The sequence below is a fragment of the Promicromonospora sp. NPDC023805 genome, from assembly GCF_040639635.1.
Lineage (GTDB): Bacteria > Actinomycetota > Actinomycetes > Actinomycetales > Cellulomonadaceae > Promicromonospora.
In genome coordinates this window covers 114,049-168,577 of record NZ_JBFAAH010000010.1, presented here as the reverse complement: position 1 = coordinate 168,577, position 54,529 = coordinate 114,049, and the positions used below count along the sequence as shown (strand labels likewise).

Here is a 54,529-nt window from a genome sequence, read left to right as displayed (position 1 = left end):
CAACCTCGCGGTGGCGGTGCGCGGCTCGGAAGGGATCCTGGTCCGTGTCGGGCCCGACGCCGCCGAGGAGCTGGAGCGCACCACTGCCGCGACGCGCGCCGTGATGGGCGCGCGTGTCATGGCCGGCTGGCTGGCGATCAGGCCCGACGCCCTCGGCACTGAGGATGAGCTGGCCGGTTGGGTGCGACGAGGCGTGGACCACGCCTGCTCCCTACCGCCGAAGTAGACGCCGGTCCACGTTGACCATGCACCTGCTGCCAAGAACGGGTCTGCGTGGCAGCAGGTGCATGGTCACCGGCAGAGGGCTCAGCCCTGTCGCGCCAGCATCTCCCCGATCACACGTGCACCCTCCGGGAAGGCCCCGGGATTCGGCCCGGAATAGTTGAGTCGCAGATAGGCACCGGTCGGTTCGGCGGGGAACCACTCGTCGCCCGCAGCCACTATGACGCCGGCCGTCTCGCAGTCCCGGACCAGGCGCGCGACGTCGGTGGTGTCCGGGAGCCGCACCCACAGGTTCAGGCCACCCTGCGGCACCGTCTCGACGCGGGCGGTCGGCGCGTGCTCCCGGAGCGCGCCGAGCAAGAGGTCGCGCCGGGCCGCGAGCTGCTGACGCAGGCCGCGCAGGTGGGTGCGCCAGGCGGGCTGGGTCACGACGTCCAGGGCCACGACCTGGAGCATGCCGCTCACGTACATGGCCTCGGCCTGCGCGTCCGCGAGGATACGTTCGCGGGCCGGGCCCCTGGCGACGAGCCCTGCGACGCGCACCGCAGGCGAGACGCTCTTGGCCAGCGAGCGCAGGTAGACCACGTGCCCGCCGTCGTCACGGGCGGCGAGAGGGACTACCTCGTGGGCCATCCCGAAGTCGTGCGCCCAATCGTCCTCGATCACGAAGGCGCCGTGCTCGCGGGCCAGGCGCAGCACCTCGTCGGACAGGCCGGGCGACCAGCGAGCGCCGGTCGGGTTGGCGTAGCTCGGTTGCGCGTAGAAGGCGCGCGCCCCGGTCCGGTCGAAGGCCCGTGCGAGCTCGTCGGGGTCCGGGCCGTGCGGGCCGCTCGGCACCGGTACGAGCTGCACGCCTACCTGCTCGGCGGCGAGGATCGCGCCCCAGTAGGTCGGTGACTCGACGAGGAGTGGTCGGCCGGCGCCTGCCAGGGCGCGGAAGACCGTGCTGAGGCTGGACTGGCTCCCCGGGAAGACGACTACGTCGCTCGGGGTCGGCGGGGCGATCCCGGCGGGCGCCGCGCTGCCGAGCTCGGCGGCGAACCACGCCTGCAGCTCGGGCAGCCCTCCGGCGGGTGACGCGGTGACGGCCGCGTCGCTGCGGGCGGCCCTGGTGAACGCGGACCGCACGAGGCGTTCGGGCAGCAGCTCGCGGTCCGGGTACCCGGAGTGCAGCGCTATCACGTCGTTCGGGGCGGTGTGCAGGGCCCGGGAGAGCTGCTGGACGGGTCTGGTGCGTGGGCCGAGAGCCGCCGTCTGCCAGCCGTAGTCGTGGGGGCGCGGCACGCGCACCGCCCGCACGAAGGTACCGACGCCCGGCCGGGCCTCCACCACGCCCTGCGACACGAGTGTGCGCAGCGCCTTCTGCACCGTGACGGGGCTCGCCCCGTAATGCGCCACGAGCGCTCGGCTGGAGGGCAGGCGGGCCCCCGGCGCGGCGGCGGTGATCCACTCGTGCAGTCCGGCGACAATTCGAGCACTGCTATCGTCATACATGACAGCCAACAGTAGCGCTACTCTTCAGTCTGCACTGCCGCTATCCCCGGCACGGGCAGGTCTCTGGTGGGGTCTCCTCGGGGTCGCGGCCTTCTCGTTCACGGTCCCCTTTACCCGCATGGTGGTCGACGGCGGAGGCATGTCACCGCTGTTCGTGTCCTGCGGCCGGGCCGTCGTCGCGGCGGCGCTCGCGGCGGTCGCCCTGGGAATCACCAAGCAGCGCCTGCCCCGAGGCACGCAGTGGGCGCGGCTCGCGATCGTCGCGGGCGGTGTGGTCGTCGGCTTCCCGGTGCTCACCTCGTTCGCGCTCGCGACGGCGTCGGCGAGCCACAGTGTCGTCGTCATCGCGGTGCTGCCCGCGGTGACGGCGGTGCTGGTGGTGCTGCGTACGCGCGAGCGTCCGCGGGCGTCGTTCTGGGTGACGGCGGCGCTGGGTGCGGTAGCGGCGGTCGGTTTCGCCGCCGTGCAGGGCGGCGGGCTCGGGGGGCTGCACGGTGCGGACCTGCTGCTGATCGGGGCGGTCGTCGCGTGCGCCATCGGCTACGCGGAGGGCGGGCTGCTCGCCCGCGAGCTCGGCTCCTGGCAGACCATCTCGTGGGCGCTGGTGCTCGCCGCCGTCCCGATGGCGGTGCTCACCGCTGTCTCGGTGGCGCAGGACCCGCCGACGGGTACCCCGCTCGACTGGGCGCTGTTCGGCTACCTCGGGGTGGTGAGCATGTTCCTCGGCTTCTTCGCCTGGTACCGGGGCCTCGCTATCGGCCCGATGGCACAGGTCAGTCAGGTCCAGCTGGTCCAGCCGGTGCTCAGCATCTGCTGGGCGGCGCTGCTGCTGCACGAGCAGCTCACCTGGGCGACCGTGCTCGGCGGGGCGGCGGTCATCGCCTGCGCGGGCACGGCCGTCCGATCCCGGCTGCGGTAGCCGGGAGGCGGGAGGCGCGGAACACCGTCCGGCGTCGGGCAGACTGGGGGCACCACCCGCTTCGCCTCCGGAAGGTTCCGCATGCCCGCGATGTCCCGTCTCGGCCGCCTGTTCGCCATCGTCGCCTGGATCGAGGCGTTCACCTGGGCAGGGCTCCTGGTCGGCATGTTCCTCAAGTACGTCACGGAGACCACCGAGGCAGGGGTGTGGCTGTTCGGCCGCCTCCATGGCGGTGCGTTCGTGCTGTTCGTCGCGGTCACGTTGTTCGTGGCGGTCAAGCTGCGCTGGGGCTGGTTCCGCACGCTGGTGGCCCTCGCCGCGTCCGTCCCGCCGCTGACCACCCTGCTCGCCGAGTGGTGGCTCAAGCGGACCGGCCACCTCGCCGACCCGGCCGACCGCGAGGCGGCGGCGCGGACGACGGAGCTGCAGCCCACCCACTAGTTTCCGGTCAGCGCAGGTACACAGCTCGCCGAGATTCCGTACGGGCTTGAACCTCACGCCACGTGAGGGTCGACGCTGGCGTCATGACCGATACATATCCCGCTTTCGACATGGGCCCCGTGCCCCTTCCCGCGCTCGACGCCGAGCCTGCCGAGCTGTTCCGTGGCATCTACGGCATGCCGATGTTCGTGAACGCACCTACCCGGGACATGGCAGCTTCCGTCGAGTTCTGGACGCACGGCCTCGGCTTCTTCGAGCTCTTCGCGGCTCCGGGCCGGGTCACCCATCTGCGTCGGTGGGCGTTCCAGGACATCCTGCTCGTCCCGGCCGAGACCCGGACGGAGATCCCGACAGGCGTCCCGGCCGGCCCGCCGGCGGTGACGGTGACCTTCTCGTGCGTGCTGAGCCAGGTGGACCAGATCGCGGCGGCCTGCGAGGAGCTGGTACCCGGGAGCACCACTGGTCCGCGTCAGACGCCGTGGAACACGATCGACGTGGAGGTGGTCACGCCCGAGAACCTACGGGTGATCATGACCGCTGCCCGGCCCTACGACCCGGCCAGCGCCGAGGCCCAGACCCTGCGCGACGAGCTGGGCATCGAGAGGCCCTCGGCGTGAGGCCGTCCCGGTGACCGCGACGGCTGCGAGACTTGCCGTGATGACGCACCGGAGCACTACGGACGCGGTGCCGCCGGACGGCCTGACCGTCGGCGGCGCCGCGTCCGTCGTGGGCGTCACCGTCCGGACGCTGCACCACTGGGACGAGGTGGGGCTGGCCGGCCCGTCCCAGCGCACGTCCGGCGGGCACCGGCTCTACGACGCCGCCGACGTCGCCCGGCTCCACCGGGTGCGCCTCTACCGCGAGCTCGGTGTCCCCCTCGCCGACATCGCAAAGCTGCTCGACGCGCCGACCGGCGACGCGGAGGAGTCCCTGACCAGGCAGCGGGACCAGGTGCGCGAGCACATCGCGCGCCTGGAACGTTCGGCGGACGCCCTGGACCGGCTGATCGAGGCCCGCCGCTCGGGCATCCTGCTCCCGCACGACGAACAGGTGGCCATCTTCGGCACGACCTGGCAGCCGTCCCGGCAGCTCGAGGCCAGGGAACGCTGGGGCGACGGCGAGCAGTGGGCGCAGTACGCCGAACGAGCAGCGGACCGGAGCCCTGAGGACTGGCGTCGCATCATGGCGGACGTCGAGGTGCTGCACACCGACCTGGCCAAGGCTCTGCGCGAGGGCGTGCTACCGGGAAGCGAGCGGGCGAACGCCCTTGCCGAGCAGCACAGGGCCTCGATGGGTGCCTACTTCGACTGCACCCACTCGATGCACGTCTGCCTTGCCCGCTCCTACGCCGAGGAGCCGGGCTTCCGTTCCTTCTACGACGGCCTCGAGCAGGGTCTCGCCGAATGGCTCCGCGACGTCGTGAACGCCAACGCCCTGGCGCACGGCGTCGACCCGGAGACCGCGACCTGGACGTGAGCAGGGTCGGCACGCGGTGCGTACGCGGCGGACGCGGCCGTCAGCCTGTGGCAAAAAGCACGTGTACCGCGCAGGGTCCGTGTCGTAGCATCGACGAGTCGGCTGTGCGGCGATCTTGCCCGGCCGGCCTCAGGGATCACACGAGGAGCGAGAGATGCGGGTATTCACCGCGGGATGCGGGGCGGCCGTCGCGGCCTGCTCGGGCAGTTCCCGGACCCGCGTCACGACTCTCTGAATCGCCCCCGGCACCGCACCGACCGTTTCGACGGTCACGCGCACTGTCGCCGGACGTCGGAGGGCGGGCGCGGCGTCGTCCCCTGCCCTGCCGCCTGCCGGCCCGGTGACCGAACGAATCGGTGACCGAGGCGTTGTCGCGCTCTTCGCGACGGCCGATGCCGGCCGGTGGCCTCCGAACGACCGGAAGCCGATACCCCATGAACCCTCTGACCGAGAAGCAGATCCGCGCGTCCTTCCTGAACGCGAGCAAGCGGGAGGCCGCCCAGGCCACCCTCCCCGACCTCTACACGCTCGACTGGGAGCGCCTCGACTACCTCGGGTGGCACGACCGCAAGGCGCCGCTGTCCGCCTACGTGGTGCTCGAGCTCGACGGCGGACCGACCGGCGTGCTGCTGCGCGCCGCCGAGGCGAAGTCGAGCAAGCGCACCAAGGGCGTGTGCGCCTGGTGCGAGGACGTCGTCGTCACTGACGACGTCTCCCTGTACGTCGCCCGCAGGGGCGGCGCCTCGGGACGCAACGGGAACACGATAGGCACCCTGATCTGCACCGAGTTCGGCTGCTCGCGGAACGTGCGGCGCAAGCCGACCTTCACCGAGGCGGGCAACGACCCGGCCATGCGTGAGCTGATCACCGACCGGCGCATCCTGGGTCTGCGCGAGCGGGCCGCACGGTTCGTCGCAGAGGTCGGCAGCACGCGCTGACAAAAGCGTCGGGCGCACAGGTCCCGTAGGCCTGTGCGTCCGACATGCGCGGATGCCGGCGATCGGACGGCGCCGGGGCGCACCACCGCCGGTTCATGCGGGCCAACCGGCCCCGGTCCGCAGGCGCGCGGCGGCCGCGACCGCGGCCTCGCACCACACGACGGCCGGCCGGTCGACGGCGCCGTGGACCACTATCTGGCGGCACAGCTCGCCCAGGCCCTCGGTCGCCGCCCGCTCCGCGTCGACCCCTGGGTACATCCGGCGCACGGAGAAGACGACGGCGCGGCGGTGCGCCGCCCACTCCGAGGGGTTCGAGGCGAGGCCGTAGGTCCTGCTCCTGGTCTGCGTCATGCAGTACAGACGCACCAGCGGCACGGATGTCACAGCACTTCCGCGACCAGGTTGTCAGTGCCTCGAAGTAACCTCGCCCCGTGCCCCTCTCCGACCGCGAGCCACGCCTGGACACCGCCGACCCGGCCACCCTGTTCACCGCCTACCTGGACTACTACCGGCACGCCGTGGCCCGCAAGCTGCGCAGCCTGTCCGACGACGACCTGCGTGCCTCCCGGCTTCCCTCCGGCTGGTCGCCGCTCGAGCTGCTGATCCATCTGGTGCACATGGAGCGGCGCTGGTTCCGGTGGGGCTTCCTCGCGGAGCCGGTAGACCACCCGTGGGGTGACCACCCGGGTGGAGACCCGGACGGACCGTGGGCGGTGCCCGACGGCGTAGGCCTGGAGGAGCTGCTCGAGGCGCTGCACGCGGGCGGCACCGTGACCGGCGAGGTGCTCGCGACGCACTCCCTGGACGAGCACGGTGCGGTCGGTGGCCGGTTCACCGACGATCCACCGACGCTCGCGTGGATCTGCTTCCACGTGCTGCAGGAGTACGCCCGCCACGCGGGCCACCTGGACGTCTCCGCCGAGCTGGCGAGCGGTGTGACCGGCGAATGAGCAGACGCGCAGCTCTGTGGACGACGACGACGACGGTCGTCGCCGTCCTTGCCGTGCTCGGCGTGCTCGTGGCGAACGGCGTCGTCTGGCCGAACCGGATCCTGGCCGCCCGGTACGACGTGCGAGGGGTGGACGTCGCGCACTACCAGGGGGAGATCGACTGGGACGTGCTGGCCGCACAGGACCTCGACTTCGCGTGGATCAAGGCCACCGAGGGCGCCTCGCACACCGACCCGCGGTTCGCCGAGAACTGGGCGGCCGCCACCCAGACCGACCTGCTCGTCGGGGCGTACCACTTCATGAGCTTCGAGAGCTCGGGGGCCGACCAGGCCGCGCAGCTCGCCGCCGAGGTCCCGGCGACCCCCGGTACCCTCCCGCCCGTGATCGACCTCGAGTTCTACGGCTCGTACTTCCAGAACCACCCGACGCCGGACGAGGTGCACGCGATCCTGGATCCGCTGGTCGCCGGGATCAAGGAGCACTACGGCGCCGACCCGATCGTGTACGCGACGGAGGAGGCCTACGACCTCTACCTGACGGGCCGCTACCCGGACCTGCCCGTCTGGATCCGGTCGGTCGCGTGGGCGCCCGGGCTGTCCGACGGTCGCGAGTGGACGGTCTGGCAGTACTCGAACCGCGACCGGCTACCCGGCTACGACGGCGTCGAGCCGTACATCGACATGAACGTGTTCGCGGGCACACGCGCGGAGCTCGAGGCCCTCACCCTCGACTGACTCGCCGGCTCCGTCGTCAGGGCCGGCAGCGTCAGGGCAGCGAGATGGTGCCGACCAGGACACCGCCGCTGTCCACCACCTTGAACCCGATGCGCTCCAGGGACTTCCGCACGATCGCCGACCGCGCAGTCGTCCGCGCCACCAGGCGCTTCGCGTCCATGGTCTGTGCCGCGGCGAACGCCCAGTAGGCCACCTCGCCGGAGATGCCCTGACCCCGGTACGACTGGCCGAGCCAGAGGCCGACCTCCCGCGCGGCCGGGTCGCCGTCGACCAGAGCCAGGCGCGCGGCCCCCACGATCCTGCCTCGGGCCTTGACCGCCCAGGTCACCTCGGGAACCGGGGAGTGCGGGTTCACGCGGCACCGGCGGTGATACTCCCTGAACGCACCCTTGCGCAGGTCGGTCCAGGTCATGCGGGGTTCGGTGGCCGTCTCGCCCGAGGCGGGCGGCATGACCTCGCCGGGCAGAGCCTCGGCAACGGCCAGAGCCAGGAGGCCTTCGAGCACTTCCTCGTCCACGGGAACCAGGTCGACCATCATCTGCGACGTCACCTCGCGGATGATAGTCGCATTTCGGACTTGCTGGGACTGGTGAAACTTTCAACCACCTGACTATGAGTCAGGAGGGGCAGCTAGGCGTCCCTGGCGTAGTCGACCCGGCCCAGCCCCAGCCATGCGGCGAGCAGCTCCACCTCTGCATGCACCGCGTCCATGGTGGAGCCGTCGAACGGCAGGTCCTCGTGCACCGCGAACACGTTCAGCACGCCCGCCTTGCGGTCCGCCTTCGCGTCGAGCTTTCCCACGAACCGTTCCCCGTGCAGGATCGGCAGCGCGAAGTAGCCCCAGCGGCGCTTGCCCTTCGGCTTGTACATCTCGAGCGCGTACTCGTAGCCGAAGAGGTCGAGGAGTCTGGGCCGATCGGCGGCCATGGCGTCGAACGGGGACAGCAGCGCGGTCCGGGGCTCGAACTCGTCGTCCGCCCGCTCGAGCAGCTCTGGATCGGCGCGCCACTCGCCGTCGACCCCCTCGATCTCTACCGCCTCGCCAGGCATGTCCACCCACCAGCCGCCGTCGCCCGAACGGCCCTGCACCCGCTTGCGGCAGATGCCCTCGGCCGCCAGGCGTCGCGCCACGCGTTCCTGGAGCGCCTCCTCCAGCGGCACCGCCTCGACCTGCGGATAGACCCGCTCCGCCAGGTCCCACAGGCGCTGCCTGCCCTGACGCCCCACCATCGCGAGCTTGCCCTGCATGTTCAGCGCCTCGAGCATCTCGGCGACGCTGCGGCGACTGCTCCATCCCTCGGCGCCCCAGGTGTACGGCACGCGGGCGGTGTCCGGCACGTCCTTGGCAAGCACCGGCCCGTCCGCCTCCACCAGAGCCAGCACCTCACGCTCGAACTCGGCGTTGTCGGCGAGCCACTGCCGCATGGTCTCGTGCTGGGGCCAGCCGGCCATCTGCTCCAGGTACAGGGGCAGGTCGACCATCGACCGCACGGTGCCGCGCAGCTGGAACAGCATGCGGTCGGCGATCGCGTCGTCGACCGCGCCCTGCCAGTACTCGTTGCCGAGCCGCGACCAGGCCACGAGGTCCACCGCGGGCGCCACCGCCGACGTCGGGTCCACCGAGAGGTACGTCAGGTCCTCCACCAGGTGCACGAGGTCCACCGGCCGGCGGGCGTCGAGCAGCTGGGCGCGCAGCGCGATGCGGCGCCCCTGCTGCGCGGTGAGCCGATGCGTGGCCATGCCGCGAGGATACGGAAGGGCACCGACAATCTCCCGAGCGGCCCACTCAACCTTTCGTGGTGCTGGACCGTGAAGGAGGCATGAGCATGCCAATGGTCGCGGGGCGTTCGAGCCCCGACAAGGTTCAGGCGATCGACGTGGTCGTGGTGGGGGACAAGGAGGCCGAGTTCGCCGGCTTCATGGCGCGGTCCGCCCCGGCCCTCGCACGCACCGCCTGGCTGCTGTGCGGCGACACGCACGTCGCAGAGGAGCTGGTGCAGCAGGCCCTCATGAAGACGTATCTGGCCTGGCCGAAGGCACGCCGAGGCGAGCCGCTCGCCTATGCGCGCCGGGTCCTGGCCAACGCGCGGATCGACACGTGGCGCAGGCACCGGCGGGAGGTCCTCATGGCCTCCGACGCGCTGCCCGACCGGTCGGGCGGTGGCCCAAGCCCGGCCGACCGGCACGCCGAGCGCGACCGCCTCAGCCGCGCCCTGCTGACGCTTCCCACCAAGCAGCGCCGCATCGTGGTGCTCCGACACCTCGAGGGCCTGACGGAGCGTGAGGTCGCCGACGCGACGGGTGTCTCGGTCGGCACCGTGAAGTCCACCGCGTCACGCGGCCTCGCCCGCCTCCGAGAACTCCTCCAGGCGGACGGCGCGGACACCGCCGCACCCACCACAGGAACCACCACGAGCACCACCACGAGCACCACCAACGGAAGGAGCGGGTCATGAACGACGACGAGCAGTTCGCGCAGAGCCTGCGCACGCAGGCCACTCGGGTCGCACCCCAGATCGACGTCGACGTCACGCGCGTCGTCCCCGCTGCCCGACGGCGGCGGGCCGCCCGGGTGGGCGGCGTCACCCTGGCCATGGGGCTGGCGCTCGGCGGCGGGGCCTGGGCGGCCACCACGATGGAGCTCCCCGGAACAGCTCTACCGGGCGGTTCGACGACGATGGCGGTGGAGCCGTCGCCGGCGCCCAGCGGCCCGCCCGTGACAACGAGCGAGGGCGACCGGCTGACCGACCTTCCCGACAACCTGCCCCAGGGTCCGGTCGTCCCGCCGGAGGGCTGGCGGGATGCGACGTACTTCCATGTGGTGACCCGCAACGAGTCGGCGAAGCAGGGCGAGGAGGACGACGGTTACACGCCGCTGGGCATCGAGCGCTGGTACGGCGACGGCGTGGTCTTCGAGCTCCTCAGCTACGGCCCAGCGCTGCGCGACGAGAACAGCTACCTCGTCCTGGAAGGCGCAGACCCCATCACCTTCACCTGGGCGGAGCTCGCGGCGCTGCCCACCGAGCCGGCGGCTCTGCACGACGCACTGCTCGACAAGTTCGAGCCCACGGGCATGGCCGAGGACGCGGCACTCAACAGCACAGCCAGACTGATCACCGATGCCCCGGCCTCACCGGAGGTGCGCGCCGCGGCGTGGGAGCTGCTCACGAGCCTGTCCGCCGTCGACGTGGAGCAGAACGTCCAGGACTCGGAGGGCCGCGCAGGAACCGCCGCGACGTTCGAGCTGTGGGACCGGACCACCACGGTGATCTACGACGAGGGGCAGAACGCCCCGCTCGAGTCGGAGGAGTCGATCGGCAAGATGCACTCCCTCACGACGTTCCTCAGGACGGAATACGTGCCCCTTCCCGACGAGGTGGCCGACGGCGCCATCGAGATCCCCGACTTCACCGCGATGACCCGCGAGGACGCCGAGGTCGCCTGCCTGGAGAAGCACCTCGCCTGCACGTTCCAGGACACCGAGTCGGACACCGTGCCGGCGGGGTCGATCATCTCGTCCGACCCGCAGGCCGGTGCTCTGGTCATCTGGGGAGCCCCGGTCACGCTCCAGCTCTCCACGGGTTCCTGACCCTGTTCGCCAGTTCCTGACCTGCTGGTTCGCCACGGGCCCCAGGCCACGCCGGATGCTCTCGAGCCCGGCGTAGCCTGGGGCCCGTGGCCCATGCGTACCGCACCAGCACCCGCGTAGCGGCGCCCGCCGACGTCGTCTGGCAGGTGCTGTCCGACGTCGAGCACATGCCTACCTGGACCGGCTCCATGACCGGCGTGACGATCCTGGGGACCGAGACAGCCATCGCCGTCGGCTCCCGTGTCGAGCTGACGCAGCCCGGCCTGCCACCCGCGGTCTGGGAGGTGGACGGCTTCACCGAGGGCAGCGGCTTCTCCTGGTCGAGCAGCACACCGGGCGTGCGGTCCGGGGTGGCCCACCGGATCGCACCGGTGTCCGACGCCGCGTGCGAGGTCACGCTGGCGGTCGCGCAGAGCGGGATGCTCGCCGGGCTGACCAACCTCGCGCTCGGCTCGCGTGCACGGGAGCTCGTGGACGCGGAGCTGGCCGATCTGAAGGCCGAGGCGGAGCGTCGCGCCCTGGAAAAGGGCTGACCCACCACTGCGGATCGGCGTGTCGCATTGTTTCTCGCGCCGGTTTCCCATGGCGCTCAAAGGCCATATCGGTCAAAAGAATGGCCCTTACGCTGGGAAAAGACGACTGTCGAAAAGTTACCCACGTTTCGCGCGCCTTGGTACTTCACGACAAGTGTTATCTGATCGAGACAGAGTGGTGACCCGTATGTAGCGTCGGATCCGTTGTGCCACCGGAGGCACAATCGCGAGCCCCATTCCCCAGATCGGTACGGGCCCGCGAAACCGGCGACTTGGAGAACTTCGGTGAGTACCACCGTCCGACGCGGTCGACACCGCGCCGTTCACGCTCCTAGCACTCCCCTGATGACCGTGACCCGTAGTGCCGCCCGCTCGGGTGCGCTGATCGCGGCATCGTCCGGACTTCTCGCGACGGCGTTCGCACCCAGCGCACACGCCGTCATGGGAGACGGTTCGAACCGCCTGGCAAGCAAAGAGCTGGCAGCAGCGCCGGCCGTGCAGGTCGCGACCGACGCGAAGCTCAACATCGAGAGCAAGGCCGTCAAGGTCACCCCCGCTCCCGAGCCCGAGGCCGTCATCGAGGCCGTCACCCGCCCCGAGCCCGAGGCGGTGGCGGAGGCGGCGACCGAGGAGGTCGAGCCGGCCACCCCGGACTACGCGTCCGACGGCTCCATCGGCGCACAGGCCGTCGCGATCGCCATGCAGTACATCGGTATCGCCTACACCTACGGCGGCGAGTCACCCGGGTCGGGCTTCGACTGCTCCGGGTTGATCAAGTACGTGTACGCCCAGCTCGGCGTCGACCTGCCGCACTCGTCGTCGTCCATGGTGGCGACGGGCTACCAGGTCGCGTCGCCCATCCCCGGCGACATCGTGTGGACCCAGGGCCACGTCTCCCTCTACGCGGGCGAGGGCATGGTTGTCGAGGCCGCCAACTACGGCACCCCGGTGCGCCACACGGCCCAGTGGCAGGACTACGCGGTCTACATCCGCCCCTACTGACCTGATTCGCGAAGTAGAGCGCCTGTCCGGCTTCCGCACGGGGTAGACCGTGCGGAAGCCGGACAGGCGCTCTACTTCCGCTCTACTTCGCGGATCGGGTCAGTACGCGACCGCTGCGGCCGCGTCGACGATGCCGTACCCGTACAGCGGGGTCCACACACCGACGAGGCCCAGGAGCGGGTCGCGCGCGGTGCCGAGGATCGCGTTCTCGACCTCTGCCATCGTCCGGCCCTGGCCGTAGAGCAGCGCCGCGACCCCGGCCACGTGCGGCGTCGCCATCGACGTGCCCGCGTAGGCGTCGTAGCTGCCGCCCGCGCACGTGTCCGAGCCTGTGCCCACGGGCACCGTGGACCAGACGTCGCCGTCGCACCCGTTCAGACCGCCCGCACCGCCGGGCGCCGAGACGCTCTTCAGGTCGAGCTTGATCGGGAGCTCCGAGTAGTAGGCGTGGAGGCGGGCCGAGTCCGTGGCCCCCACGCAGATCGCCGAGCTGGTGAACGCCGGGTCGGTGCACAGCGGCGTCGACGAGTTGCCTGCCGCCGCGACCGTGAGCACCCCCCGCTCACGGGCGTAGGCGATGGCGTCGCGCATCAGGGCGTCGACGCCGATGATCGTCAGCAGCTGCCCGCCAGGGGCCGAGCCCAGGGAGAGGTTGATGACGTCGGCGCCGTTGTCGGCGGCCCACCGGATACCGTCCGCGATGTCCTGCGACGAGCCCGAGCCCGCCTCGAGGACCTTGACCGGAAGGACCTTGGCGCCGGGGGCCACACCCGCGACACCTATGCCGTTGTCGGCCGCGGCGGCGACGATGCCTGCCACGTGCGTGCCGTGCTCGTCGCCGTCGTTCTGGCCGTCGGGGCCCCTGAAGTCCCCCTCGCCGCACGGGCGCACGTCCGCACAGCCGGAAAAGGTGGCACCTGGCAGGAGCTGGCCGGCGAGGTCCGGCTGATCGAAGTCGACGCCCGTGTCGACGACGGCCACCACCGCGCCCTCGCCGGTACCGACCGACCAGGCGGCACCGCCACGGCGAGCGCCGCGGAGGTGGCGACGCCGACGAACGGTTTCCTGTTCATGTATGCCCCCATTGTCCGCTCGTGGGCCGGATACCCCCGAACTGGGACAAACCTATGAGGACCGGACAAGCGTGGAACAGGGCCGACGACGCGCGGCGGGTGAAATTTACATGATCGCAATCAGCAGGGGCGCGAGCTGACGCCTCAGGCCAACGCCTCGGAGAGCTCGCCCTCGTCCCCCGCTTCCCGGGCGAGCCGGAGCGCTGCGATCGCCGCACCGAGCAACAGGGCGACCACCCAGGCGCCCAGCTGGTGCCTGTCGGGCACCATGGCCGCCGAGGCGAGCTCGTGCCCCACGATCGCCGCCGCGGACAGCGGGTTCTCCGTGAGCGCGGATCCCGGCCAGATGTTCTCCTGCACGGCCAGGAGGGCCGGTCCGGCCGCCTGCAGCACCCACACGATGCCCGCGGTCGGCAGCCAGCCGAGAAGCTCGATCGGCCGGCTGTCCACCGCCAGGCCGAACGCGATACCGAGCGCCACCGCGAAGGTCCACCACGTGCCCGTGGGAGACACCAGGTTGCCCGGCACCAGACCCCACAACCAGCCGTCCAGGAGCACAACAGGCAGGGCCAGGGCGGGCCCGCGCAGGGCAGCCGGGCCCAGGGCCGTCAGGAGGCCGGCCGCCAGCCCTACGACCCCGGCAGCGACGGTGACGACCAGCATCCCGAGCGGCGCGGCGTCACCGGGAGCACTGCCGCGGAGCGCGAGCAGGCACGAGGCGCCGCCCGCCGCGGACATGGCGAGCAAGGTGCCCGTCGTCGCGGCAGCCGCGCCAGCCCTCGCCGAGGCCGCGATACCCGCCGTGAGACCGCCGAGGAGGCCGCCGATCAGAGCCATGATGACCAGGCCGACCACCGCGTCGTCGGTGGTGAACGGTATGGGCAGGAATTCGGCAGAGCGCACTGCCGAGGCCTCGGTAAGGCCTATGACCTCGTACAACGCCTGCAGGAGCCAGGGCAGAAACCCACCCACCCACCAGACGACGGCACTGATGGGAAGCACCCACCAGGCGGAGACGCGATATGCGCTTTCACCCATGCCGCCGAACGGTAGCCGATGTGTGTGATGTCGGTCATAGCCCATGAAGACCGGAACGGCGCAAATCTGCGCCTTCTGCGGGTGAGACCGGAATGCGTAACCCGATCGTGACTTTTCTGGGGAACGTGTGTACTTTGACTTCTGCCCCACCACATCGGTGGGACCGTGAACCGGACGCCGAATCCTGTCACCGGTTCATGACCAGACGTTCGAGACAGGAGCGGGGGACCCACCTTCCCGGACGACAGCACCATCGTCGCCCTCGGGGTGAAGCCGGACGGAACCCCCCAGTAGCCGTGCGGCCGGGTGTGTACTCCTACCCGAACCCGACAGCTGACCTCGCAGGCGGTACAGGAGACATTTAAGGTGACGAACTCCCTTCGCGGACGGCATCGTGACAGCCGGCCGGCCATGACACCGCTGAGCATCCTCGCTCGTACCGCCACAGAGAACGCAGGCACCGTAGCCCGCCGAGGAGCCATCGCCGCAGCAGCCGGTGGCGTCCTGATCTCGACCATCGCGACGACGGCCCACGCGGCCCCCGCCATGGACCTGAAGACCGACGTGAAGTCCGCCAAGCTGAACACGGTCGACCTGCACTCCCTCACCGCGGTGGCCAAGCAGGCTGTTGCCGCCGCCCCGACCGTCACCGTCCCGTCCGACGCGAAGATGCCGATCGAGATGGAAGCGCTGGGCACCTCGTCAGCCGCCGACGGCAAGAAGGGCGACGGCCCCGCCGTCGTCTCGGTCGACGCGCCGGACCCGGTCCCGCTCGGCGAGCAGGCCATCAACCTCGCTTTCAACTACCTCGGCATCACGTACGTGCTCGGTGGGGCGTCGCCGGCCGAGGGCATGGACTGCTCCGGCCTCGTCCAGTACACGTACGCGCAGCTCGGCGTGAGCCTGCCGCACTCCTCGAGCGCGCTGCTCAGCTCCGGCTACCAGGTCACCTACCCGGAGCCCGGCGACATCGTCTGGACGCCCGGCCACGTGGCCCTGTACGCGGGCGACGGCATGATCATCGAGGCGTGGGCCGCCGGTATGCCGGTGCGCTACACCGAGATGTGGCAGAACAGCCCGACGTTCATCCGCGTCGTCTGAGCCGGAGCGGAACCGCAGGCTCGGACGACGCGGATAGAGCCTGAGCTACCGCAGTACATCGACCGCAGTACATCGCGAGGCGTCGCCTCCGCGCCGGGTTTCCGCCCGACGCCGGAGGCGGCGCCTCTCGCGTGTCCGGGGTCGCTCACTCCGGCCAGTCGCAGTAGTCCGCGACGAAGGAGTAGAAGTCGGAGCGCGCGGAGTCGGGCATCGGCACGTGGACGGGCTCCTGCCGGACGCCGCCGACGCGCGCGGACACGGGCAGGAACGTGCCCCGCTTGTCCTCGGCCACCGCATGGACGTCGCAGCGGGCGGGCACCACGGCCAGGACCACCTCGCCGGTCCCTTGTCCCGCCAGGTCCCGGCCTACCCAGCCGGAAGCGTCGCCACCCGGGTCCGCGTTGCTCATCAGGGTCGTCCCGGCGATCCGGTCGACGGTGACCTCCGGGCCGCCGTCGACCGGCTCGATCCGCAGCGTGACCAGGGCGGTCAGCTCCCCGTCGCGGGTCTCGACGGGGACCTCGGGGTCGACGGTGAGGTCGGCGCCGGCCGCTACGGCCGCTGCCGAGCAGTCCGCCGCATGGTTCCGGGCGAGATGTCCTATGGGATCGCCCACCTCGTCGACGGGGACGTCCGTTGCCGGGCCCAGGTCGTCGCCCTCGCCGAGGGCGAGCGTGATCGTGGCGGACGGCGCGGCGCCCCCCTCCGCCGCCGCCAGGTCTGCGCACCTCGCCTCGCCGAGCCCCAGGAAGACGGCGCGCGTGGCCCCGGGCCGCAGCACGAGGGTGCGCCCCTCCTTGGTGGGGTGTGACGGCCCGAACTGCTCGGACCGCAGGGCCCCGGAGAGAAGAGTCATCGTCTCGTCGGAGCCGTTGGTGACCTCGAGCCGGATCTCCCGCTTGGCGTACTGCTCACGGCCCTGCGCCACCTCGACGCCGAGGTGGGCGGCGACGTCGTCGGGCACCGGGCCCTGCGCGGACGACGGCGCTCCGCCGCCCGTACACGCGACCGCGGCCGCACCGACCACCGACGTCAGAAGGACGAGGATGGCGGCGCGGCCGCGGCGTGCTGCGATCAAGCGGTCTTGCGGCGGCCGAAGATCGCCTGGACGATCAGGATCACGATGATCGCGCCGATCACCGAGAAGAGCCAGCTCTCCCAGGACCAGAACTCGTCGAGGCTGACGTTGAAGATGAGCCCGCCGAGCCAGCCACCGAGCATGGCGCCGAGCACACCGAGGAGCAGCGTGAGCCAGAAGCCACCCGGCTGCTTGCCCGGGATGACGATACGGGCGATCACGCCGGCGATCAGCCCGAGGATGAGAAACGCAAAGAAACCCATGATGTGTTTCCTCCAGAGTGGTGTGGCTTGCTTGCGACTACCTCAGCACTGATCGGGCCGACTTGCCACCGGACCCGCCGAATCACTCCCAAATTGGGACATTGCGCCCAGCGGAACCCCTTGGCAAACGCCCGCGCTACAGTTCGGCCGGGCAAGGGCCTGAGGCAGGACCGGGGCAAGGACTCCGGGCACGTGACAGCAAGGGAGACCGCATGAACCAGGTGATCGGCACACCTGCCGAACCACGGATCGAACCGCGCACCTGGCGGGGGCGGCTCCGCGCGTTCCTCGACCAGAGGTGGTTCGTCAACCTCGTCCTTGTGGTGATCCTGGCGAATGCCCTGATCCTGGGCGCGGAGACCATGGTGAGCGGGGCTGCGCACACAATCCTGATGGAGATCGACCGGGTCATGCTCGGCTTCTTCGTGGTCGAGCTGCTCCTGCGGATAGTCGCCCATGGTCGCGCGTTCTTCCGCGACCCGTGGAACCTGTTCGACCTCGCCGTCGTCGGCATCGCGGTACTCCCGCTCCCGGCCAGCGAGTCCCTCTCCGCACTGCGCGCCCTGCGTGTGCTCCGCGTGCTGCGCGTGATCACCGTGGTGCCGTCACTGCGCCGCGTCGTCGACGGACTGCTGCGTGCCGTGCCGGGCATGGGCGCCGTGGGCGCGCTACTGGTCCTGGTCATCTACGTGTCAGCGGTCATCGCGACTGGCCTGTTCGCCGACGCAGCACCCGAGTACTTCGGGCACCTGGGGACCTCGCTGTTCACCCTCTTCCAGGCCATGACGGGCGAGGCCTGGCCCGAGATCGCCCGCGCGGTGATGGAGGTCCATCCCTGGGCGTGGATCTTCTTCGTGGTCTACATCCTGGTGGTCGGCTTCGCGGTGCTGAACCTGTTCATCGCCGTCATCGTCAACGGCATGGAGGAGATCTCCGAGGAGGAGCGCAAGGACGACCAGCAGAAGGACGAGCGGCTCGACAACCTCGCCGCCCAGAACCGCGAGATCCTCGCCGAGCTCCGCTCGCTGCGCGCGAAGCTCGACGAGGGCGGCACCGCCTAGGCCAGCACCACGTTGACCAGGTGCGGCGGCCGCACGACTACCCGCCGCACCGTCCGGTCACCCACCGCCCGGGCGACGGCCGGCCGGGCCAGGGCGGCCCGCTCCAGCTCGGCCGCCGCGACGTCGGCGGACACCGGCAGCCGGTCGCGCACCTTGCCGTCCACCTGGACCACCGCCTCCACCTCGGTCGTCACCAGCAGCGCCGGATCGACCGTCGGCCACGGCTGGGCCGCGACCGGCGTCGTGTGCCCCAGCCGTTCCCACAGCTCCTGGGCGGTCTGCGGGGCGAACAGGCCGAGCAGCACGGCCACTGCCTCGACGGCCTCGCGGTAGGTCTCGTCAGGAGAGGTCTCCGCGCGCTCACCCGCCCCGCCGTCCGACGCCGCCCGCCGCACCTCGCCCACCAGCTCCATCAGCCGGGCGATCGCCACGTTGAACCGCCCTGCCTCGACCAGCCCGTCGACGTCGTGCACCGTGCGATGCACCGCCCTGCGCAGGCCCTCCGCTGGTCGACCTTGTCCGGGTCTCGACGAGCTCGGCCGACGATCGTCCAGGCGCAGCACCCGGGCCAGGAACTTCCGCATCGCCTCCGGCGAGACGTCCGCCCAGTCGACGTCGTCCTCCGGCGGACCCGAGAACAGCATCGCCAGGCGGACGGCGTCCACGCCGTGCCGGTCCAGCTCCGCCGCCAGGTCCACGCCGTTGCCCAGCGACTTGCTCATCGCCTTGCCGTGGTTGACCACCTGGCCCTGGTTCATCAGGCGCGCGTACGGCTCGGGTGAGGGCACCAGGCCCATGTCGTACAGCACCTTGGTGACGAACCGCGCGTACAGCAGGTGCATCGTCGCGTGCTCCACCCCGCCCACGTACAGGGCGGCGGGCATCCAGCGCGCGGCGTCCTCCGGGCGGAACGGGCCGCCGTCGTAACCCGGGGACAGGTAGCGCAGGAAGTACCAGGACGAGTCCACGAACGTGTCCATGGTGTCGGTGTCCCGTTCGGCCGGGCCGCCGCACCGCGGGCACGTCGTCCGCACCCAGTCGCGCGCTCCGGCAAGAGGTGAGACGTCACCGGAGACCAGCTGGTCGCCCTCCAGGTGCGGCAGCTCGACGGGCAGCTGGTCGTCGGGCACGACCACCTCACCGCACTCCGGGCAGTGCACCACGGGGATGGGCGCGCCCCAGTAGCGCTGCCGGGACACCAGCCAGTCGTGCAGGCGGTAGGTCGGGCCGTCCGGACCGTCCTGCCGGCCGATCCAGTTGCGCTGCATGGTCAGCACGTGCGGCGGCCAGCCCGGCTCCAGCAGCTCCATGTCGTCCAGCAGGCGGTCCGCGTACGCCGTGATCCGGAAGAACCACTGCGTCAGGCTGCGTGCGACGACGGCGGTGCCGCACCGCTCGCACGCGCCGTCGACCACCTGCTCGTTGGCCAGCACCGTGCGGTCCTGCGGGCACCAGTTCACCTCAGCCGCGGCTCGGTAGGCCAGCCCGCGCTCGTACAGCCGGGCGAACAACCACTGGGTCCAGCGGTAGTACTCCGGCTCATGGGTGTGCAGGCGCCGTGACCAGTCGAACGAGACGCCGTAGCGCCGGATCGACGCCGCCTGGGTGGCGATGTTCGCCTCCGTGTACGCGGCCGGGTGCTCGCCACGGCGGATCGCCGCGTTCTCGGCAGGCAGGCCGAACGAGTCCCAGCCGACGGGGTTGAGCACGTCGAAGCCCTTGGCCCGCCAGTACCGCGCCACGACGTCCGTGATCGCGAACACCTCTGCGTGGCCCATGTGCAGGTCGCCCGAGGGGTACGGGAACATCGTCAGCAGGTACCGGCGAGGGCGGGCGTCGTCGTCGGACGCCTCGAACAGGCGGTCCTGCGCCGAGCCCTCGTCGGCCGGTCGGGGGGTGGGGTATGTCGCGCTCATCGCTGTCGCTCTCCGGTGCGTCGATCGGGTCCGGGCACGAAGAAGCCCCTCACAAGGAGGGGCGGCCGCACCGGGTGTGCCCGATCGGGGGCTGGTCCGGTGCGGCTATGTAAGCAGCGAGCGTGCGTTGCGCATGCGGCAACGATATGTGCACCCGTCGAGCCGGGTAAAGGAAACTTCGGGCAGACGCCGCTCCTGGTCACCCAGGGCACGAGCGCCGGGTCGGTCCGCCGCCAGCGAGGTCCGAGCCGGCGCTCGCGCCGTTGGGCGAGAGCCATGGTTCGGTGCGCGAGGGGTGCACTCCGAACCATGGCCCCGTCCGACGCGCTTAGCTCGGCCCGCCCCCAGCGAGGTCCGAACTTCGTCCGCGTCACAGCTAAGACGCGCGCGCGCCCCGGAAGTCACAGCACTTCGGGGTGCAGTGGCATGTGGCCTGGATCACAGGCCCTGCCGGACGGCGATACGCGGCGCGCGGGCTGCCGGTTCGGCGCCCGATTCGACCCCGGAGAGGGCCGAAACGGATTTCTCGGGAGAAATCGAAGAAAAATCCCCGAAGTGCTGTGACATTCCCGCGCCTCGAGCGTCTGGGCTGCATGGAACACACCGAGCACCCCGAACTCGTTCGCCTGGGCGCCCAATACCTGCGTGCATATGCGGAGGGCGATGCCGTCAACCTCTACCGTCTCGCGGACGCGTGGGGGGCGAGCGACCTGATCGCCGCGACCTGTGAGGTCGCGCTGGCGGTCATCCACGCGACGTCGGGGCCGCAGGGCCTCGACGTCGTATCGACCACGTTCGCGACCAACCGGAGGTGAGCACCGATGAACCGGACAGAGCCTGCAGCCGAAGAGCCCGAACACTTGCGCGGAAACAGAGTTGTGGTGCGATCATTGGCCAGCGCAGCAAATCCGGACACTATGCGCAGAGGGGGGCAAGACCGCGTGACCACGACTGGTGACCTGCGGATTGACGACTGGGTGGTGCATCGCCCCAACGTCGTACGCTCGGTTTCCGCACGCGTTCCTGGCATCGACGCCGAGGAAGCCGCCAGCCGGGCCCTGGAAAAAATGGTCCGGATCGTGTCCACCGGCGCCACCATCGACGACCCCGCCCCGTACTGGCGACGCGCAGCGGTCAACGAAGCAATTTCGATGACCCGCGAGGCCGGCCGTGCCCACGCGGTCGAGGACGACACCCTCGACCGCCTCACACCCCCGGTCGCCGGAGCAGAGCTCGACGCCGAACGCCACGCCGACGTCTCCATGCTGCGCACCGCACTGTCCGACCTGGCCGACGACGACCGGCAGATCCTGCTCGAACGTCACGTCCACGACCGGGCCGTCACCGACATCGCCACCAACCTCGGCGTGCGGCCCCACGCCGTCACCATGCGACTGCGCCGCGCCGAAGAACGCCTCGCCGGCGCCTTCGCCGCAGCCCATGCACAGGGCGTCAACGAACCCGAATGCCGCACCACCCGCGCCGCCATGCACGACTACCTCAAGGGACGCCTCCTCCCCCGCCGGCAACGGCGCCTGGAGGTCCACATGGACGGCTGCGGCGAATGCACCCGCGCCTTCATCGACGTCCGTGAAGTGTCCTGGATGCTCCGCGACCTCGGACAGCACCTCATCGCCGCCGGCTGGGTCGGCGGCGCGGTCGTCGGCGCCGGTGCCGGTGCGGTCGGTGCCAGTAGCGTGCGCCCGCGCTCGTTCGGCAAGAAGGAGACCGCCGTCGCCGCCGGAGTCCTGGCCGCGCTGGCGATCACCGGCGGCGCAGCGGCGCTGATCGCCAACCAGGCCGACAAGCCGCCGATCCAGGCGATCCAGGATGCCGGAGCCGCCGCGGGTGGCGGCGGTGCGGGTGGCGGTGGTGGCGGTGGTGCGCCGAGCTCTCCTGAGGCACCCACGCAGGAGCGGCCGCCGTCGATCCCGCCCGCCGACCCGCAGCCGCGCCCGGCCACCACACCCAAGGAGGACGCAGCCCCTGTACCGGAGCAGCAGGTTGCCGATCCCCAGCCTGTGGACAACCCGGTGGCACCCGAACCGGCGCCGGGCGGCGGCACGGACCGGCCCGACCCGGTGAAGCCTCCGACCCAGCCCGAGCCGGAGCCCACCGAACCGCCGAACCCGCCCGAGCCCACGGACCCGCCCGACCCTCCGGATCCGCCGGACCCGCCAGACCCCCCGGACCCGCCAGTGACCGCCGGCCCCGGCGCGGCGGTGGATGCTCTGCTCCTCAGCCTGGGCCTCTCCGACCTGCCCGGCATCGACCTTGCCACGACCACGCTGGACGAGATCTGGGCGCTGTTCTTCGGCACGATCACCGGAAACGCCGGACAGGCCGTCGACGACGCTCAGTCAGCGGTAGGGAACTGATGGCGATGCGGGCCTCATACGTGGCCCGCATCCCCTCAGCGCTGTGCGAACGCACAGCATTGCTGGGCGACAGCCCAAGATCGACGGCCGACGCCGTCCGCACCTTCCATGCGCGTGCGTTCTTTGCGAACATGCACGACCGAGGTTTCGTGGAACGTGATGGCACGCGGCGCGCTGTCGTGTGCGGGAGGGAGTCGGCGTGACGGTCACCAGCGCGGACCTCAGCCAGTGGGCAGCGCACCGTCGTGCTGTCGTCTTCACGGTCTCGCGACGTGTACCCGGTATCGATCCTGAGCTGGCGGCGAGCCGCGGGCTCGAGCTGCTGTGTGTAGAGCTCATGAGGCAGGGCGGCATCTCCGACCCCGTCGCCTTCTGGAGCGCCGCTGCCGTGGACGCGGCGCAGGAGATGGCGCACGAGGACCCCTCGCCGGACGAGCACACCTCGCGTGCGGAAGCCCTCAGCGCACCGGTCCGCCGCGCCCTGGACTTCGAGGTACTGACCACGGCGATGGAGCGGCTGCCCGCCGGTGATCAACAGCTCCTGTGGGACCACCACGTGGGGTCCCGTCCGGTCGCCGCGATAGCCGACGAGATAGGCGTGCTGCCCTACGCCGCCAAGCGCCGCCTCCGTCGTGCCGAGAACCGGCTCGCGAGCAGCTTCGCCGAGACGCACACCGGCGCGGCGGACAACGCCGAGTGCGAGTCCACCAGAGCCTCTATGCACGACTTCGTGCGGAACCGTCTCCTGCCGGGCCGTCGGCAGAAGGTCGAGGACCACATGGTCCAGTGCTCTGGCTGTACGAGGGCCTTCGTCGACGTGAGGGAGTCGTACTGGATGCTGCGCGCCGCAGCGCCCGTCCTCCTGCTCGGCGCAGCAACCGCGGCGGAGACGGGCACGGCGTTAGCGACCGCGGGAGTGACCGGTGCCGGGCTGGGCGGCGGGCTCGCCGCCGTCGGCACCCGCGTGGTCCTGATCGTCCGCAGCGCGCTGACGGATCCCGTGAGCCTGACGGCGACCGTGGTCGGCGGGCTCTTCCTCACCACTGCCGTCACGACAGGGGTGACCGGCGGCGGGGCCACGCCTGGTTTCTTCGAGACCGGGACCGTCTCCGTCTCGACGTCAGACAGTCCGAGGACGGCGGTTCGGGGCGCGACGCCGACCTCCCGGGCGGCGGACCCGACGAACCTCCCCGAGCCGACCCGTTCGGTCACGCCGGACCTGGCGGAGGGCGGCCTACCGCCAGGCCTCACGAAGAAGACCGAGCTACCGCCGGGCCTCGGGAAGCAGGACGACGTACCGCCCGGCCAGGCCGAAGACCCCGACGGCTCGAGCAGCCCCAGCACGCCGGGTACCGCCACCCCATCGAGCGGGACCGGGAACGACAAGACGCCGCCCGGCCTCGCGAAGAAGGGCGGGGTCCCGCCGGGCCAGGCCAAGAAGGACAAGGTCCCGCCCGGCCAGGCGAAGGACAAGACCCCGCCCGGCCAGACAAAAGACAAGACCCCGCCCGGCCAGACAAAAGACAAGACCCCGCCCGGCCAGGCCAAGAAGGACAAGGTCCCGCCGGGCCAGGCCAAGAAGAACGACGCGTCATCCGACGCATCAGGCTCGGCGTCCGACTACGGATCAGCCGCCGCCGACACCCGGACGAACCGGGGAGCAGCTATCCCGTACCAGCTGTGGGACGCGCACGAGCCGGGCATCGAGTGGGCCGTGGCGCGAGATCACCGGTCAGAGCCGGCCGATCACACCCGTTCCAGGAGCACGAGCACCTCGTAGTGCGAGGTCTGCGGGAACATGTCGAGCAGGCGCGCCCGCACCGGCCGGAGCGACGGCATCGCGGCGAGGTCCTTGGCGAGCGTCGTCGCGTTGCAGCTCGAGTACAGGACGTGCTCGATCCCCGAGGTCTCCAACCACTGCGCCAGGTCCGCACCGATGCCTCGCCGCGGCGGGTTGACGATCACCATCTCTGGCAGCTCGGGGGCGTCCGGCCCGATCGCGAACGCCGTCGCATCACCCGCGGCGAACGTGACGTCACGGAAGCGCGCCGCCCCCGCGCCGTCGCGCAGCTTCTCCGCCGTGCCCGACGCCGCGGCCACCGCCTCCGCGCTGATCTCGATACCCGTGACAGCGCGCCCCGGCGCGGCGCAGTGCAGCGCGAAGCCGCCCACACCGCAGTAGAGGTCCCAGAGACTGCTCGGGCCGACCTCGGAGACCCAGGCGCTGGCCTGCCGGTAGAGCTCGGTCGCGACCGCGGTGTTGGTCTGGAAGAAGCTCTGCGGGCGTAGATCGAGCGTGATGTCGTCGATGCGCATCGGGAGGGTGGTGCGCTCGGTGAGCGGGATCTCGAGGTCACCCTCCAGGACCGCGGCATGCGCCGGCTGGATGTTCGCCGAGGCCACGGCCAAGGCCGGAAGCTCCGCCTGCAGCGAGGCGAGGTGCTTGCGGATCCGCGCGATGGACTCCTGGGAGCGCAGCACGAACCGGACCATGAGCTCGCCGTCGGGCGACAGGGTCACCAACAGGTACTTGAGCTCGCCGCGCTGCTGCGCGCGCTTGCCGACGCCCGAGACCTGGTACGGCTCGAGGTTGGCACGCGTGACGAAGGCGGCAAGTGGAGCGAAGGAGGCATGCAGGGCGTCCGGGTACAGCCCGCAGTCCGTGAGGTCGACGCCGTGGCCGGCCCGGTCGAGGATGCCAAGGACGGGCTCCGCCACGGTGCCGCTCACCACCATCTTCGCCTTGTTCCGGAATGCCGACTCCGCGCTGCTGACGGGAGGCAGCCAGGTCAGTTCCGAACCTGTGGAAAAGTCTGTGGACAGGCCTGTGGACAGGTCTGTGGATGGATCTGTGGACGAGCCCGTCGAGACCGGGGCGAGGAGCGCGGCGACATGCCGCTCCTTGTCGAGCACCTGGGTGGGGTAGTCGATCTCCAGGAGGGTGCAGGAGTGGCAGCGGCCGGCGTCGTAGTGGTGGCACTGCACAGTTCCATTATCCAACCCGTACGCAAACGCCCTGATCAGCGAGGACGCCTACCGGTCAGCCCTGGTACTCGAAGTGCCACGGTTCCTCGCGGCCACCGCCCTGGCGCGCCCACTCGGGGTGGTGCCACCCGGCCTTGGGCCCGTTGGCGGCGAGCCACGCGTACTCGGGCTGGCCGAAGCGGAAGCCGTCGTCCACCGGCACGTCTGCCGCCAGCGCCAAACCGTGGTTCGAGGTTCCCGGCGCCGCCACCTGTCCGCTGCCGAACTCGTCGAGCGCCTGGAGCTGCCAGTCGTAGGGCCGGTAGCCGTACACCACACGCAGCGGCTTGCCGAACTCCGCCTTGAACCGAGCGCCGAGCTTCTTCCAGGCCTCGGCCGCGTCGCAGCGCAGGTACTGGTCCTGCCCCTCTGGTCCAACCCCGACCTTGCACAGCTTGTCGACGTCGAGCCGACCGTTCGAGCCGTCGGCGACCGTCGCGCGCGCATCCCACGCCGTCGCCTCGATCGCGACCCGTGCTGCCTCGCGCCGCTGGACGACCGCCTGGACGGAGCGCAGGTCGTTCTGGTTCGTCCCGGCCGCGAGCGCCGCCTGGCCCTCGGCGCGATGGGTGGCGAGGATCTTGCGGACGGCGGCTGGTGCGCCCGCTTCGGCGGTCCAGTTGAGGGTGTACGCGGCGTCGCGCACCGAGATCTTGAGCTGTGCGGTGACCGTCGTCAGCGTGGCCTTCGCCGTCTTCAGCTGGGCGGCAGCGTTCTTCGTGCGTTCCGCCGCCGCGGTGGCCTTGGCCTTGGCGTCCTTGCGGTCCTGCTGCCACTGCCGGTTCGACGCCTGTACGTCCCCGGTGGCCGCGACAAGAGTGGTCGCCGTGGTGCGCATGGTCATCGCCCACTCGGTCGCCTCGGCCTCCAGGGCGTCGATGTCCGCGGTCGAGTCGAGCGCTCCGGAGCCCGGCTCGGGCACGGCCGGCGGCTGCATCGCGCCAAGCTCCTTGGCTGCCGTGATGTGGCCGACCAGGTCGACGCGGACGGCGGCGTCGACCACCTTGCCGTTGGAGGCGGCGAGGACCTGTTCCGCCGTCGCGATCTGCTGGGCCAGGCCTTCCTGGGCCGTGCGCCCCTCGTCGACTGCTTGCACGACGTCGGCGCGCGCGTCGGCCAGCTGCGCCCGCTCGCGCTCGTTGCCGACGTGGACGAGCGCGAACACGATGCTGCCCACCAGTGCGACCGCCGCTGCGACCAGGAAGACCACGAGCGGTCGCATCGACCCGCCGTCCGACGGGGCACGGTCCCTGGCGGGCGTCATGCCTCGGTGCTGCGCCTCGTCCGGTGCCTCGGCGGTCGTGCCCTGCGGCGGGTTCGACGCGACGGCGGTGGGGTCGAGTGGCGGTCCGACGGGTGCGGGCGGCTCCGCGTTGAGGGGCATGGCCCGAAGTTTGGCGAATCTGCGGCCAAGACGCTAGTTACCCGCGCGCTCCGCGAGGTTCTTGAGCTTGTCGATGTAGACGGCGAGCTCTCCGGCCTTCCAGTCGGGGATGTTGGTGTTGCCGTCCCGCAGCCCCACGCCATGGTCGGTCAGCTCGCGCAGGATGTCGGCGTGGCCGGCGTGCCGGGCGGTCTCGTCGGTCATGTGTACGACGAGGCGGAACAGCGTGACCTCGCCGGACCGCCACCAGGGCACGCGCCCTACCGTGTCGAGCGGGAGCGTGTCGATGGCCTCGTTGGTGAACGCCCAGGCCCGCCGGTAGAGGTCGGTGATCGAGGCGATCGACTCGTCCGCCGTCGCGTACCAGTCCGCCTGCGGGTCCTCGTCGAACACCGCGTCGGGGACGATCTCGTCAGGGGTCGGCCACTCGCGCCCGAGGCACTGCCCGAAGTAGCCGATCTCGACGTTGGCACAGTGCTTCACGATGCCCAGGAGGTTGTTGCCGGAGGGCACCAGGGGCCAGCGGGCCTGCTTCTCGGTGAGGCCCTCCAGCTTCCACAGGAGGGCCTCACGGGAATCGTCGAGGTACTTCTTCAGGATCTGCTTCTGCTCCAGCTCACCCGAGCCGGTCGCGCTGTCAGTCGTCTGTGCCATGGGGACAGTGTGTCCCCGGGCACCGACATTCAACGAGCCCTTTGCGCCCCGGGCCGGTTCTTCGGCTTGCGGTGCAGCCACCACTCGGCAAACAGAAGATTCACGATGAACGACATCCAGGCCGACGCGATCGCGGCCCCCTCGATCTCGGGCGAGTCGAACCCGATATTTGGGTCGGTCAGCGCACCCGGGACGTAGACGGCGATGAGAAAGGTGGACCAGAACCTGTTGGTCACTATCGAGAACGCCAGCGCCGTGCTCCGGACCATCCACTCCCTGTGGTCGGCGAAGCGCCGCTGTCGTACCGCGCGGTAACCGAGCAGCGTGAACGTCAGGAGCAGGGTGCCCATGAGCGTGTTCGCCACCTGCTGCGCCACGCCGGAGCTCGGGAACTGTGCGACGACGAGCGCCGCGACGGCGGTCGGGATCGCGGAGGCGACGTAGACCCGGCCGCTCCAGCGGTGCACGCGCGGGTGGTGCGCGCGCAGCCACGGCCAGAGCTGCAGCACGGCGGCGCTCAGCATGATCGATCCCGTGAAGATATGGGTCACGAGCGCCGGGTAGAACGCGGGGCCTCGATCCGTCGGGACGAGGGACTGTGCCGGGTCCAGGCCCACGTAACGCGGCAGGGCAGTCGCGAGGAAGATCGCCGTGATGATCGCCAGCGGTGCGATCCAGGGGCGGCGCCACCAGCGGACCGGCCGGGGCGAGCGGGCCGGAGCCGGCGCGGTCGTCGTGTCGGTTGCCATGATTTACCTGCTTTCGTCAGGTCGGAAGGTCTGGACGTACGCCAGGTCAGTGCCGGGCACGGAACGCCAGGCCGGCGGCGACCGCGAAGAGCAGGCCGAGCCCCAGGCACCAGCCGACGGCGAGCATCGCGACGCCCGTAGGGTCCGCGGTCGCCGCGACGCCACCCGAGAGCAGGTTGCGCACCGTCTCGATCACCGGCGTCACCGGCTGGTGCTCCGCGAAGCCGCGCAGCCAGGACGGCAGCGTGTCGACCGGCACGAAGGCGCTCGACACGTAGGGCAGGAACATCACGAAGAACGAGAAGCCACCGGCGGCGTCGGGCGACCGGACGAGCACGCCCACGAGGGCGGCGAGCCAGGTGATCCAGCCGACGAAGAGCAGGATCATGCCCACCGCGGCGAGCCATTCCAGGACGGAGGCCTCGGGCCGGAAGCCCAGCGCCATCGACACGCCGAACACGATGGCGGTGGTGGCCAGGTTCTTCACGAGGCTCGCGACCACGTGACCCGACAGGACCGTCCAGGCGGTCATGGGCATCGACCTGAGCCGGTCCACCATGCCGCTCGACATGTCGCTCTCCACGGCCAGCGCGGTGTTCGCCGCGCCGAACCCGGCCGCCAGGAGGATCACGCCCGGCGTCACGTAGTTGATGTAGTCGGTGCCGATGTCGACGGCGCCGCCGAAGACGAGCACGAACATCAGCAGGATGATCACGGGCAGCACGACCGCGGTGATCATGGCGTCCACGTCCCGCGAGACGAGGCGCAGGCTGCGCGTCGCCATGGTGGAGACGTCGCTCACGAGGTGCGTCATGCCGCCACCCCCGCCGCTCGTGCCGGGCTCTCCTTGCCGACGTGCCCGGTCAGCGCGAGGAAGACGTCGTCGAGGCTGGGCACCCGCACCTCCCAGTGCTCCGGCGCCACTCCCGTGGCCTCGACCACGGCGAGCACGGCCCGCACGTGCCCGACCGAGCCGTCGGTGGGCACGCGTACCCGCATGCCGTCGACGGTCGCGACCCCGAGCGCGGGGGCTACCCGGCCGACGTCGGAGAGGGTGGCGAACGTCAGCTCGACGCCCGCCTCGCCGACCTGGCTCTTGAGCTGAGCGGGGGTGCCGTCGGCGACGATCCGGCCGCCGTCCACGAGCGCCACCCGCTGCGCCAGCCGGTCCGCCTCCTCCAGGTACTGGGTGGTGAGGAACACGCTGGTGCCTTCGTCGACCACGTCGCGGACGACGTCCCACAGCGCCTGCCGGGACCTCGGGTCGAGGCCCGTGGTGGGTTCGTCGAGGAACATGACGCGGGGCCGGGTCAGCAGGCCCGCCGCCAGGTCGAGCCGACGACGCATGCCGCCGGACCAGGTGCCGACCTGCCGGTGCGCCGCGTCCGACAGATCGAACGCCGTGAGCAGCTCCGCCACACGGTCCCGCACGACCCGGCGCGGAAGATGCGCGAGGCGGCCCATCATCGTGAGGTTCTCGGCCCCGGACTGCTTGTCGTCGACGGCCACCTGCTGTCCCGTGAGGCTGATGACCTCGCGGACCCGGCGCGCGTCCCGGACCACGTCGAACCCTGCGACCGTCGCGCGGCCCGCATCGGGTCGCAGCAGGGTCGCCAGGATGCGGACCGTGGTGGTCTTGCCCGCGCCGTTGGGGCCCAGCAGCGCGAGCACCTGCCCCTCCTCGAGCTCCAGGTCGAGCCCGTCCAGCACAGGCGGGCTGGCCGAGCCCCGTCTGGCGAAGGACTTGTGCAGCCCCTCGGCGGTCACGATCGCTGTCATCTTCTCTCTCCTCCTGGCGGTTCCCAGTTACTGTGTATGGCCTACGCGTTTTAGTGTGGGGCGTAAACAGTATGTGGTCAAGAGAGTTTCGGATCGGCTCCTGCCACCGATCAGGGCAGGATGGGATCCGATGAGCATCAACACCACGCCCGAACCCGCCGAGCAGCCGCCGGTACCGCCCGGACAGCCGCCCGGCCCAGGTGCGACGCGCGAGCTGCCCGCCGTCGTGCAGCGGCTGTGGGGCGCTGCGGCACCCCGCCGGCGCGGTCCCAAACCCGCGCTGTCCGCCGCGCAGATCGTGCAGGCCGCACTGGTCCTGGCCGACGCCGAGGGTCTCGCCGCCGTCTCGATGGCCCGGATCGCGGACGCCGTCGGCTATACGCCCATGGCCCTGTACCGGCATGTCTCCGGCAAGGAGGAGCTGCTGGTCCTGATGTCCGACGCCGTGGCCGCCGAGCTGCCCGACATCCCGGCCGGCATCGGCTGGCGCGCGGGGCTCGAGCGCTGGACGCGTGCCCAGATCGAGCTGGGGATCGCCCGCCCGTGGATGCTCGAGCTGCCGCTGTCCGCCGCACCGCCGGGGCCGAACCGGGTGCGCTGGATCGACCAGGCCTTCGGAGTCCTGCGCCCGATCGACCTTCCGGCCGACGCGAAGCTGGCGGTCATCGGGCTGCTCGCGCAGCACGTCCTCGGCGAGTCGCGCGTCCATATCGAGTCCCGGCGCGCGGCGGTCCAGCAGGTGCTCCGGGAGTCCGGGCTGCCCGACGGGACCCCGGAGTCCGAGCTGGACCCCGCGGCGATCGACGCGGCCAACCCGTACGCCGACTTCGAGACCGTGCTCTCCAGGTACGCCGACCCCACGATGTACCCGAACCTCTTCGAGGCGTTCGCGACCTGGCCGGACAACTCCCTGATCGCGCACTCCGAGGACGACATCGCCTTCGGCATGGCTGTGGTGCTCGACGGTGTGGAGGCTTTCCTACGGCGTTGCGGCGTTCTGCCCGACGGGCCATGAGCCCCTCCGCCCGGCGCCGCAACGGTTCTGGCACGACCACAGGCAGCGGATTTCGGACGTCGTGCACAGGTGAACGGCCGGAACGGGTGGAGCGTCAGTGGCGTGCGTCAGAGTGGTGCCGTGACAAGTGATCCCATGACGGACGACAAGGCAGCAGCACCGGCACCGGGCGCGGCCCCGCGGTGCTTCGGCGACGGCATCGCGCTCTACGAGGCCTACCACGACGAGGAGTGGGGCGTTCCCGTGCACGGCGAGTCGGCCCTGCTGGAGCGCATCGCCCTGGAGGGCTTCCAGTCGGGGCTCTCCTGGATCACCGTGCTGCGCAAGCGTCCGGCGTTCCGGGAGGTCTTCGAGGGCTTCGACCCGGAGCGGGTAGCGGCATTCGGCTCGGACGACGTCGAGCGGCTGCTCGCCGACGCCCGCATCATCCGCAACCGCATGAAGATCGAGGCCACGATCGAGAACGCCCGGGCCGTCGTCGCGCTGCACGACTCCGGCCGCACGCTCGACGAGCTGTTCTGGTCCTTCGCCCCCGAACCGGTCGACGGCCCGCGCGCGGCGACCTTCGCGGACCTGCCGGCGTGGACCCCCGGGTCGAAGGCCATGAGCAAGGCGATGAAGAAGGAGGGCTTCCGGTTCATCGGGCCCACCACCGCCTACGCGGCGATGCAGGCCTGCGGCCTGGTGGACGACCACCTCGCCACCTGTCCGGTGGTGCTCGGTCGCGCCGGCGCGACCGAGCAGGGCACGGCTACCTGAGAGTCACAGCTCGGCGCACGGCTCCACCACCGGCAGTACGGCGTCGCGGACCCACTCGGCGAGGGACGTCGCCGGCGGCCGCAGGATCACGGTGTCCACCCCGTGCCGGGCGAAGCCACGCATCTCCTCGACGAACGCCGCGGTGTCACCGGGGCCGATCGGCGCACCGCGGTGCAGCATCGTGACGCGGATGTCGGCGGGGTCCCGGCCGACGTCGTCGCAGTGCCGGTGCAGCACGTCCAGCAGGTGGCGGAGCCGCTCGGGCGTCTCGGCGAACAGGTTGCAGGCGTCCGCGTACTGCGCGACGAGCCGGAGCGTCCGCTTCTCACCGGAACCGCCGATCATGATCTCCGGACCCGACAGCGGCGCCGGCGAGCACAGCGTCTCGGCGAGCTGGTAGTGCTTGCCCTCGAAGGGTCCGTCGTTGTCCAGGTCGTACATCTGGCGCGCGATCCGGACCGTCTCCTCGAGCATCTCGAAGCGGTCCTTGAGCGGCGGGAACGGGACACCGAGAGCCGCGTGCTCCTTGTCGTACCAGGCAGCGCCGATGCCGAACGTGGCGCGGCCGCCCGAGACCACGTCGAGCGACGCGACGATCTTGGCCAGCAGGCCCGGGTAGCGGTACGTCACGCCGGTCACCAGCGCGCCGAGCCGCACCTTCTCGGTAACCCCGGCGAGGTAGCCCAGTGTCGTGTACGCCTCCAGCATCGGGTCAGACGCCGGAAAACCCTGGTGCTCCATCTGGAAGTAGTGGTCCATCACGGAGACCCACGTGACGCCACCGTCGTCCGCGTACCGGGCGGCGTCCGCCAGCTCGGTACGCATCCGGGCGGGCTCCATCGAGTCGAAACGCATGAAGTGGGTGCCGATTCGCATGCCTCGATCTTCCTACGCCGACGCGCGACGTCAAGCGCGGGAGCTGCTCAGCTCTCCGGCACGCCCGAGGATGCGGGCGACGAACCACGTGATCGAGTCGGCGGTCTTGCGCGGTGTCGCCGTCGGCTGCATGACGTGGCTCAGCGCGGACCGCACCACCAGATCGATGATCGCCGTGATCCGCTCCGGCTCCAGGTCTATCTCGTACTGGTCGACCCGGTCCTGCACCACGACCATGAGTGTGCCGAGCAGCGGCTCCGAGTGGGTGGTGAGCAACGGCAGCAGCTCGGTGTCCGCGCCGTGCGTCGCCGAGACCACCGCGCGCAGCAACGCGTTCCCCTCGGCGAGCACCAGTGTCTTCTCCACGGCCGCGTGGATCGCTGCCAGCAGGTCGTCCGGGTGGTTCTCGAAGCCCTCGACGATCGTGAAGATGAACTTCGCCGACTCGGTGAGCACCATCGCCTCGGCCAGGTCCTCCCGGCTGCCGACCGCGTTGTACACGGTCTGCCTGCTCACGCCCGCCTCGCCCGCGAGACGGCCCATCGTCACCTTCGACCAGCCGTCGGCACAGGTGAGGCGCACCGCAGCCGCGATGATGCGACTCCGGCTGGAGATCGGATCCTCGTACTCGGCGGTTACCTCGGCCATGTGGTCGATAGTAGGGAACAAGCGGCTCCCGGACCGGGACAGCGCCGCTCGACACGGCATATTTCACCCTTTCGCTCCCCGGCCGGGAAACCCCCTAGAGTGGCGAGCATGGACCTCGAAGAACGCCTTGCAGTCTTCATCGACTACGAGAACCTGGCGCTGGGCGCCAGGGAGCACCTGGGCGGGATGCAGTTCGACTTCGGCCCGATCGCCGACGCCCTCGCCGTGCGCGGCCGTGTCGTCGCGCGCCGGGCCTACGCGGACTGGTCGTACTTCGACGAGGACCGCCGCATGCTGACCCGGCACCAGGTCGAGCTGATCGAGATGACGCAGCGGATGGGCGCCTCCCGCAAGAACGCGGCCGACATCAAGATGGTGGTCGACGCCATCGAGATGGCCTTCGAGCGCGACTACATCTCGACCTTCGTGATGTGCACGGGTGACAGCGACTTCTCGCCGCTCGTCCACAAGCTGCGTGAGCTGAACAAGCGCGTCATCGGCGTCGGCGTCGAGAAGTCGACGTCGCGGCTGCTGCCTGCCGCCTGCGACGAGTTCCTCTTCTACGACCGCCTCGAAGGCGTCGAGGTGCCCGACGAGGACCAGGGCGCCCCGGCCCCGAAGCGCGGCTCCCGATCACGCCGGCCGGCCGCCGCGCCGGACCGTGCCGCGGCTGCCACCGCCCAGAAGGCCCCCACTACCTCGCGCCGTGCCAAGGCCGCCGAGGCGGTTGCCGAGGCCGTCGCCGAGGCTTCCGCACCCGACGTCACCGTCGAGCCGGAGGCGAAGCCCGCCACTCGCCGCCGCAAGAAGGCCGACCCCGCGCCCGCGCCCGTCGAGGTCGCGCCCGAGGCCGAGGTCGAGATCGACGTGAGCGAGCACGAGGAGGAGGTCCCGGCATCGAGCGACGCGCCCATGGAGGTACGTGTGGCGCAGACCCTCGCCGACCTGCAGTCCTCGACGAGCGGCGCCGTGACGGCGTCCGCCCTGAAGCGCACGCTGCTCCGCAAGGACCCGACGTTCAGCGAGTCGGACTACGGGTTCCGTACGTTCGGCGAGTTCCTGCGGTTCCTCGCCGACCGCGGGTTCGTCGAGCTCGCGACCGGCCCCTCGACGGGCGACCCCGAGGTCTCGCTGCCCGAGCAGGGCGACACCGACGCGGCCTTCGTGCTGCTGCGTGACGTGGTTCGGGAGTCGAGCGGCTCGGCCGCGCTGTCCGGGCTGAAGAACGCCGTGCGCAAGAAGCGTCCCGACTTCTCGGAGAAGGCGCTCGGTTTCCGCGGGTTCCTGCAGTTCGCGAAGGCCGCGGAGGCCGCAGGCGCCGTGTCCCTGGCCTGGGACGACGACGCGGACGACTACCTGCTGAGCACGCCAGGCACCGCGGCGAGCTGACGCGTCAGCTCGCCCCCGTCCCGCCCGTAGACGGTAGGCACCGGACGCACCTCGAGACCGGCGTCCGGGGTGCCGCCGTCCGGGATGTTCCCGGCGAGGACCTGCTGCCCTCCGGTGAGCTGCCGGATCGCCACCGCCCGCACGCGGTCGGGACGGCGGTCCACGGCCTTCGCGTAGATCTGCGGGTCATGCTGACCGTCGTCGCCGATGAGCAGCCAGCGCACGTGCGGGAACCACGACATCAGGTGCTCGAGGCTCGCTTCCTTGTGGGCCGGCCCGCTGCGGAACCATCCGGTGAGGGTCGGTCCCCAGTCGGTCAGGAGCAGCGGTCCGCGCGGGTAGGAGTGCCGCGAGAGGAAGGCGCGCAGCGTGTTCGCGGTGTTCCACGCGCCGGTCGACAGGTAGAAGAAGCCGGCGTCCGGGTGCTCCTGCTGCAGGGTCCGGTACAGCTCGGGCATGCCGGGTACGGCTCGCCGCCCGCTGGAGTGGCGCACGAACGTGTTCCACGCCGCGAGCAGCGGCCGCGGCACCGCCGTCACCATGGTCGTGTCGTCCATGTCGCTGATGACGCCGAACTCGGTCCGCTCGTCGAGCACCCTGATCAACGCCTCGGCCTCCCACGGGTCGGCCTCGTCGAGCACCGTCAGGATCGCGGAGTGCCACCCGGCCGACAGCGGGGCGTCGGTGGGCAGCTCGACGTCGATGTACCCGGCGCGGTCGCTCGTCACTACCGAGGTGTGGTCACCGACCTGGAGCCGCACGCGGCGGTGCGGCACCGGCACGGTGAGGAAGTGGCGGAATCCGCGCCGCCCGGCGCGGAGCGCCTCAAGGTCCGGGGCCGCGGGGCGCGGCCGGGAGAGCAGCACGCGTGCGAGCACGCGCACCTGGTCCGGCGTGCCGTAGCCGCTGTAGGTCTCGAGGCGCGGGTGCCAGCCGGCGCGGCGGAGCACCCACCCCGCCGCGGCGTAGAAGCGGTCTTCCACCACCGCGGCGAGGTGTGGGCGCTGTGAGGGGTGCGGAGTAGGAGTGGCCACACCCGATTGTCGCCTGTTACTGCCCACCCATGCCCGTGGTCGCTACACCCTGCACTATGCGGCGCTGGAAGAGCATGAACACGATGAGCAGCGGCAACGCCGCGATCATCGCGGAGGCCATGTTCTGCGCGTACTGCACGCCGTAGGCGTCCTTCACCGTGGACAGGCCGACGGGCAGGGTCATGAACTGCGGGTCGGTGGTGATGATGAACGGCCACAGGAAGTTGTTCCACGCGCCGATGAACACGAAGATCGCCACCGCCACGAGGATCGACCGCGAGAGCGGCAGCACGATGGTCCAGAACAGCCGCCACGACCCAGCGCCGTCGATCCGGGCGGCGTCGAGCAGCTCCTGCGGGATCGCGTCGAAGAACCGCTTGAGGATGAACACCATCACGGGCGCCACCACCTGCGGCAGCACGATGCCGGCGACCGTGTCCACGAGTCCAAGGACCTGCATCTCCCGGAACAGCGGCACGATGAGGATCTGCCCGGGCATCATGATCGCCGCGAGGGTGAGCCACTGCATGAGCGCCCGGCCCTTGAACACGGTCTGCGAGAACGCGAACGCCGCCATCGCGGAGATGAGCACGGTGAGCGCCGTGACCAGCAGGGCGACCAGCAGGCTGTTCCACATCCACAGCAGCAGGTCGCTGTTGCCGAGCACCTTCTCGTAGGCGTCGAGCGTCCAGCCCATGGTGGGCAGCAACGACGCGGGGAGCGCTGCCTCCGCCTCGTGCTTGAAGCTGGTGACGGCGCCCCAGACGACGGGCACGAGCCAGGCCCCGGCGAGCACGACGAGCGCCGCGAGCGCCCCGGCCCGCGCCCAGGGCGACGGGCCGATGGTCAGCCTGGTGAGGGTCCGGTTCTCGGCCCGCTCCTGCAGTGCCTTCGTCCGGCGGATCTCGGCGATGTCGGCGACGGCCATGTCAGGCCTCCTTCCGGGCCGGCAGCAGCCGCACCAGCGTGAACACAAGGATGAGGGCGAAGAACACGTAGGAGATCGCTGAGGCGTAGCCGAGCCGGTAGTTGGTGAAGCCGGTGTCGTAGATGTACTCCAGGATCGGCCGCGTGCTGCCGTTGGGCCCGCCCGCGGTGAGCATGTAGATCTGGTCGAACACCTTGAGCGAGGCGAGCAGCTGCAGCACGACGATGACGCCGGTGATCGTGCGGAGCTGGGGCAGCGTGATGGAGAACAGCCGCCGCCAGCCGCCCGCGCCGTCGATCGTCGCGGCCTCGTACTGCTGGGCCGGGATGCCCTGCAGCGCCGCCAGGTAGAGCAGGAAGTTGAAGCCGACGGTCCACCACACGGTGACTCCGGCGATGGAGAACATGGCTACGTTCTCGTCGGTGAGCCAGCCGAGGGGATCCAGGCCCAGGCCCGTGATCCAGGTGTCGAGCAGGCCGATGTCGGGCTGGAACATCCAGTTGCTCAGGTGCCAGACGACGGCACTGGTCAGCAGGTACGGCGCGAAGAACGACATGCGCCACACCCACTGGCCGGGCAGGCCGGTGTGCACGAGCAGCGCCATGACGAGGGCCACGAGCACCAGGGGCACGGTGCTGAGAATCGTGAACCACACCGTGTGCCACAGCGTCTGCCAGACCTGGGGGTCGCTGAACGCCTCCAGATAGTTGGCGAAGCCGATGAACTCGCTGCCGGCCCCGGTGAGGCTCTGGTTCGTGAAGCTCATCCACAGGCCGTAGAGCGTCGGCACCACGAGGAAGAGGCCGGTGGCGACGGCGAACGGCGCGACGAACAGGTACCCGGACCTGTCGCGCTCGCGCATGGACTTGCGGGACGTCGCGGCTCGCGCGCCGGGGCGTTCCGCTGGGGTCCCTCGGTCAGGCAGAGCCGGCCCAGCGGGCGCGGTGACGCCGGTATTCGAGACAGTCATCGTCGTCCTCTCGTTCAGGCGGGGCTGGGCAGGGCGAGGAAACGGTCCATCTCGCTCAGCATCCGGGTCACGGCGGTACGGGCGGGGGCCTTGCCGGCCAGGGTGTCCGTCATCGCGTCGGCCATGCGGGTCTGGAAGTCGCTGCCGCCGCCGGTGAACCAGGCGTCAGGATCGAAGACGGCGATCTCGGCCGCCGGTGCGTAGTCGCGCTGCGGCGTGAGCTCCTGGTACGCGGGCTCCTCGACGATGGGCTGGTAGGCGGGGATGTGCCCGGCCGAGGCCCAGGTCAGACCCTCCTTGAGGAGGCCGGCGAGGACACGGTAGGTCGCCTCGCGCCCGGCGGGGTCGGGCTGTCCCTGACGGGGCAGCACGAACGCGTGGGAGTCGGCGTAGTTGGCCGGCGTGTCGAAGATCGCCGGGAACTGCGTGGCCCCGACGTCGGGCAGCGCGTCGCGGAACATCGGCAGGTCCCACTCGCCGGCGAACATCATGCCCGTGCGCTGCGCCATGAAGCGGGCGGCGGCAGCGTTGCCGTCCTGGTTCTTCGCGGCGACCGTGCCGTCGACCATCTCCTGCAGGAACTCGAAGACCTCCGCGGCGGCCTCCTCGTCGAGCGCCGCGGGACGGCCCGGGGTGAGCTCGTAGTCGCCACCGTTCTGCGAGTAGAGGCCCCAGAACATGCGCCAGCAGCCGGCGGGGTCGCGCTGGTAGCCCCAGCCGACGCCGGTCTCGCCCGTGACCTCGGCCATCGCGCGGCCTGCCGCGAGGAAGGCGTCCGCGCCGGTGACGGCGTCCAGGTCGAGCTTGCCGTCCGCTCGCGCGAGACCCGCGTCCTTGACGATCGTCGGGTTGTGGAACGTGATGTACGGGTGCGTGTCCAGCGGCAGCGCGTAGAGCCGGCCGTCGTACTGGGCCTTCTGCCAGACGGCGGGGGCGAAGTGCTCCTCACGCACCCCGAGCTGCGCGAGCGCGTCCAGGTCGAACGGCTCCAGCAGCCCGCCCGGCGCGTACCCGGCCAGCCGGGACATGTGCATGACGGCGGCCTCCGGCGGCCGCCCGCCCGACGACGCCATCGCCAGCTTGGTGTAGTACGGCGGCCCCCAGGCCAGCGTCGTCGACTCGACGGCGATGTCCGGGTTGGCCGACGCGACCGCACCCACCATCTCCTGCATGAGCGCGCCGTCACCGCCCGAGAACAGGTCCCAGATCATGACCGGCGTCCTGCCCGCACCGACAGCGCCTGGTGCGGCGCAGCCTGCGAGAGCGCCACCCAGCGCCACTCCGCCGGCGCCGACCAGTGCCGCGCGAAGCACGTCACGGCGGCTCAGGCCCCCGGAACTCTCCGCACGACTGCGGGTTCTCGAAGCGATCACAGGGCCTACCTGCCCTGGGACGCCACGTCCTCGTAGCTCGGTCATCGTCGACCTCCAATGGTGCAACGTTGCGATCCAACGTTGGATCACGATGGACTAGGCCGAGCGTCCCGTCAAGGGGCAACGGGTCGGCAACGGGTGTGGAAGGAAGTGATGGGTTGTCGGAGCAAGTGGGACGCCGCGTCGGTATCAAGGAGGTCGCAGCTGCTGCGGGCGTCTCCTGGAAAACTGTCTCCAACGTTGTGAACGACACGGGACGCGTCGGTGACGCTACCCGGGCGCGGGTGGAGGCCGTGATCGCCGAGCTGGGCTACCGACCCAACCTCGCCGGACGCCAGCTGCGGCGGGGCCGCACCAACACGCTCGCGCTCGCCGTGCCGTGGGTGCACGCGCCGTACTTCTCGGTGCTTGCCCACGAGGTGATCGAGGTCGGCAGCTCCCGCGGGTACCGCGTGCTCATCGAGGAGACGAGGTCCTCGCGCGACACCGAGCTCGAGGTGGCACGCGGCTTCGACGTCCAGGCGATCGACGGCATCATCTTCTCGCCGCTGGAGCTGCCCCCCGCCGAGATCGATGAGGTGCGCGGCCCCGTACCGCTCGTGCTCCTGGGTGAGCGGGCCGACCCGGACCCCACCCGCGTACGCCGGACGGACCACGTCAGCATCGACAACGTCGACGCGGCGGCGCAGGTCACTGCACATCTGCTGGATTCGGGACGGCGCAGGCTCGGGTTCCTCGGGGCCGAGCCGCCCGGCGCCGGCCGCACCGGCGCGCAGCGCGTCCAGGGTTTCCTCGACGCCCACGCCACCGCAGGCATCGACGTCGACGAGCGCTGGGTGCTCCAGGTCCCTCAGTTCTCGCGGCCGGCGGGTGCGGAGGCCATCGAGCAGGTGCTACCCCGGATCGGCCAGATCGACGGGCTGGTGTGCGCCAACGACGAGCTGGCCCTGGGCGCGCTCTACGCGTTGCGCCGCAACGGCGTGCGGGTGCCTGCCGACCTCGCCGTCACGGGCTGGGACAACACCGAGGACGGCCGGTACTCGAACCCGTCGCTGACGACCGTGGCGCCGGACCTGCGCGCGATCGCGGAGACCGCGGTGGACCGGATCCTCGCGCAGCTCGAGAACGCCGCCGTCGAGCCGGTCGACGCGCTGGTGCCGCACCGTCTGCTGGTCCGGGAGAGCAGTCGCGGCTGAGCCCTGAGCGGCTCCCGCACGGCCCGGGCTCGGGGCCGTGCGGGGTCCAGCAAGGGCCCTTCGGTTGATACAACGTTGCATTCCGCTCGGATGCGGTGTTGAATCACCGCGCACCTGTCGTAGACGCAACGGAGCAGCTGATGACCTTCCTCGACCGCTTCTCGCCCACCGGCGAACCAACGGCCACCGCCGTGCCGCGCCCCGAGTATCCCCGCCCGCAGATGGCCCGCGACCGCTGGCTCAACCTCAACGGCACCTGGCAGTTCGAGGCTGACCCTGGCGACTCCGGGCTGGAGCGCGGCCTCGTCGAGCGCTCGCTCCAGGGCGAGATAGTCGTGCCGTTCGCGCCCGAGTCGCAGCTCTCCGGCATCGAGGACACCGACTTCCTCGAGGCGGTCTGGTACCGCCGCGAGGTGACGGTCCCCGCGGAGTGGGCCGCCGTGGGCGACGACCCGCACGTCCTGCTGCACTTCGGCGCCGTCGACCACGACACCACCGTGTGGGTCGAGGGCACCGAGGTGGTGCGGCACCGCGGCGGGTTCACCCCGTTCACGGCCGACCTCCACGGGATCGCGGAACCCGGGGACACGGTCACCGTCGTCGTGCGGGCCCGCGACACGCGGCACGGGCCGCAGGCCCGCGGCAAGCAGAGCAACCGCTACGCGAACTTCGAGTGCAACTACACCCGCACCACGGGCATCTGGCAGACCGTGTGGCTGGAGCCGGTGCCGGCCGCGCACCTGCGCCGTCCGCGCATCACGCCCGACCTGGCCAGCACGGCGTTCGACGTAGTGGTGCCGCTGTCCGCGAACCGGCGCGGCCACACCGTCGCCGTCACTCTGACCGACGCCGACGGCGAGGTGGCGACCGCCACCGCGCGCGCCGACCTCGACCTGGCGCCCGCGCTGCGCGTCGTCGTCCCCGCGGACCGCGTGCGCACCTGGGGGCCGGGCGACCCCCACCTGTACGGGATCGACATCGAGCTGCGCGACGCCGACGGCGCCGTCGTCGACTCCGTGCGCTCCTACGGCGGCCTGCGCTCCGTGTCCATCGACGGACAGGCCGTGCGGATCAACGGCGAGGCGGTGTTCCAGCGGCTCGTGCTCGACCAGGGCTACTGGCCCGAGTCGCTCATGACCGCGCCGTCGGACGCCGCGCTCGCCCGCGACATCGAGCTGGGCCTCGCTGCCGGGTTCAACGGCGCGCGGCTGCACCAGAAGGTCTTCGAGGAGCGGTACCTGTTCCACGCCGACCGGCTCGGCTACCTCGTGTGGGGCGAGTTCGGCGACTGGGGCGTCAGCGGCTACGGCACGCCCGCGGACGGCCAGCGGCCGACGACGTCGTTCGTCGCCGAGTGGATGGAGGCGCTGCAGCGCGACCACTCCCACCCGTCGATCATCGGCTGGTGCCCGCTCAACGAGACGCACCAGGACCTGCACGACCGCATGACGCAGCTGGACGACGTCACCCGGGCCATGTGGCTCGCCACCAAGGTCGCCGACCCGTCCCGGCCGGTGCTGGACGCCAGCGGCTACTCGCACCGCGTCCTCGAGACCGACATCTGGGACTCCCACCTCTACGAGCAGGAGCCGGAGAAGTTCGCGGAGCTCGTGGGCGGCCTCGCGGACGGGCAGCCCTACGAGAACACACGTGACAACGGCACCAAGATGTCGGTGCCGTACCGGGGCCAGCCGTACTTCGTCAGCGAGTACGGCGGCATCTGGTGGAACCCGGACGTGGCCGCCACCGCATCGGGCAGCTCGCCCGACTCGTGGGGCTACGGCCAGCGCGTGGCAGACGAGGAGGAGTTCCACGCCCGGTTCCGCGGGCTCACGGAGGCGCTGCTCGGCGACCCGCGCATGTTCGCCTACTGCTACACGCAGCTCACCGACGTGTTCCAGGAGGAGAACGGGATCTACCGGTTCGACCGCAGCGAGAAGCTCGACGTCGCCCGCGTGCGGGAGATCCAGGTCCAGGTGGCTGCCGTGGAGACGGCGGAGAACGCCGAGGCAGCAGTCAGCTAGACGTGCTGGCCGGAGACGGTGTTCTTGTAGGTATCTTTAGTCTTTTTCACCACATATCACCCAGTCCACAGGTCCGCTTGAGGGGTGCACAATAGGCCGGTGACGTACCGGTTCCTCAAGCTCATCCTCTCGCTCCTCGTGCTAGTGCTTCTGCGCCCGCGCGTCACTGGCCTGCAGAACATCCCGAAGCGCGGCGCCGTGATCCTGGCGAGCAACCACCTGTCGTTCATCGACTCGCTGCTCATCCCGATCATGGCGCCGCGCCACGTCGCGTTCCTGGCCAAGGCCGAGTACTGGACCGGCAAGGGGATCAAGGGGCGCTTCTCCCGCTGGTTCTTCACCAAGATGGGCGACATCCCGGTGCAGCGGGACGACCCGCGTGCCGGTCAGCGCTCCCTGGAGGACGCGCTCGCCGTGCTCCAGCGCGGCGGCGCGTTCGGCATCTACCCCGAGGGCACACGCTCTCGGGACGGCAAGCTGCACAAGGGGCACACCGGCGTCGCCTGGCTGGCCCTGACCGGCAAGGCGCCCGTCGTGCCAGTGGCCCTGCTCGGGACGGACAAGGTGAAGCCCATCGGCAAGATGCCGCGGTTCGCCAGGGTCGAGCTGCACTTCGGTGTGCCCATCGACCCGTCCCGCCAGATCGCGGCAGGCACCAAGCCCGCCCAGGCCCGCCGCGAGCTGACGGAGCAGGTCATGCAGTCCATCCAGGCGATGAGCGGCCAGGAACGCGCGGACGACTGACGTCCCACGAGTTGTCAGACACACAGGTCACCGGAGTGACCTGGGTGTCTGACACGTCAGAGGCGGGTGATGCGGATGGCGTCCGCGACGACGTACGCCGTGCCCTGGGTCCAGCGGCTGACCGCCACGACCGTGCGGGTGCCCGCCGTCATGGCATAGGTGCCGAGCGAGAGCCAGACGCCGCCGCCCGTGGACTGGTCCACCCGGATCGTCGAGGAGCCGGTCCCCGTGTAGACGATGAACGGTGTAGTCGTGTTGTACCCCTCGATGCCCGGGAACCACGCCTCCACCCGGTACGAACCGTTGGACGGGATCGTCGCCGAGAACGTCGCCAGGTCGCTCACCTCGGCAGGCGTCGCGTAGCGGTAGCTCTCGCCGTAGCGCTCGGCCGAGAAGGACGACGTCAGCCACCACCCGCCTGCTGCGAATCCCGACGACGTGTTGTCGACGATGACCGACCAGCTGGAGCCGGCCAGGGCCGCCGCCACCTCCGACCGCAGCTGCGGCAGCATCGAGTACAGGACGTCGCCGGGGCACGCCGTCGCCGTGTAGTCCCGGTGCCCGTAGATCTGCGTGGGCGCGATCCCGTACTGGTCGCAGATGTAGGCGCACAGCTCCACCAGGCGGCTCCAGAGCTGCGCCGGCGGCGTGGCGCTCGTGTACGTGCCCTGGTTCTCGATGCCGATGGCCTGGCTGTTCTGCCCCGGGGCGTGTGCGCCCACCACGGTTCCGCTGCCGCTCTGGAGCCGGGCCAGCGATCCGTGCCGGCCCTCCATCACGTACCCGCCGCGGCTCAGCGTGAGGTGCTGGCCGGTGTCGACCCAGCCGTTGTCGAAGTGCCACTGCTGGATGTCGCGGGCGATCTGGTATCCGGCGGCCTGCGAGTAGTCGGTGACGTTCGCCGACGCCGTGTGGTGGATCAGGATCTTGTTCGGGTTGGTCGAGACCGTCTCGATGGTGCCCCGGGCGGCAGCCGCACCCCAGGTGTCGCAGCCGGCGATGGTCGGCGCGGCGATTTCCACCCCGGCCAGCGCCCCACGGGGCGCGTCCGCCGGAGCCTCGGGATCAGGCGCGAGGGACGGCGGTACGTCCCCGCTCTGGGCTCGGCCGACGCCCGCCGGCATCGCACCAGCGGGGGCGGCACTGGCAGGGGCGGCGATCGTCGCGCCCGCGGCACCGATGCCGAGGACGACGGCGCTGCGCAACAGGTCGCGCCGGCCGAGCGAGGTCTGATCGGCAGAGCCGTGGTCGTGCGAGTGATCGTGTGTGTGCACGGGTGTCCTCCACGAGCTGGTCGCGCTGGGATCTATCCAGGTCATGTGGAGTATCCGGCCCGGTGGCCACCCCTAGGTACATCACACCTGGGGTATGCCCGCGATGCGATGGTCTGCCGTCGCCGCCTCTGAAAAACCTCACCCGCTCTCCTTCTCATCGGTTTGCCCCCGCCGCCCGTACCTAGCGATGACGGACGCCGAACCCGGCACCGAACGACCAGCACGCAGGGGCGTGCGACACCAAGGGGAAGAAGAAATGTCGATCATCCGAAACGGCCTCACCCGCAAGGCCCTCGCCGGCACCGCGCTGGCAGCACTGCTGCTCGTCGGCAGCGCGGTCGCCGTCCCGACCGCAGCCACCGCCGCACCGGTGGTCGTCACCGACGAGGTCAACGGGACGGTGTTCCGGGCCAAGCTCGAGGCCTTGGGCGACGTTCTCATCGGGCACACCAAGAAGCCCACGCAGATCGCCCCCTTCGACATCCGGTACTCCGTGGCGCTCGGCACCGAGGGTGGGATCGTGACCGACGTCAGCGCGGCGCAGCTCACGCTCCAGCGGGTCGGTAGCAACAGCACGCGCCGCTACCCGGTGTCGTTCGACGACGGCCTCCGGATCTGGGGAGGCATCGAGCTCCCGTCGACCTCCGTCCCCGGGAAGTACGACGTCGGCCTGGAGGTCACTGCCACGGTGAAGCGCGGCAGCCAGGTCACCACGCACACGGTGGACGTGCCGAGGGTCAAGCAGGTGCTGCTGCGTCGCGACACCATCGTCAAGGCCGAGATCTCCAACCCGGACGACACCCACGGGGAGCCCAGCACGCTGACGGGCCAGGTCAAGCGGCTGCGGGTCCAGTACCCGACCGGCATCGGCAGCTACAACATGGCGGGCGGCGTCACCGTGCGGATCTACCACGCGACGGGCCCCTTCGACGAGGACAAGGCGACCTACATCAAGTCCGTCAAGACAAACGGTGCCGGGCAGTTCACCACCACCGTCCGCGCCAAGGCCGGCTACTGGAAGATCGTTCCGGTCGGGAACGACCAGTACGTCTGGGGCCACGCGTTCGCCTCACAGGGTCCCGTCTGCAGCTGCTGACCTTCGCCTCAACACGTCAGACCCACAGGCCACTCGGGCGGCCTGTGGGTCTGACCCGTACCGGGGCAATCGCTGGCTCGCGATGGAGTACCGCTGCGCCTCCTGCAAACCTCACCCGCTCCTGTCCTCATCGGTTCCGTCCTCCCGACCGTACTGAGCAATGACGGACGCCGAACCCGGCACCGGACGGCCAGCACGCAGCGGCGTGCAGCACCAAGGGGATGAAGAAATGTCGATCATCAGGAACGGCCTCACCCGAAAGGCTCTCGCCGGCACCACGTTGGCGGCACTGCTGCTCGTCGGCGGCGCGGTCGCCGTCCCGACCACAGCCACCGCCGCACCGGTGGTCGTCAGCGACGAGGTCAACGGGACCGTGTTCCGGGCCAAGCTCGAGGCCAAGGGCGACGTGCTCATGGGCCACACCACGAAGCCGAGGCAGATCGACCCGTTCGACGTGCAGTGGGCTGTGGCCCTCGGCACCGAGGGCGGGATCGTGACCGACGTCGACGACGCGTACCTCACGCTCCAGCGGGTCGGGAGCGACAGCACGCGCCGCTACACGCTGTCGTTCGACGAGGACCTCCGGATCGGCGGGACGGTGGAGCTCCCGCCGACGGTCATCCCGGGTGCCTACGACGTCGGCCTGGAGGTCACCGCCAAGGTCAAGCGCGGTGGCCAGGTCACTACGCACTCCGTGGACGTGCGCAGCATCAAGCAGGTGCAACTGCGCCGCGAGACGATCCTCTCCGATTACGCGATCTCCAACTCGCAGGACACCCACGGCGAGCCCGGCACGCTGACGGGCCAGGTCAAGCGGCTGCGGGTCCAGTACCCGACCGGCATCGGCAGCTACAACATGGCGGGTGGCGTCACGGTCCGGATCTACCACCACGCCAGCCCCTACACCGAGGACGCAACCTACATCACGTCCGTCAAGACGAACGGCGCGGGTAGGTTCACCGTCCCGATCCGCGCCAAGCAGGGCTACTGGAACTTCGTCGTGGTCGGCAACGCCCAGTACACCTGGACGAAGGACGCCATCGCTCAGGGCGTCACCTGCGGGTGCTGAGCCTCGTCCGGCACGCCAGGCCCACAGGCCCACCCAGGTGACCTGTGGGCCTGGCGCATGCCGCGGCCCTGGCGCCGGGGTCGGCGCCGGGCAGGTCCATCGACAGGACGATCAAACCGCCGCGCGGCCGATCAGCCCCGCGCGTTCGAGCAGGTCCAGAGCCGGCCGGTGCTTGTTGAACGTGTACACGTGCACGCCGGGGGCACCGGCGTCGAGCACGTCGCGCGCGAGGGTCGTGGAGTACTCGAGGCCGCGCTCGTGCTGGGCCTCGGGGTCGACCTCGCCGCCGGGCCCCGTGAGCCGGTCGAGCTCTCGCAGGAGGTCGGCCGGCGCCGCGACGCCCGTGAGCTCCTCGACGCGGCGCAGGCGACGGGCCTCCGTGGCGGGCAGGATCCCGGCGAGGATCGGGATGGTCACCCCCGCCGAACGAGCCGACTCCACGAACCCGGTATAGGACTCGGCCCGGTAGAAGAACTGGGTGATCGCGAAGCTCGCGCCCGCCTCCTGCTTCTCCAGGAGCCGCCGCACCTCCTGCTCGCGCGTGGTGCCGGCCCCGGGGTTGCCGTCCGGGAACGTCGCGACGGCGATGGTGAGCGGACGCGCCGCGGACCGCAGGGCGGTGCTGGCGTCCGCCGCACAACGACGTTCATCCACCTGCCGCAGCAGCCGGACCAGGTCGATGCTGGAACGCACGTCGTCGTCCGCGGGACGCCAGTCCGGCTCGTCGCGCGGCGGGTCCCCCCGCAGCGCGAGGAACGACCGCACGCCGGCGTCGAGGAACTCGTCGATCACCTCGGACACGTCCTCGCGGGACGCACCCACGCAGGTCAGGTGGGCCACCGGCAGCACAGGCGTGCCCCTGAGCAGCGTGGCGAGCACCTCGCGCGACGTCGCTCGGTCGCCACCCGCGGCGCCGTACGTGACGGACACGAAGTCCGGACGGGCCGCCACGAGGCGCTGTGCCGTCTCCCAGAAGTTCGGTGCGGCGTCGGGCCGGCGCGGTGGCATGAGCTCGAACGACACCGTGGGGCGGTGCGGATGTACCTCGGCGACCATGGCTGCTCCATCGAACCTGGCGTGAGCACCTTACGTCCTCACGCCACGGCCTCGAGGCAGGAAGTCGGCAGGTTGCTGCGGTGTCAGGGAGCCAGGACTCTCGACCGCTCTGGATGGGTTCGCCACCATGCTAAGCGAATGTCCACCACTGGGACAGAATTCGTCCGACGGTCGAGACGACCCGGCTCACCGACTGCGCGCGCCGAGCTCGCTTACTTCACCGACCCAGCCACCAGGCCGCCCACCAGCCGCTTCTCGATGGCCATGAACAGGATGACAACGGGCACGATCGCCACGATGGACACCCCGAACACGTAGTGCCACGACGTCTCGTACTGACCCACGAACTTCGTCAGCGCCACGGACAGCGGCTGGTTGCCGGCCGTCGACAGCAGCACCAGCGACGCCGCGAACTCGTTCCAGGACGCGACGAACGTGAACACCACTGCCGTCACGATCCCGGGCCACACCAGTGGCAGGTTGATCTTCGTCAGGACGGTGAACGTGCCGGCGCCGTCGATCTGCGCGGCCTCGTCGACCTCCTTCGGGATGCTCGCGAAGAAGCTGTGCATGATCCAGACCGCGAACGACAGGTTGAACGCCGCGTTGACCAGGATCATCGCGGCCCACGTATCGAGAATCCCGAGGGCGATGAACTGGCGGAACAGGCCCGACGTCAGCACCGCCGGCTGCACCATCTGGGTCACGATCACGAGGAACAGGAACACTAGCCGGCCGGGGAACCGGAACCGCGCCGTGTAGTACGCGGCGGGCAGCGCGACGGCGAGCACGAGCAGCGTGGCGCACAGCGAGATCACCAGGGTGGAGATCAGGTTCTGCAGCAGCGGCGTCTCGGGCGTGGCCCACATCGTGACGTAGTTCTCCCAGTGCCACTCCGTGGGGAAGTAGGTGGGGTCGACCGACCTGATCTCGGCCTTGGTCTTCACCGAGCCGAAGAACATGATCAGGTACGGCAGCATGAACACCACCAGCACCACGAGGCCTGCGAACATGCGCAGCAGCAGGGACCCGATCGGTACCTGGTCCGCCGTGTACTTCCGCACGCGCTTCCGGTCGTCCGACGGCGGCCGGGTCGCCTTGCGCGGCGCGGTCGCCGATGCGGTGGTCACGGTCATCAGACCTCCTCGAGGGGGCGGACGACCCGCACGTAGATGGCGACGATCCCGATGACCACCAGGAACGCGATGACGGACAGCGCGCTGGCCAGGTCGATCTGCCGCTGGTTCTGCATGTACTTGAAGATCATGGTCATCACGGTGTCGGCGTCGTAGCCGGGGATGGACCCCGTCATGACGCGCAGGATCGGCAGCGAGTTGAACACGTTGATGATGTTGATCAGCACCGCCACCGAGACCGCACCCCGCAGCTGCGGGAGCACCACGCTGAAGTAGGTGCGCAGCCCGCTGGCGCCGTCGATGCGCGCGGCCTCGACGGTCTCGCCGGGAACGGTCTGCAGGCCGGCCAGGATCGTGTAGGTCGTGAACGGCAGCGACACGAACACGGCGACCACTATCGCCCACGCGAACGCGGTCTCGGGATGCCGGGTCCAGCCGTAGCCCTCGGGTGTGTCGATCAGGCCGATGTCCACGAGGAACGAGTTGATGATGCCGAAGTACGGCTCCAGGCCGTAGTGCACCACCAGCGTGGTCATGACCACGCTGGCGGCCCACGGCACGATCACGGCCATGCGCACCAGGCGACGCCCGGGGAACGCCTTGTTCAGCAGCGCCGCGAGGGCGAGCGACCCGATCAGGGTGCAGGCCACGACGACGACCACCCAGATGACGGTCCGCCCGAGGATCGGCCAGAAGTACTGGAAGCCGACCACCGTCGCGAAGTTCGCGAGGCCTACGCCCCCGTCATCCACGCCGCTCTGACTGATGTCGCGGGTCGAGTTCCAGAACATCAGGCCTACCGGGAACAGGACCACTGCCGCAATGAGTGCGACCGCGGGCCCGATCCATGGCAGGGCCTTCAGAAGGTCCTTCACCAGGTTCCTCGTGCTTTCGGTTCAGCGTCGGATGTCGTCGACGCGTGCTTGCGTAGAGCGGTCAGCGCCAGGCGTCAGCCGGCGTCGACCTGTCCCTGGATCTCGGCGAGCACGTCCTCGGCGGACTTGTCGCTGTCGAGCTGGCCGAAGTTGGCCTTGAACGCAGAGTCAGCCGTCTGCCAGGCCGGGTTGGTGCTCGGGTAGAACTGCGCGTCCGGCAGCACCTCGAGGAACGGGGCGAGCGCCTCGTCGTCGGCCAGCTGCTCGGAGCCCGACAGGGTGGTGGGCAGGAAGCCCTCGCCCTGGACCCACGGGACGTAGACGTCGGCGGTGTAGAGGTAGTCGAAGAAGGCAGTGATGGCCTCCTGCTTGTCACCGTCGTTCTGGAACGCCATGAGGTGGTCGGCCACACCGAGCGTGAACGGGCTGCCGTCCTCGGTGGGGATGGGGTGGATCGAGTACTCGAGGTCCGGGTTGTCCGACTCGATCTGGCCCACGCTCGGCGGCAGACCGATCTGCATGCCGATCTTGCCCTGGACGAAGATGTCGAAGAGCGGGCTGCGGTCGGTCGCACCGGCGTCGGCCTGCGTGGCGCCAGCGGAGATCATCGTCTTGATGAACTCGGCGCCCACCGCGTTCTCCGGGGTGTCGATGGTGATGGCCTCGGAGTCACCGAAGCTGCCGCCACCGCCCCAGAGCCACACGGCCGCCTCGGCCTGCGCCTCCTCGGAACCGAGCGGCATGCCGTAGCCGGCCACACCGCCGCCGAGCTCGGAGACCTTCGTAGCGGACTCGAGCAGCTCGTCCCACGTGGCGGGGACCTCGGCGCCTGCCTCCTCGAGGAGCGCGTCGTTGACGAACAGCGCACGGGCCGAGGCGATCCACGGCAGGCCGTACGTGGTGTCGCCGACCGCGGCGTTCTCCAGGAACGTCGGCTGGAAGTCGGCGTAGGTCTCGTCGGAGGTGACGTCCTCGACCGGGTACAGCAGCTCGTCCGCTGCGAAGCCGGCGAAGGGGCCGCCGTTGTAGATGTCCGGGGCCTCGCCGCCCTGGATCTTGGTGGCGATCACGGACTCGAGGTTGTCCCACGACTCGACCTGCAGGTTCACGTCGATGTCCGGGTTGGTCTCCTCGAACCCGGCGATCACGTCCTCCCACAGGCCCTGGGACGCGTCGGAGTAGCTGGGAACGAGCAGGTCGAGGGTGGTCGCACCGCCGTCCGCGCCGTCGTCCGACCCGGACCCGCCGAACCCGCAGGCCGTCAGGCCGGTCGTCGTGGCGAGCGTGATCACGAGGATCCCGCCGAGCCTCCTGTACTGCGCCATTGCTGCTCCTTGGGCTTGTCCTGCTCGTTCGTGGTGCAGGTCACGTTTTCACTTGCCCCTTAATCTGTCAAGGGTTCTAACAAACCTGTGACATACGGGTGACAGCGTGTCCCGGAGCGGCCCGCGAGGCCAGTGGAGAAGCCAAAAGAAGGGCCGCAGCACACGGCTGCGACCCTTCTTCAACACGCCCTCGGGGCTCGTGTCGTACGTGCCTACCGCTCGGTGGCGCCGATCATCGGCAGCCCGAACGACAGGCCGACGGCAAGGATTCCGGCGACGAACAGGTAGGGCGCCGACGGTCCCTGGTCCGCTCCACCGACAGCGATCAGCGCGAACCCGCCGAGGAAGAGCGCGAAGCACATGATCGCGCGTACCAGCAGGGTCGCCGTGGGCTCCTGCTTCTGCCTACGGGCCACTTCGAAGTCACTCATGAGCCAAATCTACCGCCCTGCCGACTCCTCCTCACGGTCGGCTCGCGGATCGGCGCAGTGCTCGCTCGTTCCGGCGCGGTTCGTGGCCGGTGACCACGGCTACGCCGACGCCATCGAGATCGAGGTGGGTGACATCTCCGGAAATTTCTATGGCCTTGCCGACGCGCGGCGGAGTGCTCGCCGGGGGTTTCGGAGCCGTCGGCACGGCGCTGTCGCGTGGCGTGTCCTGCGGTCGAAGTACGGTCGGGCCGCGGCGCCGAATTCTGGGCGCACCGGTAAGGCGGCGGTGATTTCGCAGGTCAGCGGGTTGGCCAAGATTCCGTGGGACACGGCCGACAACGTCGCCGACCCACCTCGTGGCATCCCCGGTCCTTCTCGGACCCCGGACGGGATGTTCAACGGGAGCACCGCGCGGCGAGCCCATGACCCGACGCAGGGAGTGTGCAGGGCGTCCGAACCCCATCGGTGTTCGCTGAGCGCGAAACATGGGCGAGTTCGGGTGACACTACGATGCGTCCGTGGCAAACACGTCCCCCGCCTTCGACCAACGTCCTGCCCGTGTGCGCACGGACTGGGGCATCTCCGGCGCACTCGCCCTCACCGCCACGGATGCGCGCGCGTCTCTCGTGGTCGTCGTGGACGTGCTCTCCTTCTCCACCACCGTCACCGTCGCGTGCGAACAGGGCGCCGGGGTGTACCCGTTCCCGTACCACGATCCTGCGGGTGCGGCCCGGCTCGCGCGCACCATGCGCGCGGCCCTCGCAGGCCCGCGGTGGGAGGACGGCATCAGCATCTCCCCCGCGTCGCTGCAGGACCTCGACGCCGAACGCCTCGTCATCCCCTCGCCCAGCGCGGCGCAGATCTGCCACACCATCGCCAACCGGGGTGCCCTCATCGTCGCGGGCAGCCTGCGCAACGCGAAGGCGGTGGCCGGCCTCGCTGCCGCACACCTGGACGCGTCGGAGAAGCACGACGTCGTGCTGGTCCCCGTGGGCGAACGGTGGCCCGACGACACGTTGCGCCCCGCGCTCGAGGACTACCTTGCCGTCGGTGCCATCGCGACGCGGCTCACGACGATGCTGCCCAAGGTCAGCATCTCGCCGGAGACCGCGGCGACGATCACCCTCTGGAAGGGCACCAAGGACACCATGGACACGGTGGGCGGGACCGCGAGCGGTCGCGAGCTGCTCGACTCCGGGTTCGCCGACGACGTCACGATCGCCACGGCGGTCGACGTCACCGATGTGGTGCCGGTGCTGATGGACGGCGCGTTCGTACCCCTCGGTCACCGGGTCGCGGCGGCTCGTAACCGCAGGAACGTCTCAGCCGGCGCGCACTGACCCGTCCGGCCCGAGGTGCCTGTGCAGGGCCGTGACGATCTGGACGTCCCCGTCCAGCCACGGGACGTCGTCCAGCTCGGCGGCCGTCAGCCAGCGCAGCTCGTCGTGGTCCTCCAGCGGTTCGGGCGCGCCGTCCTGCAGCTGCACGAACCAGACCCGCATACGGTGCTTGCTGGTGATCGGCCACACCCCGCCGTCCGGCCCCGGGAGCTCGGCGCCCATGGCCACCGTCACGCCGAGCTCCTCGTCGAGCTCACGGTGCAGCGCGGAGAGATGGTCCTCGCCCGGCTCCACCTTGCCACCGGGAAACTCCCAGCGGCCGGCGAGCGCCGCCGGAGCAGAGCGGCGGGCGGCGAGCAGCCGGGTGGGGCGGTTCAGGTCGTCCACGATCGCCGCGGCGACCACGTTGATGAGGGGCTCCTGCATGCGGAGCAGTCTCCCACCCGAAGATACCGACGGCGGGTCGTGATGACCCGCCGACGACTTCCCGGACACAGAACGACGACGGCGCCTCTGGGGAGTGGCGCCGTCGTCGGGTGTGCTGTGTGTCAGTCAGCGAGCTGGAACTCGTTCGCCTTGGCAATCGCCTCCGCACGCGAGGACACGCCGAGCTTGCGGTAGACGCTACGGACCTGCGTCTTCACCGTGTTACGGGTGACGTACAGGCGTCGAGCGATCTGCTCGAGTGTGGCGTCCTCGGTGAGGTTCGCCAGGATGACCCGCTCACGGCGGGTGAGGCTGGGCACACGGTGGTCAAGGGTCATTACGCTCATGATCGGTTTCCTCCACACAGCGGCCGGTTCTGGGGTTCCGGCCTACGGTTGCTGCTATGGGGTTAAGTGCCCCGCATGGAGTTCATGACGCAGTTCTGACGCAAGTTTTCGACTGTTACCGTTCCGATACCGAAGCCGCCCCCCAGATGCACACAAGGGTGACCTGAGGGGCGGTTCGACGGCGGCCTCCGCGGGCCCCGGAAGTCAGCTTCCGGTGTGCGCGGCGTACTCCGCGGCGGTGAGCAGCTCGCCCGCCCCGGTCACCTCTACCTTGAAGAGCCAGCCCTTGCCGTAGGGGTCCTTGTTCACGATCTCGGGGTTCTCCACGGCCTCGGTGTTGACCTCGGTGATGGTGCCGCTGACCGGTGAGTACAGCTCGGACACGGACTTCGTGGACTCGATCTCGCCCACCACGGCGCCGGCCTCGACGGTGGCGCCCACCTCGGGCAGCTCCAGGTAGACGACGTCACCGAGCGCGTCGGCCGCGACGTCGGTCACGCCGATGACGGCGGGGGTGGAACCGTCGAGCCACTCGTGCTCGGTGGTGTACTTCAGGTTCTCGGGGAAGTCGGCCATGACAGCTCCTTGCGGGATCGGGGGTTCAGTTCTGAGGACGACGGTAGAACGGCATGGGCACGACCACGAACGGTTCGGCCCGCCCGCGGACGTCGACGGCGAGCTCCGTGCCCTCCGCCGACACCTCCGGCGTCACGTACGCCATCGCGACCGGGTAGCCGAGCGTGGGCGACGGCGCCCCGGAGGTGACCTTGCCGACCACCGTTCCGGGGGTGGTGCCCTCGGCCCTCAGCACGACGTCGTAGTCGGCGCGCGCCGGGCGCTTGCCCTCGCCCCGCAGCCCGACGAGCACGCGGGCCGGCGCCGACTCCTTGCGCGCTGCCAGGGCGTCGCGGCCGACGAAGGGGAGCGGCGTGCCGTCGTCGGACACCTTGTCGAGGCGCACCACGCGCCCCATCCCCGCCTCGAAGGGCGTGGTGGTGGTGTCGAGCTCGTGGCCGTAGAGCGGCATGCCGGCCTCGAGACGCAGCGAGTCGCGCGCCGACAGGCCCGCCGGGACGAGGCCCAGCGGCTCACCGGCCGCGAGCAGCGCACGCCAGAGCGCGACGGCCTGGTCCGCCGGGACCCAGATCTCGAACCCGTCCTCGCCCGTGTACCCCGTGCGGCCCACGAGCACGGGCACGCCCTCGAAGCGCATGCGCATGCACGCGTAGTACTTGAGGTCGGCGAACGCGGTGCCGCCGGAGATCTCGGCGTCCTCCGCGAGGCCCGCCGTGGCGAGCATGATCTCGGTGGCCCGCGGACCCTGTACGGCGATCAGCGCCTGGCCCGCCTGGACGTCCTGGAGCGCGACGTCGAAGCCGGTGGTGCGCTCCCGCAGCTTCGC

57 protein-coding genes and 1 riboswitch (2 of these 58 running past the window's edge) are annotated in these 54,529 nt (G+C 70.5%); of the genes, 26 read left to right on the top strand and 31 right to left on the bottom strand.

What is annotated here, in order from left to right; all coding sequences use genetic code 11:
• A protein-coding gene (locus AB0F70_RS12635; RefSeq protein WP_357448342.1) for a TfoX/Sxy family protein crosses the window boundary here: on the top strand, positions 1 to 226 show its 3' portion. Its footprint begins 107 nt before the window's first position; the window shows 226 of its 333 coding nt (coding positions 108–333); its start codon lies off the left edge, out of view; its stop codon occupies positions 224 to 226.
• 80 nt (positions 227 to 306) lie between these two features.
• Here the strand turns inward: AB0F70_RS12635 and AB0F70_RS12630 are convergent, their stop codons facing one another.
• The gene (locus AB0F70_RS12630; protein WP_357448340.1) at positions 307 to 1,716 is read right to left on the bottom strand and encodes a PLP-dependent aminotransferase family protein; all 1,410 of its coding nucleotides are present in this window, start codon (positions 1,714 to 1,716) and stop codon (positions 307 to 309) included.
• Here AB0F70_RS12630 and AB0F70_RS12625 point away from each other — a divergent pair.
• The 5 genes from AB0F70_RS12625 to AB0F70_RS12605 all read left to right on the top strand — a co-directional run bounded on the left by AB0F70_RS12625 (position 1,715) and on the right by AB0F70_RS12605 (position 5,490).
• Positions 1,715 to 2,635 (top strand): DMT family transporter, encoded by a 921-nt coding sequence (locus AB0F70_RS12625; RefSeq protein WP_357448338.1) that lies wholly within the window; start codon positions 1,715 to 1,717, stop codon positions 2,633 to 2,635. The genes AB0F70_RS12630 and AB0F70_RS12625 overlap by 2 nt on opposite strands.
• A gap of 81 nt (positions 2,636 to 2,716) precedes the next feature.
• On the top strand, positions 2,717 to 3,076 hold the full coding sequence (locus AB0F70_RS12620; protein WP_357448336.1) for a DUF3817 domain-containing protein: 360 nt from the start codon (positions 2,717 to 2,719) through the stop codon (positions 3,074 to 3,076).
• 83 nt (positions 3,077 to 3,159) lie between these two features.
• Complete coding sequence (locus AB0F70_RS12615) at positions 3,160 to 3,693, top strand: VOC family protein (RefSeq protein WP_357448334.1); 534 nt, start codon at positions 3,160 to 3,162, stop codon at positions 3,691 to 3,693.
• Positions 3,694 to 3,733: 40 nt separating this feature from the next.
• Positions 3,734 to 4,552: a MerR family transcriptional regulator gene (locus AB0F70_RS12610; protein ID WP_357448332.1), complete on the top strand. Its 819-nt coding sequence runs from the start codon at positions 3,734 to 3,736 to the stop codon at positions 4,550 to 4,552.
• Positions 4,553 to 4,986: 434 nt separating this feature from the next.
• Positions 4,987 to 5,490 (top strand): FBP domain-containing protein, encoded by a 504-nt coding sequence (locus tag AB0F70_RS12605; protein ID WP_357448330.1) that lies wholly within the window; start codon positions 4,987 to 4,989, stop codon positions 5,488 to 5,490.
• 93 nt (positions 5,491 to 5,583) lie between these two features.
• On the opposite strand, the gene AB0F70_RS12600 is transcribed toward AB0F70_RS12605, so the two are convergent.
• Entirely contained in the window at positions 5,584 to 5,841 is a 258-nt protein-coding gene (locus AB0F70_RS12600; protein ID WP_357448328.1) for a hypothetical protein, read from the bottom strand.
• A gap of 80 nt (positions 5,842 to 5,921) precedes the next feature.
• Between AB0F70_RS12600 and AB0F70_RS12595 the strand changes: the two genes are divergently transcribed.
• Positions 5,922 to 6,440, top strand: coding sequence for a DUF664 domain-containing protein (locus AB0F70_RS12595; protein ID WP_357448326.1), 519 nt, complete (start codon positions 5,922 to 5,924; stop codon positions 6,438 to 6,440).
• The gene (locus tag AB0F70_RS12590; RefSeq protein ID WP_357448324.1) at positions 6,437 to 7,174 is read left to right on the top strand and encodes a GH25 family lysozyme; all 738 of its coding nucleotides are present in this window, start codon (positions 6,437 to 6,439) and stop codon (positions 7,172 to 7,174) included. Before AB0F70_RS12595 ends, AB0F70_RS12590 begins: the two co-directional genes overlap by 4 nt.
• 31 nt (positions 7,175 to 7,205) lie before the next feature.
• On the opposite strand, the gene AB0F70_RS12585 is transcribed toward AB0F70_RS12590, so the two are convergent.
• On the bottom strand, positions 7,206 to 7,724 hold the full coding sequence (locus AB0F70_RS12585; protein WP_357448321.1) for a GNAT family N-acetyltransferase: 519 nt from the start codon (positions 7,722 to 7,724) through the stop codon (positions 7,206 to 7,208).
• An 80-nt stretch (positions 7,725 to 7,804) separates the two neighbouring features.
• The gene (locus AB0F70_RS12580) at positions 7,805 to 8,914 is read right to left on the bottom strand and encodes a crosslink repair DNA glycosylase YcaQ family protein (RefSeq protein WP_357448319.1); all 1,110 of its coding nucleotides are present in this window, start codon (positions 8,912 to 8,914) and stop codon (positions 7,805 to 7,807) included.
• A gap of 86 nt (positions 8,915 to 9,000) precedes the next feature.
• Here AB0F70_RS12580 and AB0F70_RS12575 point away from each other — a divergent pair, with 86 nt between their 5' ends.
• The 4 genes from AB0F70_RS12575 to AB0F70_RS12560 all read left to right on the top strand — a co-directional run bounded on the left by AB0F70_RS12575 (position 9,001) and on the right by AB0F70_RS12560 (position 12,298).
• Positions 9,001 to 9,630: a SigE family RNA polymerase sigma factor gene (locus AB0F70_RS12575; protein WP_357448367.1), complete on the top strand. Its 630-nt coding sequence runs from the start codon at positions 9,001 to 9,003 to the stop codon at positions 9,628 to 9,630.
• Positions 9,627 to 10,763: a PASTA domain-containing protein gene (locus AB0F70_RS12570; RefSeq protein WP_357448317.1), complete on the top strand. Its 1,137-nt coding sequence runs from the start codon at positions 9,627 to 9,629 to the stop codon at positions 10,761 to 10,763. Before AB0F70_RS12575 ends, AB0F70_RS12570 begins: the two co-directional genes overlap by 4 nt.
• Positions 10,764 to 10,849: 86 nt before the next feature.
• Entirely contained in the window at positions 10,850 to 11,296 is a 447-nt protein-coding gene (locus tag AB0F70_RS12565; RefSeq protein WP_357448315.1) for an SRPBCC family protein, read from the top strand.
• 345 nt (positions 11,297 to 11,641) lie between these two features.
• Positions 11,642 to 12,298: an NlpC/P60 family protein gene (locus tag AB0F70_RS12560; protein ID WP_357448313.1), complete on the top strand. Its 657-nt coding sequence runs from the start codon at positions 11,642 to 11,644 to the stop codon at positions 12,296 to 12,298.
• Between the two features lie 99 nt (positions 12,299 to 12,397).
• On the opposite strand, the gene AB0F70_RS12555 is transcribed toward AB0F70_RS12560, so the two are convergent.
• Both AB0F70_RS12555 and AB0F70_RS12550 read right to left on the bottom strand, forming a co-directional pair.
• On the bottom strand, positions 12,398 to 13,279 hold the full coding sequence (locus AB0F70_RS12555) for a S8 family serine peptidase (protein ID WP_357448311.1): 882 nt from the start codon (positions 13,277 to 13,279) through the stop codon (positions 12,398 to 12,400).
• Between the two features lie 236 nt (positions 13,280 to 13,515).
• Positions 13,516 to 14,409, bottom strand: a complete 894-nt coding sequence (locus AB0F70_RS12550; RefSeq protein ID WP_357448309.1) for a hypothetical protein — start codon at positions 14,407 to 14,409, stop codon at positions 13,516 to 13,518.
• Between the two features lie 165 nt (positions 14,410 to 14,574).
• Positions 14,575 to 14,772: riboswitch (cyclic di-AMP (ydaO/yuaA leader) on the top strand.
• Between the two features lie 48 nt (positions 14,773 to 14,820).
• Here AB0F70_RS12550 and AB0F70_RS12545 point away from each other — a divergent pair.
• Complete coding sequence (locus AB0F70_RS12545; RefSeq protein WP_357448307.1) at positions 14,821 to 15,510, top strand: NlpC/P60 family protein; 690 nt, start codon at positions 14,821 to 14,823, stop codon at positions 15,508 to 15,510.
• Between the two features lie 145 nt (positions 15,511 to 15,655).
• Here the strand turns inward: AB0F70_RS12545 and AB0F70_RS12540 are convergent, their stop codons facing one another.
• Positions 15,656 to 16,588, bottom strand: coding sequence for a hypothetical protein (locus AB0F70_RS12540; RefSeq protein ID WP_357448305.1), 933 nt, complete (start codon positions 16,586 to 16,588; stop codon positions 15,656 to 15,658).
• On the bottom strand, positions 16,585 to 16,851 hold the full coding sequence (locus tag AB0F70_RS12535) for a GlsB/YeaQ/YmgE family stress response membrane protein (RefSeq protein ID WP_116673091.1): 267 nt from the start codon (positions 16,849 to 16,851) through the stop codon (positions 16,585 to 16,587). The genes AB0F70_RS12540 and AB0F70_RS12535 overlap by 4 nt, the downstream gene beginning before the upstream one ends.
• A gap of 212 nt (positions 16,852 to 17,063) precedes the next feature.
• Here AB0F70_RS12535 and AB0F70_RS12530 point away from each other — a divergent pair, with 212 nt between their 5' ends.
• Positions 17,064 to 17,912, top strand: a complete 849-nt coding sequence (locus AB0F70_RS12530; protein ID WP_357448302.1) for an ion transporter — start codon at positions 17,064 to 17,066, stop codon at positions 17,910 to 17,912.
• On the opposite strand, the gene AB0F70_RS12525 is transcribed toward AB0F70_RS12530, so the two are convergent.
• A complete protein-coding gene (locus AB0F70_RS12525) occupies positions 17,909 to 19,828 on the bottom strand; it encodes a class I tRNA ligase family protein (protein ID WP_357448300.1) in 1,920 nt (639 codons plus the stop codon). The two genes, AB0F70_RS12530 and AB0F70_RS12525, sit on opposite strands and share 4 nt — an antisense overlap.
• Positions 19,829 to 20,421: 593 nt before the next feature.
• Between AB0F70_RS12525 and AB0F70_RS12520 the strand changes: the two genes are divergently transcribed.
• The 3 genes from AB0F70_RS12520 to AB0F70_RS12510 all read left to right on the top strand — a co-directional run bounded on the left by AB0F70_RS12520 (position 20,422) and on the right by AB0F70_RS12510 (position 23,986).
• Positions 20,422 to 20,643, top strand: a complete 222-nt coding sequence (locus AB0F70_RS12520) for a hypothetical protein (RefSeq protein WP_116673088.1) — start codon at positions 20,422 to 20,424, stop codon at positions 20,641 to 20,643.
• Between the two features lie 126 nt (positions 20,644 to 20,769).
• On the top strand, positions 20,770 to 22,206 hold the full coding sequence (locus AB0F70_RS12515; RefSeq protein WP_357448298.1) for a zf-HC2 domain-containing protein: 1,437 nt from the start codon (positions 20,770 to 20,772) through the stop codon (positions 22,204 to 22,206).
• 199 nt (positions 22,207 to 22,405) lie between these two features.
• The gene (locus AB0F70_RS12510) at positions 22,406 to 23,986 is read left to right on the top strand and encodes a hypothetical protein (protein ID WP_357448296.1); all 1,581 of its coding nucleotides are present in this window, start codon (positions 22,406 to 22,408) and stop codon (positions 23,984 to 23,986) included.
• Here the strand turns inward: AB0F70_RS12510 and rlmC are convergent.
• The 6 genes from rlmC to AB0F70_RS12480 are packed head-to-tail and all read right to left on the bottom strand — an operon-like array spanning position 23,953 to position 29,796.
• Complete coding sequence (rlmC, locus tag AB0F70_RS12505; protein WP_357448294.1) at positions 23,953 to 25,191, bottom strand: 23S rRNA (uracil(747)-C(5))-methyltransferase RlmC; 1,239 nt, start codon at positions 25,189 to 25,191, stop codon at positions 23,953 to 23,955. The genes AB0F70_RS12510 and rlmC overlap by 34 nt on opposite strands.
• Before the next feature lie 55 nt (positions 25,192 to 25,246).
• Positions 25,247 to 26,614, bottom strand: coding sequence for a M15 family metallopeptidase (locus tag AB0F70_RS12500; protein ID WP_357448292.1), 1,368 nt, complete (start codon positions 26,612 to 26,614; stop codon positions 25,247 to 25,249).
• 33 nt (positions 26,615 to 26,647) lie between these two features.
• Positions 26,648 to 27,268, bottom strand: a complete 621-nt coding sequence (locus AB0F70_RS12495; protein ID WP_357448290.1) for a DinB family protein — start codon at positions 27,266 to 27,268, stop codon at positions 26,648 to 26,650.
• A 29-nt stretch (positions 27,269 to 27,297) separates the two neighbouring features.
• Entirely contained in the window at positions 27,298 to 28,017 is a 720-nt protein-coding gene (locus AB0F70_RS12490) for a DUF2306 domain-containing protein (protein ID WP_357448288.1), read from the bottom strand.
• Between the two features lie 46 nt (positions 28,018 to 28,063).
• The gene (locus AB0F70_RS12485) at positions 28,064 to 28,831 is read right to left on the bottom strand and encodes an ABC transporter permease (protein WP_357448286.1); all 768 of its coding nucleotides are present in this window, start codon (positions 28,829 to 28,831) and stop codon (positions 28,064 to 28,066) included.
• The gene (locus AB0F70_RS12480; RefSeq protein WP_357448284.1) at positions 28,828 to 29,796 is read right to left on the bottom strand and encodes an ATP-binding cassette domain-containing protein; all 969 of its coding nucleotides are present in this window, start codon (positions 29,794 to 29,796) and stop codon (positions 28,828 to 28,830) included. The genes AB0F70_RS12485 and AB0F70_RS12480 overlap by 4 nt, the downstream gene beginning before the upstream one ends.
• A gap of 130 nt (positions 29,797 to 29,926) precedes the next feature.
• Here AB0F70_RS12480 and AB0F70_RS12475 point away from each other — a divergent pair, with 130 nt between their 5' ends.
• Together AB0F70_RS12475 and AB0F70_RS12470 are read left to right on the top strand one after the other, a co-directional pair.
• Complete coding sequence (locus AB0F70_RS12475; RefSeq protein WP_357448282.1) at positions 29,927 to 30,811, top strand: TetR/AcrR family transcriptional regulator; 885 nt, start codon at positions 29,927 to 29,929, stop codon at positions 30,809 to 30,811.
• A 135-nt stretch (positions 30,812 to 30,946) separates the two neighbouring features.
• Positions 30,947 to 31,570: a DNA-3-methyladenine glycosylase I gene (locus AB0F70_RS12470; RefSeq protein WP_357448365.1), complete on the top strand. Its 624-nt coding sequence runs from the start codon at positions 30,947 to 30,949 to the stop codon at positions 31,568 to 31,570.
• Between the two features lie 3 nt (positions 31,571 to 31,573).
• Here AB0F70_RS12470 and AB0F70_RS12465 read toward each other — a convergent pair whose 3' ends face one another.
• Both AB0F70_RS12465 and AB0F70_RS12460 read right to left on the bottom strand, forming a co-directional pair.
• Complete coding sequence (locus AB0F70_RS12465; protein WP_357448280.1) at positions 31,574 to 32,446, bottom strand: LLM class F420-dependent oxidoreductase; 873 nt, start codon at positions 32,444 to 32,446, stop codon at positions 31,574 to 31,576.
• Between the two features lie 30 nt (positions 32,447 to 32,476).
• The gene (locus tag AB0F70_RS12460) at positions 32,477 to 33,094 is read right to left on the bottom strand and encodes a TetR family transcriptional regulator (protein WP_357448278.1); all 618 of its coding nucleotides are present in this window, start codon (positions 33,092 to 33,094) and stop codon (positions 32,477 to 32,479) included.
• Between the two features lie 108 nt (positions 33,095 to 33,202).
• Here AB0F70_RS12460 and AB0F70_RS12455 point away from each other — a divergent pair, with 108 nt between their 5' ends.
• Positions 33,203 to 34,483: an NYN domain-containing protein gene (locus tag AB0F70_RS12455; protein WP_357448276.1), complete on the top strand. Its 1,281-nt coding sequence runs from the start codon at positions 33,203 to 33,205 to the stop codon at positions 34,481 to 34,483.
• Here AB0F70_RS12455 and AB0F70_RS12450 read toward each other — a convergent pair.
• The 4 genes from AB0F70_RS12450 to AB0F70_RS12435 form a co-directional block, all read right to left on the bottom strand.
• A complete protein-coding gene (locus AB0F70_RS12450) occupies positions 34,447 to 35,469 on the bottom strand; it encodes a phosphatase domain-containing protein (RefSeq protein ID WP_357448274.1) in 1,023 nt (340 codons plus the stop codon). The genes AB0F70_RS12455 and AB0F70_RS12450 overlap by 37 nt on opposite strands.
• 64 nt (positions 35,470 to 35,533) lie before the next feature.
• The gene (locus tag AB0F70_RS12445) at positions 35,534 to 36,445 is read right to left on the bottom strand and encodes a carbohydrate ABC transporter permease (RefSeq protein ID WP_357448272.1); all 912 of its coding nucleotides are present in this window, start codon (positions 36,443 to 36,445) and stop codon (positions 35,534 to 35,536) included.
• 1 nt (position 36,446) lies between these two features.
• Complete coding sequence (locus AB0F70_RS12440; RefSeq protein ID WP_357448270.1) at positions 36,447 to 37,415, bottom strand: sugar ABC transporter permease; 969 nt, start codon at positions 37,413 to 37,415, stop codon at positions 36,447 to 36,449.
• A 14-nt stretch (positions 37,416 to 37,429) separates the two neighbouring features.
• Positions 37,430 to 38,626, bottom strand: a complete 1,197-nt coding sequence (locus AB0F70_RS12435; RefSeq protein WP_357448268.1) for an extracellular solute-binding protein — start codon at positions 38,624 to 38,626, stop codon at positions 37,430 to 37,432.
• Between the two features lie 320 nt (positions 38,627 to 38,946).
• Between AB0F70_RS12435 and AB0F70_RS12430 the strand changes: the two genes are divergently transcribed.
• The 3 genes from AB0F70_RS12430 to AB0F70_RS12420 all read left to right on the top strand — a co-directional run bounded on the left by AB0F70_RS12430 (position 38,947) and on the right by AB0F70_RS12420 (position 42,752).
• Positions 38,947 to 39,984 carry a LacI family DNA-binding transcriptional regulator gene (locus tag AB0F70_RS12430; RefSeq protein WP_357448266.1) on the top strand — a complete coding sequence of 346 codons (1,038 nt, stop codon included), beginning with the start codon at positions 38,947 to 38,949 and terminating at the stop codon, positions 39,982 to 39,984.
• A 140-nt stretch (positions 39,985 to 40,124) separates the two neighbouring features.
• Positions 40,125 to 42,008 carry a sugar-binding domain-containing protein gene (locus tag AB0F70_RS12425; RefSeq protein WP_357448264.1) on the top strand — a complete coding sequence of 628 codons (1,884 nt, stop codon included), beginning with the start codon at positions 40,125 to 40,127 and terminating at the stop codon, positions 42,006 to 42,008.
• 99 nt (positions 42,009 to 42,107) lie between these two features.
• The gene (locus AB0F70_RS12420; protein WP_357448262.1) at positions 42,108 to 42,752 is read left to right on the top strand and encodes a lysophospholipid acyltransferase family protein; all 645 of its coding nucleotides are present in this window, start codon (positions 42,108 to 42,110) and stop codon (positions 42,750 to 42,752) included.
• Between the two features lie 56 nt (positions 42,753 to 42,808).
• On the opposite strand, the gene AB0F70_RS12415 is transcribed toward AB0F70_RS12420, so the two are convergent.
• Positions 42,809 to 44,026 (bottom strand): N-acetylmuramoyl-L-alanine amidase, encoded by a 1,218-nt coding sequence (locus AB0F70_RS12415; protein ID WP_357448260.1) that lies wholly within the window; start codon positions 44,024 to 44,026, stop codon positions 42,809 to 42,811.
• A 256-nt stretch (positions 44,027 to 44,282) separates the two neighbouring features.
• Between AB0F70_RS12415 and AB0F70_RS12410 the strand changes: the two genes are divergently transcribed.
• Together AB0F70_RS12410 and AB0F70_RS12405 are read left to right on the top strand one after the other, a co-directional pair.
• Positions 44,283 to 45,122, top strand: a complete 840-nt coding sequence (locus tag AB0F70_RS12410; protein WP_357448258.1) for a hypothetical protein — start codon at positions 44,283 to 44,285, stop codon at positions 45,120 to 45,122.
• Positions 45,123 to 45,351: 229 nt separating this feature from the next.
• Positions 45,352 to 46,191 (top strand): hypothetical protein, encoded by an 840-nt coding sequence (locus AB0F70_RS12405; protein ID WP_357448256.1) that lies wholly within the window; start codon positions 45,352 to 45,354, stop codon positions 46,189 to 46,191.
• Between the two features lie 111 nt (positions 46,192 to 46,302).
• On the opposite strand, the gene AB0F70_RS12400 is transcribed toward AB0F70_RS12405, so the two are convergent.
• The 5 genes from AB0F70_RS12400 to AB0F70_RS12380 all read right to left on the bottom strand — a co-directional run bounded on the left by AB0F70_RS12400 (position 46,303) and on the right by AB0F70_RS12380 (position 51,014).
• Positions 46,303 to 47,247 (bottom strand): methylenetetrahydrofolate reductase, encoded by a 945-nt coding sequence (locus tag AB0F70_RS12400; protein WP_357448254.1) that lies wholly within the window; start codon positions 47,245 to 47,247, stop codon positions 46,303 to 46,305.
• Positions 47,248 to 47,459: 212 nt separating this feature from the next.
• Positions 47,460 to 48,383: a carbohydrate ABC transporter permease gene (locus AB0F70_RS12395; protein WP_357448252.1), complete on the bottom strand. Its 924-nt coding sequence runs from the start codon at positions 48,381 to 48,383 to the stop codon at positions 47,460 to 47,462.
• Positions 48,383 to 49,258: a sugar ABC transporter permease gene (locus AB0F70_RS12390; protein WP_357448250.1), complete on the bottom strand. Its 876-nt coding sequence runs from the start codon at positions 49,256 to 49,258 to the stop codon at positions 48,383 to 48,385. The genes AB0F70_RS12395 and AB0F70_RS12390 overlap by 1 nt, the downstream gene beginning before the upstream one ends.
• 74 nt (positions 49,259 to 49,332) lie before the next feature.
• Entirely contained in the window at positions 49,333 to 50,583 is a 1,251-nt protein-coding gene (locus AB0F70_RS12385; protein WP_357448248.1) for an extracellular solute-binding protein, read from the bottom strand.
• Positions 50,584 to 50,795: 212 nt separating this feature from the next.
• A complete protein-coding gene (locus tag AB0F70_RS12380) occupies positions 50,796 to 51,014 on the bottom strand; it encodes a hypothetical protein (protein ID WP_357448246.1) in 219 nt (72 codons plus the stop codon).
• Positions 51,015 to 51,532: 518 nt separating this feature from the next.
• On the opposite strand from AB0F70_RS12380, the gene AB0F70_RS12375 reads away from it, so the two are divergent.
• Positions 51,533 to 52,354: a 2-phosphosulfolactate phosphatase gene (locus AB0F70_RS12375; protein WP_357448244.1), complete on the top strand. Its 822-nt coding sequence runs from the start codon at positions 51,533 to 51,535 to the stop codon at positions 52,352 to 52,354.
• Here AB0F70_RS12375 and AB0F70_RS12370 read toward each other — a convergent pair.
• The 4 genes from AB0F70_RS12370 to gcvT form a co-directional block, all read right to left on the bottom strand.
• Positions 52,337 to 52,780 (bottom strand): (deoxy)nucleoside triphosphate pyrophosphohydrolase, encoded by a 444-nt coding sequence (locus tag AB0F70_RS12370; protein ID WP_357448242.1) that lies wholly within the window; start codon positions 52,778 to 52,780, stop codon positions 52,337 to 52,339. The genes AB0F70_RS12375 and AB0F70_RS12370 overlap by 18 nt on opposite strands.
• 122 nt (positions 52,781 to 52,902) lie before the next feature.
• On the bottom strand, positions 52,903 to 53,127 hold the full coding sequence (locus AB0F70_RS12365; RefSeq protein WP_357448240.1) for a helix-turn-helix transcriptional regulator: 225 nt from the start codon (positions 53,125 to 53,127) through the stop codon (positions 52,903 to 52,905).
• A gap of 204 nt (positions 53,128 to 53,331) precedes the next feature.
• The gene (gene gcvH, locus AB0F70_RS12360; RefSeq protein ID WP_357448238.1) at positions 53,332 to 53,703 is read right to left on the bottom strand and encodes a glycine cleavage system protein GcvH; all 372 of its coding nucleotides are present in this window, start codon (positions 53,701 to 53,703) and stop codon (positions 53,332 to 53,334) included.
• 25 nt (positions 53,704 to 53,728) lie between these two features.
• Positions 53,729 to 54,529 carry the 3' portion of a glycine cleavage system aminomethyltransferase GcvT gene (gene gcvT / locus AB0F70_RS12355; protein ID WP_357448236.1) on the bottom strand. Its footprint extends 366 nt past the window's final position, so the window shows 801 of its 1,167 coding nt (coding positions 367–1,167); its start codon lies beyond the right edge, outside the window — the gene reads right to left on this strand; it ends in the stop codon at positions 53,729 to 53,731.

Excerpts from the sequence above, each read along its gene's own strand:
- AB0F70_RS12580 (WP_357448319.1), bottom strand. The coding sequence starts at position 8,914 with ATGGCCACGCATCGGCTCACCGCGCAGCAGGGGCGCCGCATCGCGCTG.
- AB0F70_RS12410 (WP_357448258.1), top strand. The coding sequence starts at position 44,283 with ATGTCGATCATCCGAAACGGCCTCACCCGCAAGGCCCTCGCCGGCACC.
- AB0F70_RS12530 (WP_357448302.1), top strand. The coding sequence starts at position 17,064 with ATGAACCAGGTGATCGGCACACCTGCCGAACCACGGATCGAACCGCGC.
- AB0F70_RS12385 (WP_357448248.1), bottom strand. The coding sequence starts at position 50,583 with ATGGCGCAGTACAGGAGGCTCGGCGGGATCCTCGTGATCACGCTCGCC.
- AB0F70_RS12440 (WP_357448270.1), bottom strand. The coding sequence starts at position 37,415 with ATGACTGTCTCGAATACCGGCGTCACCGCGCCCGCTGGGCCGGCTCTG.
- AB0F70_RS12630 (WP_357448340.1), bottom strand. The coding sequence starts at position 1,716 with ATGTATGACGATAGCAGTGCTCGAATTGTCGCCGGACTGCACGAGTGG.
- AB0F70_RS12435 (WP_357448268.1), bottom strand. The coding sequence starts at position 38,626 with ATGATCTGGGACCTGTTCTCGGGCGGTGACGGCGCGCTCATGCAGGAG.
- AB0F70_RS12395 (WP_357448252.1), bottom strand. The coding sequence starts at position 48,383 with ATGACCGTGACCACCGCATCGGCGACCGCGCCGCGCAAGGCGACCCGG.
- AB0F70_RS12575 (WP_357448367.1), top strand. The coding sequence starts at position 9,001 with ATGCCAATGGTCGCGGGGCGTTCGAGCCCCGACAAGGTTCAGGCGATC.
- AB0F70_RS12615 (WP_357448334.1), top strand. The coding sequence starts at position 3,160 with ATGACCGATACATATCCCGCTTTCGACATGGGCCCCGTGCCCCTTCCC.
- AB0F70_RS12610 (WP_357448332.1), top strand. The coding sequence starts at position 3,734 with ATGACGCACCGGAGCACTACGGACGCGGTGCCGCCGGACGGCCTGACC.
- AB0F70_RS12570 (WP_357448317.1), top strand. The coding sequence starts at position 9,627 with ATGAACGACGACGAGCAGTTCGCGCAGAGCCTGCGCACGCAGGCCACT.
- AB0F70_RS12465 (WP_357448280.1), bottom strand. The coding sequence starts at position 32,446 with ATGCGAATCGGCACCCACTTCATGCGTTTCGACTCGATGGAGCCCGCC.
- AB0F70_RS12525 (WP_357448300.1), bottom strand. The coding sequence starts at position 19,828 with ATGAGCGCGACATACCCCACCCCCCGACCGGCCGACGAGGGCTCGGCG.
- AB0F70_RS12490 (WP_357448288.1), bottom strand. The coding sequence starts at position 28,017 with ATGGCAACCGACACGACGACCGCGCCGGCTCCGGCCCGCTCGCCCCGG.
- AB0F70_RS12620 (WP_357448336.1), top strand. The coding sequence starts at position 2,717 with ATGCCCGCGATGTCCCGTCTCGGCCGCCTGTTCGCCATCGTCGCCTGG.
- AB0F70_RS12560 (WP_357448313.1), top strand. The coding sequence starts at position 11,642 with ATGACCGTGACCCGTAGTGCCGCCCGCTCGGGTGCGCTGATCGCGGCA.
- AB0F70_RS12425 (WP_357448264.1), top strand. The coding sequence starts at position 40,125 with ATGACCTTCCTCGACCGCTTCTCGCCCACCGGCGAACCAACGGCCACC.
- AB0F70_RS12495 (WP_357448290.1), bottom strand. The coding sequence starts at position 27,268 with ATGGCACAGACGACTGACAGCGCGACCGGCTCGGGTGAGCTGGAGCAG.
- AB0F70_RS12380 (WP_357448246.1), bottom strand. The coding sequence starts at position 51,014 with ATGAGTGACTTCGAAGTGGCCCGTAGGCAGAAGCAGGAGCCCACGGCG.
- AB0F70_RS12485 (WP_357448286.1), bottom strand. The coding sequence starts at position 28,831 with ATGACGCACCTCGTGAGCGACGTCTCCACCATGGCGACGCGCAGCCTG.
- AB0F70_RS12445 (WP_357448272.1), bottom strand. The coding sequence starts at position 36,445 with ATGGCCGTCGCCGACATCGCCGAGATCCGCCGGACGAAGGCACTGCAG.
- AB0F70_RS12365 (WP_357448240.1), bottom strand. The coding sequence starts at position 53,127 with ATGAGCGTAATGACCCTTGACCACCGTGTGCCCAGCCTCACCCGCCGT.
- AB0F70_RS12475 (WP_357448282.1), top strand. The coding sequence starts at position 29,927 with ATGAGCATCAACACCACGCCCGAACCCGCCGAGCAGCCGCCGGTACCG.
- gcvH (WP_357448238.1), bottom strand. The coding sequence starts at position 53,703 with ATGGCCGACTTCCCCGAGAACCTGAAGTACACCACCGAGCACGAGTGG.
- AB0F70_RS12405 (WP_357448256.1), top strand. The coding sequence starts at position 45,352 with ATGTCGATCATCAGGAACGGCCTCACCCGAAAGGCTCTCGCCGGCACC.
- AB0F70_RS12470 (WP_357448365.1), top strand. The coding sequence starts at position 30,947 with ATGACGGACGACAAGGCAGCAGCACCGGCACCGGGCGCGGCCCCGCGG.
- AB0F70_RS12460 (WP_357448278.1), bottom strand. The coding sequence starts at position 33,094 with ATGGCCGAGGTAACCGCCGAGTACGAGGATCCGATCTCCAGCCGGAGT.
- AB0F70_RS12520 (WP_116673088.1), top strand. The coding sequence starts at position 20,422 with ATGGAACACACCGAGCACCCCGAACTCGTTCGCCTGGGCGCCCAATAC.
- AB0F70_RS12550 (WP_357448309.1), bottom strand. The coding sequence starts at position 14,409 with ATGGGTGAAAGCGCATATCGCGTCTCCGCCTGGTGGGTGCTTCCCATC.
- AB0F70_RS12535 (WP_116673091.1), bottom strand. The coding sequence starts at position 16,851 with ATGGGTTTCTTTGCGTTTCTCATCCTCGGGCTGATCGCCGGCGTGATC.
- AB0F70_RS12590 (WP_357448324.1), top strand. The coding sequence starts at position 6,437 with ATGAGCAGACGCGCAGCTCTGTGGACGACGACGACGACGGTCGTCGCC.
- AB0F70_RS12625 (WP_357448338.1), top strand. The coding sequence starts at position 1,715 with ATGACAGCCAACAGTAGCGCTACTCTTCAGTCTGCACTGCCGCTATCC.
- AB0F70_RS12370 (WP_357448242.1), bottom strand. The coding sequence starts at position 52,780 with ATGCAGGAGCCCCTCATCAACGTGGTCGCCGCGGCGATCGTGGACGAC.
- AB0F70_RS12500 (WP_357448292.1), bottom strand. The coding sequence starts at position 26,614 with ATGCCCCTCAACGCGGAGCCGCCCGCACCCGTCGGACCGCCACTCGAC.
- AB0F70_RS12600 (WP_357448328.1), bottom strand. The coding sequence starts at position 5,841 with ATGACGCAGACCAGGAGCAGGACCTACGGCCTCGCCTCGAACCCCTCG.
- AB0F70_RS12545 (WP_357448307.1), top strand. The coding sequence starts at position 14,821 with ATGACACCGCTGAGCATCCTCGCTCGTACCGCCACAGAGAACGCAGGC.
- AB0F70_RS12400 (WP_357448254.1), bottom strand. The coding sequence starts at position 47,247 with ATGGTCGCCGAGGTACATCCGCACCGCCCCACGGTGTCGTTCGAGCTC.
- AB0F70_RS12455 (WP_357448276.1), top strand. The coding sequence starts at position 33,203 with ATGGACCTCGAAGAACGCCTTGCAGTCTTCATCGACTACGAGAACCTG.
- AB0F70_RS12605 (WP_357448330.1), top strand. The coding sequence starts at position 4,987 with ATGAACCCTCTGACCGAGAAGCAGATCCGCGCGTCCTTCCTGAACGCG.
- AB0F70_RS12480 (WP_357448284.1), bottom strand. The coding sequence starts at position 29,796 with ATGACAGCGATCGTGACCGCCGAGGGGCTGCACAAGTCCTTCGCCAGA.